The organism is Flintibacter porci (genome assembly GCF_041925195.1).
In the GTDB taxonomy this organism is placed as follows: domain Bacteria; phylum Bacillota; class Clostridia; order Oscillospirales; family Oscillospiraceae; genus Lawsonibacter; species Lawsonibacter porci.
On sequence record NZ_JBHEVB010000014.1, the window covers coordinates 1 to 55,324 of the forward strand.

The 55,324-nt window shown below is 56.9% G+C and carries 56 protein-coding genes and 4 tRNA genes; 35 read left to right on the top strand and 25 right to left on the bottom strand.

Annotated elements, in window-relative coordinates:
• Positions 1-149 precede the first annotated feature (149 nt).
• Genes ACEVJL_RS13220 through ACEVJL_RS13230 form a run of 3 tightly spaced genes read right to left on the bottom strand, consistent with a single transcriptional unit; the run spans position 150 to position 4,259 of the window.
• Positions 150-2,036 carry an ABC transporter ATP-binding protein gene (locus ACEVJL_RS13220; RefSeq protein WP_374738119.1) on the bottom strand — a complete coding sequence of 629 codons (1,887 nt, stop codon included), beginning with the start codon at positions 2,034-2,036 and terminating at the stop codon, positions 150-152.
• Positions 2,037-2,053: 17 nt separating this feature from the next.
• On the bottom strand, positions 2,054-3,793 hold the full coding sequence (locus ACEVJL_RS13225; protein WP_374738120.1) for an ABC transporter ATP-binding protein: 1,740 nt from the start codon (positions 3,791-3,793) through the stop codon (positions 2,054-2,056).
• A gap of 16 nt (positions 3,794-3,809) precedes the next feature.
• A complete protein-coding gene (locus ACEVJL_RS13230; protein WP_008980022.1) occupies positions 3,810-4,259 on the bottom strand; it encodes a MarR family winged helix-turn-helix transcriptional regulator in 450 nt (149 codons plus the stop codon).
• A 163-nt stretch (positions 4,260-4,422) separates the two neighbouring features.
• Between ACEVJL_RS13230 and ACEVJL_RS13235 the strand changes: the two genes are divergently transcribed.
• On the top strand, positions 4,423-5,319 hold the full coding sequence (locus ACEVJL_RS13235) for a LysR family transcriptional regulator (RefSeq protein ID WP_008980021.1): 897 nt from the start codon (positions 4,423-4,425) through the stop codon (positions 5,317-5,319).
• 160 nt (positions 5,320-5,479) lie between these two features.
• Here the strand turns inward: ACEVJL_RS13235 and ACEVJL_RS13240 are convergent, their stop codons facing one another.
• From ACEVJL_RS13240 to ACEVJL_RS13265, 6 genes are read right to left on the bottom strand one after another with little or no spacing between them, the layout of a single operon-like run.
• On the bottom strand, positions 5,480-6,439 hold the full coding sequence (locus ACEVJL_RS13240; RefSeq protein WP_374738121.1) for a carbohydrate kinase family protein: 960 nt from the start codon (positions 6,437-6,439) through the stop codon (positions 5,480-5,482).
• A 16-nt stretch (positions 6,440-6,455) separates the two neighbouring features.
• The gene (locus ACEVJL_RS13245) at positions 6,456-7,934 is read right to left on the bottom strand and encodes a glycoside hydrolase family 32 protein (protein WP_374738122.1); all 1,479 of its coding nucleotides are present in this window, start codon (positions 7,932-7,934) and stop codon (positions 6,456-6,458) included.
• 36 nt (positions 7,935-7,970) lie between these two features.
• A complete protein-coding gene (locus tag ACEVJL_RS13250; RefSeq protein WP_374738123.1) occupies positions 7,971-9,674 on the bottom strand; it encodes an extracellular solute-binding protein in 1,704 nt (567 codons plus the stop codon).
• A gap of 16 nt (positions 9,675-9,690) precedes the next feature.
• The gene (locus tag ACEVJL_RS13255) at positions 9,691-10,578 is read right to left on the bottom strand and encodes a carbohydrate ABC transporter permease (RefSeq protein WP_374738124.1); all 888 of its coding nucleotides are present in this window, start codon (positions 10,576-10,578) and stop codon (positions 9,691-9,693) included.
• A gap of 14 nt (positions 10,579-10,592) precedes the next feature.
• Entirely contained in the window at positions 10,593-10,847 is a 255-nt protein-coding gene (locus tag ACEVJL_RS13260) for a hypothetical protein (RefSeq protein WP_374738125.1), read from the bottom strand.
• A complete protein-coding gene (locus tag ACEVJL_RS13265) occupies positions 10,835-11,524 on the bottom strand; it encodes an ABC transporter permease subunit (protein ID WP_374738126.1) in 690 nt (229 codons plus the stop codon). Before ACEVJL_RS13265 ends, ACEVJL_RS13260 begins: the two co-directional genes overlap by 13 nt.
• A 405-nt stretch (positions 11,525-11,929) precedes the next feature.
• Here ACEVJL_RS13265 and ACEVJL_RS13270 point away from each other — a divergent pair, with 405 nt between their 5' ends.
• The 4 genes from ACEVJL_RS13270 to ACEVJL_RS13285 are packed head-to-tail and all read left to right on the top strand — an operon-like array spanning position 11,930 to position 15,053.
• On the top strand, positions 11,930-12,922 hold the full coding sequence (locus tag ACEVJL_RS13270; protein WP_374738127.1) for a LacI family DNA-binding transcriptional regulator: 993 nt from the start codon (positions 11,930-11,932) through the stop codon (positions 12,920-12,922).
• 25 nt (positions 12,923-12,947) lie between these two features.
• Positions 12,948-13,676 (top strand): hypothetical protein, encoded by a 729-nt coding sequence (locus ACEVJL_RS13275; RefSeq protein WP_374738128.1) that lies wholly within the window; start codon positions 12,948-12,950, stop codon positions 13,674-13,676.
• The gene (locus ACEVJL_RS13280; RefSeq protein WP_374738129.1) at positions 13,673-14,275 is read left to right on the top strand and encodes a hypothetical protein; all 603 of its coding nucleotides are present in this window, start codon (positions 13,673-13,675) and stop codon (positions 14,273-14,275) included. The genes ACEVJL_RS13275 and ACEVJL_RS13280 overlap by 4 nt, the downstream gene beginning before the upstream one ends.
• Before the next feature lie 22 nt (positions 14,276-14,297).
• Positions 14,298-15,053 (top strand): hypothetical protein, encoded by a 756-nt coding sequence (locus ACEVJL_RS13285; protein ID WP_374738130.1) that lies wholly within the window; start codon positions 14,298-14,300, stop codon positions 15,051-15,053.
• Between the two features lie 208 nt (positions 15,054-15,261).
• On the opposite strand, the gene ACEVJL_RS13290 is transcribed toward ACEVJL_RS13285, so the two are convergent.
• Positions 15,262-15,335, bottom strand: a tRNA-Gln gene (locus ACEVJL_RS13290).
• 283 nt (positions 15,336-15,618) lie between these two features.
• Here ACEVJL_RS13290 and brnQ point away from each other — a divergent pair.
• Positions 15,619-16,935, top strand: coding sequence for a branched-chain amino acid transport system II carrier protein (gene brnQ, locus ACEVJL_RS13295; RefSeq protein ID WP_374738131.1), 1,317 nt, complete (start codon positions 15,619-15,621; stop codon positions 16,933-16,935).
• Between the two features lie 19 nt (positions 16,936-16,954).
• On the opposite strand, the gene ACEVJL_RS13300 is transcribed toward brnQ, so the two are convergent.
• Positions 16,955-17,659: a hypothetical protein gene (locus ACEVJL_RS13300; protein ID WP_374738132.1), complete on the bottom strand. Its 705-nt coding sequence runs from the start codon at positions 17,657-17,659 to the stop codon at positions 16,955-16,957.
• Positions 17,660-17,788: 129 nt separating this feature from the next.
• On the opposite strand from ACEVJL_RS13300, the gene ACEVJL_RS13305 reads away from it, so the two are divergent.
• Genes ACEVJL_RS13305 through hslO form a run of 3 tightly spaced genes read left to right on the top strand, consistent with a single transcriptional unit; the run spans position 17,789 to position 19,745 of the window.
• Entirely contained in the window at positions 17,789-18,085 is a 297-nt protein-coding gene (locus tag ACEVJL_RS13305; RefSeq protein WP_008980009.1) for a YerC/YecD family TrpR-related protein, read from the top strand.
• A complete protein-coding gene (locus ACEVJL_RS13310) occupies positions 18,082-18,852 on the top strand; it encodes a class I SAM-dependent DNA methyltransferase (RefSeq protein WP_008980008.1) in 771 nt (256 codons plus the stop codon). The genes ACEVJL_RS13305 and ACEVJL_RS13310 overlap by 4 nt, the downstream gene beginning before the upstream one ends.
• 14 nt (positions 18,853-18,866) lie before the next feature.
• Entirely contained in the window at positions 18,867-19,745 is an 879-nt protein-coding gene (gene hslO / locus ACEVJL_RS13315; protein WP_302668330.1) for an Hsp33 family molecular chaperone HslO, read from the top strand.
• Positions 19,746-19,834: 89 nt separating this feature from the next.
• Here hslO and rpmF read toward each other — a convergent pair whose 3' ends face one another.
• Complete coding sequence (gene rpmF / locus ACEVJL_RS13320) at positions 19,835-20,020, bottom strand: 50S ribosomal protein L32 (RefSeq protein WP_008980006.1); 186 nt, start codon at positions 20,018-20,020, stop codon at positions 19,835-19,837.
• Positions 20,021-20,068: 48 nt separating this feature from the next.
• Positions 20,069-20,572 carry a YceD family protein gene (locus ACEVJL_RS13325; protein ID WP_008980005.1) on the bottom strand — a complete coding sequence of 168 codons (504 nt, stop codon included), beginning with the start codon at positions 20,570-20,572 and terminating at the stop codon, positions 20,069-20,071.
• Between the two features lie 166 nt (positions 20,573-20,738).
• Here ACEVJL_RS13325 and ACEVJL_RS13330 point away from each other — a divergent pair, with 166 nt between their 5' ends.
• The 5 genes from ACEVJL_RS13330 (at position 20,739) to ACEVJL_RS13350 (ending at position 26,087) form a co-directional block, all read left to right on the top strand.
• Positions 20,739-21,722: an RluA family pseudouridine synthase gene (locus ACEVJL_RS13330; protein WP_008980004.1), complete on the top strand. Its 984-nt coding sequence runs from the start codon at positions 20,739-20,741 to the stop codon at positions 21,720-21,722.
• Between the two features lie 303 nt (positions 21,723-22,025).
• A complete protein-coding gene (locus ACEVJL_RS13335; protein WP_008980003.1) occupies positions 22,026-23,213 on the top strand; it encodes an ABC transporter ATP-binding protein in 1,188 nt (395 codons plus the stop codon).
• Positions 23,200-24,063: an ABC transporter permease gene (locus ACEVJL_RS13340; RefSeq protein ID WP_008980002.1), complete on the top strand. Its 864-nt coding sequence runs from the start codon at positions 23,200-23,202 to the stop codon at positions 24,061-24,063. The genes ACEVJL_RS13335 and ACEVJL_RS13340 overlap by 14 nt, the downstream gene beginning before the upstream one ends.
• Before the next feature lie 32 nt (positions 24,064-24,095).
• A complete protein-coding gene (locus ACEVJL_RS13345) occupies positions 24,096-24,920 on the top strand; it encodes an ABC transporter permease (RefSeq protein WP_151076622.1) in 825 nt (274 codons plus the stop codon).
• 54 nt (positions 24,921-24,974) lie between these two features.
• Positions 24,975-26,087 (top strand): ABC transporter substrate-binding protein, encoded by a 1,113-nt coding sequence (locus tag ACEVJL_RS13350; RefSeq protein WP_374738133.1) that lies wholly within the window; start codon positions 24,975-24,977, stop codon positions 26,085-26,087.
• 418 nt (positions 26,088-26,505) lie between these two features.
• Here ACEVJL_RS13350 and ACEVJL_RS13355 read toward each other — a convergent pair whose 3' ends face one another.
• From ACEVJL_RS13355 to spoIIID, 3 genes are all read right to left on the bottom strand, one after another.
• The gene (locus tag ACEVJL_RS13355; RefSeq protein WP_151075472.1) at positions 26,506-26,985 is read right to left on the bottom strand and encodes a dihydrofolate reductase; all 480 of its coding nucleotides are present in this window, start codon (positions 26,983-26,985) and stop codon (positions 26,506-26,508) included.
• A gap of 13 nt (positions 26,986-26,998) precedes the next feature.
• Complete coding sequence (thyA, locus tag ACEVJL_RS13360) at positions 26,999-27,829, bottom strand: thymidylate synthase (RefSeq protein WP_325207779.1); 831 nt, start codon at positions 27,827-27,829, stop codon at positions 26,999-27,001.
• Between the two features lie 131 nt (positions 27,830-27,960).
• Complete coding sequence (spoIIID, locus tag ACEVJL_RS13365; protein WP_020989476.1) at positions 27,961-28,209, bottom strand: sporulation transcriptional regulator SpoIIID; 249 nt, start codon at positions 28,207-28,209, stop codon at positions 27,961-27,963.
• Between the two features lie 157 nt (positions 28,210-28,366).
• Between spoIIID and ACEVJL_RS13370 the strand changes: the two genes are divergently transcribed.
• Positions 28,367-28,819 carry a TspO/MBR family protein gene (locus tag ACEVJL_RS13370; protein ID WP_374738134.1) on the top strand — a complete coding sequence of 151 codons (453 nt, stop codon included), beginning with the start codon at positions 28,367-28,369 and terminating at the stop codon, positions 28,817-28,819.
• A gap of 67 nt (positions 28,820-28,886) precedes the next feature.
• On the opposite strand, the gene hcp is transcribed toward ACEVJL_RS13370, so the two are convergent.
• Positions 28,887-30,527: a hydroxylamine reductase gene (gene hcp / locus ACEVJL_RS13375; protein WP_325207781.1), complete on the bottom strand. Its 1,641-nt coding sequence runs from the start codon at positions 30,525-30,527 to the stop codon at positions 28,887-28,889.
• Positions 30,528-30,652: 125 nt separating this feature from the next.
• On the opposite strand from hcp, the gene ACEVJL_RS13380 reads away from it, so the two are divergent.
• Positions 30,653-31,312: a Crp/Fnr family transcriptional regulator gene (locus ACEVJL_RS13380; RefSeq protein WP_235398450.1), complete on the top strand. Its 660-nt coding sequence runs from the start codon at positions 30,653-30,655 to the stop codon at positions 31,310-31,312.
• 108 nt (positions 31,313-31,420) lie between these two features.
• Here ACEVJL_RS13380 and ACEVJL_RS13385 read toward each other — a convergent pair.
• Positions 31,421-31,507: transfer RNA gene (locus ACEVJL_RS13385), tRNA-Leu, on the bottom strand.
• A 377-nt stretch (positions 31,508-31,884) separates the two neighbouring features.
• On the opposite strand from ACEVJL_RS13385, the gene acpP reads away from it, so the two are divergent.
• The 16 genes from acpP (at position 31,885) to ACEVJL_RS13465 (ending at position 47,266) form a co-directional block, all read left to right on the top strand.
• Positions 31,885-32,130 carry an acyl carrier protein gene (gene acpP, locus ACEVJL_RS13390; RefSeq protein ID WP_008979945.1) on the top strand — a complete coding sequence of 82 codons (246 nt, stop codon included), beginning with the start codon at positions 31,885-31,887 and terminating at the stop codon, positions 32,128-32,130.
• A 20-nt stretch (positions 32,131-32,150) separates the two neighbouring features.
• Positions 32,151-32,576 (top strand): acetyl-CoA carboxylase biotin carboxyl carrier protein, encoded by a 426-nt coding sequence (gene accB, locus ACEVJL_RS13395; protein ID WP_374738135.1) that lies wholly within the window; start codon positions 32,151-32,153, stop codon positions 32,574-32,576.
• A 1-nt stretch (position 32,577) separates the two neighbouring features.
• Positions 32,578-33,945 (top strand): acetyl-CoA carboxylase biotin carboxylase subunit, encoded by a 1,368-nt coding sequence (gene accC / locus ACEVJL_RS13400; RefSeq protein WP_325207782.1) that lies wholly within the window; start codon positions 32,578-32,580, stop codon positions 33,943-33,945.
• Complete coding sequence (gene accD / locus ACEVJL_RS13405) at positions 33,946-34,830, top strand: acetyl-CoA carboxylase, carboxyltransferase subunit beta (protein WP_374738136.1); 885 nt, start codon at positions 33,946-33,948, stop codon at positions 34,828-34,830.
• Entirely contained in the window at positions 34,827-35,636 is an 810-nt protein-coding gene (locus tag ACEVJL_RS13410; protein WP_374738137.1) for an acetyl-CoA carboxylase carboxyltransferase subunit alpha, read from the top strand. Before accD ends, ACEVJL_RS13410 begins: the two co-directional genes overlap by 4 nt.
• Complete coding sequence (locus ACEVJL_RS13415; protein WP_374738138.1) at positions 35,633-36,571, top strand: beta-ketoacyl-ACP synthase III; 939 nt, start codon at positions 35,633-35,635, stop codon at positions 36,569-36,571. Before ACEVJL_RS13410 ends, ACEVJL_RS13415 begins: the two co-directional genes overlap by 4 nt.
• 21 nt (positions 36,572-36,592) lie before the next feature.
• Positions 36,593-37,519 (top strand): nitronate monooxygenase, encoded by a 927-nt coding sequence (locus tag ACEVJL_RS13420; RefSeq protein WP_374738139.1) that lies wholly within the window; start codon positions 36,593-36,595, stop codon positions 37,517-37,519.
• 1 nt (position 37,520) lies between these two features.
• Complete coding sequence (locus ACEVJL_RS13425; RefSeq protein WP_235398444.1) at positions 37,521-38,585, top strand: NAD(P)H-dependent flavin oxidoreductase; 1,065 nt, start codon at positions 37,521-37,523, stop codon at positions 38,583-38,585.
• On the top strand, positions 38,582-39,511 hold the full coding sequence (fabD, locus tag ACEVJL_RS13430) for an ACP S-malonyltransferase (RefSeq protein WP_374738140.1): 930 nt from the start codon (positions 38,582-38,584) through the stop codon (positions 39,509-39,511). The genes ACEVJL_RS13425 and fabD overlap by 4 nt, the downstream gene beginning before the upstream one ends.
• Positions 39,512-39,515: 4 nt before the next feature.
• Positions 39,516-40,259, top strand: coding sequence for a 3-oxoacyl-[acyl-carrier-protein] reductase (fabG, locus tag ACEVJL_RS13435; protein ID WP_374738141.1), 744 nt, complete (start codon positions 39,516-39,518; stop codon positions 40,257-40,259).
• A gap of 20 nt (positions 40,260-40,279) precedes the next feature.
• Positions 40,280-41,521, top strand: a complete 1,242-nt coding sequence (gene fabF, locus ACEVJL_RS13440) for a beta-ketoacyl-ACP synthase II (RefSeq protein WP_374738142.1) — start codon at positions 40,280-40,282, stop codon at positions 41,519-41,521.
• 3 nt (positions 41,522-41,524) lie between these two features.
• Positions 41,525-41,950 (top strand): 3-hydroxyacyl-ACP dehydratase FabZ, encoded by a 426-nt coding sequence (gene fabZ, locus ACEVJL_RS13445; protein WP_008979935.1) that lies wholly within the window; start codon positions 41,525-41,527, stop codon positions 41,948-41,950.
• Between the two features lie 65 nt (positions 41,951-42,015).
• A complete protein-coding gene (locus ACEVJL_RS13450; protein ID WP_008979934.1) occupies positions 42,016-42,471 on the top strand; it encodes a MarR family winged helix-turn-helix transcriptional regulator in 456 nt (151 codons plus the stop codon).
• A gap of 164 nt (positions 42,472-42,635) precedes the next feature.
• On the top strand, positions 42,636-44,447 hold the full coding sequence (locus ACEVJL_RS13455; RefSeq protein ID WP_368076365.1) for an FtsW/RodA/SpoVE family cell cycle protein: 1,812 nt from the start codon (positions 42,636-42,638) through the stop codon (positions 44,445-44,447).
• On the top strand, positions 44,434-45,807 hold the full coding sequence (locus ACEVJL_RS13460; protein WP_374738143.1) for a penicillin-binding transpeptidase domain-containing protein: 1,374 nt from the start codon (positions 44,434-44,436) through the stop codon (positions 45,805-45,807). Before ACEVJL_RS13455 ends, ACEVJL_RS13460 begins: the two co-directional genes overlap by 14 nt.
• 226 nt (positions 45,808-46,033) lie before the next feature.
• Positions 46,034-47,266 carry a glycerate kinase type-2 family protein gene (locus tag ACEVJL_RS13465; protein ID WP_374738144.1) on the top strand — a complete coding sequence of 411 codons (1,233 nt, stop codon included), beginning with the start codon at positions 46,034-46,036 and terminating at the stop codon, positions 47,264-47,266.
• Between the two features lie 105 nt (positions 47,267-47,371).
• Here ACEVJL_RS13465 and ACEVJL_RS13470 read toward each other — a convergent pair.
• The 3 genes from ACEVJL_RS13470 to ACEVJL_RS13480 all read right to left on the bottom strand — a co-directional run bounded on the left by ACEVJL_RS13470 (position 47,372) and on the right by ACEVJL_RS13480 (position 48,559).
• Positions 47,372-47,463 (bottom strand) — tRNA-Ser (locus ACEVJL_RS13470).
• Between the two features lie 38 nt (positions 47,464-47,501).
• Positions 47,502-47,589, bottom strand: a tRNA-Ser gene (locus tag ACEVJL_RS13475).
• A 97-nt stretch (positions 47,590-47,686) separates the two neighbouring features.
• Complete coding sequence (locus ACEVJL_RS13480; protein WP_008979930.1) at positions 47,687-48,559, bottom strand: MurR/RpiR family transcriptional regulator; 873 nt, start codon at positions 48,557-48,559, stop codon at positions 47,687-47,689.
• 457 nt (positions 48,560-49,016) lie between these two features.
• Here ACEVJL_RS13480 and ACEVJL_RS13485 point away from each other — a divergent pair, with 457 nt between their 5' ends.
• From ACEVJL_RS13485 to nagB, 3 genes are read left to right on the top strand one after another with little or no spacing between them, the layout of a single operon-like run.
• Positions 49,017-50,396: an ROK family protein gene (locus tag ACEVJL_RS13485; RefSeq protein WP_374738145.1), complete on the top strand. Its 1,380-nt coding sequence runs from the start codon at positions 49,017-49,019 to the stop codon at positions 50,394-50,396.
• A gap of 2 nt (positions 50,397-50,398) precedes the next feature.
• The gene (gene nagA / locus ACEVJL_RS13490; RefSeq protein ID WP_008979927.1) at positions 50,399-51,514 is read left to right on the top strand and encodes an N-acetylglucosamine-6-phosphate deacetylase; all 1,116 of its coding nucleotides are present in this window, start codon (positions 50,399-50,401) and stop codon (positions 51,512-51,514) included.
• A gap of 24 nt (positions 51,515-51,538) precedes the next feature.
• Entirely contained in the window at positions 51,539-52,258 is a 720-nt protein-coding gene (gene nagB, locus ACEVJL_RS13495; protein WP_020989454.1) for a glucosamine-6-phosphate deaminase, read from the top strand.
• 332 nt (positions 52,259-52,590) lie between these two features.
• Here nagB and ACEVJL_RS13500 read toward each other — a convergent pair whose 3' ends face one another.
• From ACEVJL_RS13500 to ACEVJL_RS13515, 4 genes are read right to left on the bottom strand one after another with little or no spacing between them, the layout of a single operon-like run.
• Positions 52,591-53,157 (bottom strand): phage protein Gp27 family protein, encoded by a 567-nt coding sequence (locus ACEVJL_RS13500; RefSeq protein WP_374738146.1) that lies wholly within the window; start codon positions 53,155-53,157, stop codon positions 52,591-52,593.
• Positions 53,157-53,468, bottom strand: coding sequence for a hypothetical protein (locus ACEVJL_RS13505; RefSeq protein ID WP_374738147.1), 312 nt, complete (start codon positions 53,466-53,468; stop codon positions 53,157-53,159). The genes ACEVJL_RS13500 and ACEVJL_RS13505 overlap by 1 nt, the downstream gene beginning before the upstream one ends.
• 15 nt (positions 53,469-53,483) lie before the next feature.
• Positions 53,484-54,395 (bottom strand): phage protease, encoded by a 912-nt coding sequence (locus ACEVJL_RS13510; protein ID WP_374738148.1) that lies wholly within the window; start codon positions 54,393-54,395, stop codon positions 53,484-53,486.
• Positions 54,396-54,405: 10 nt separating this feature from the next.
• Positions 54,406-55,323, bottom strand: coding sequence for a Mu-like prophage major head subunit gpT family protein (locus tag ACEVJL_RS13515; RefSeq protein WP_374738149.1), 918 nt, complete (start codon positions 55,321-55,323; stop codon positions 54,406-54,408).
• Between the last annotated feature and the right edge of the window lies 1 nt (position 55,324).

Here is a 55,324-nt window from a genome sequence, read left to right on the forward strand (position 1 = left end):
AATATCTGTGTGTGCGTATAGCTTCTTTTGCCCATGATAATACCCCCTAATGTAGTTACTTTTATTTTCCTACATTAGGGGGTGTTTTGTCTATTGTCCGTTTTTAATGGACCTGTTCAGGACAACCACGGGTTTTGGTTTTATTCTGCTCAAGCGGGCTCTTCCGCAAAGTTTCCGGTGTACAAACGGTAGTAGGTACCCTTCTTTTCAATGAGTTCATCATGGGTGCCCCGCTCGATAATGCGCCCCTGGTCCATGACCATGATGCAGTCGGCGTTGCGCACGGTGGACAAACGGTGGGCAATGACAAAGGTGGTACGCCCACACATCAGAGCATCCATACCGTCCTGCACCAGCTTCTCGGTACGGGTATCGATAGAAGAAGTTGCCTCGTCCAAAATAAGCACCGGCGGGTCAGCCACGGCTGCACGGGCAATGGCGATAAGTTGCCGCTGGCCCTGGGACAGGTTGGCGCCATCTCCGGTGAGCATGGTGTCATATCCATTCGGCAGACGGCGGATAAATCCGTCGGCGTTGGCCAGCTTCGCCGCCGTCTTACACTCCTCATCGGTGGCATCCAGGTTGCCGTAACGAATGTTTTCCAGTACTGTACCGGTAAACAGGTGTGTATCCTGAAGAACGATGCCCAACGAGCGGCGCAGATCCGGCTTTTTGATCTTGTTGATGTTGATGCCGTCATAGCGGATCTTACCGTCGGCAATATCGTAAAAGCGGTTAATCAGGTTGGTAATGGTCGTCTTGCCTGCACCGGTGGCGCCGACAAACGCGATCTTCTGCCCCGGTTTGGCCCACAGACTGATGTCATGGAGGACCAGTTTGTTTTCGTCGTAACCGAAGTCCACTCCGTCAAAGACCACGCCGCCCTCCAGGCGAGCATAGGTGATGGTGCCATCCGCCTTGTGGGGATGCTTCCAAGCCCAGACATTGGTGCGCTGGGTGCTCTCAGAGAGCTGTCCATTGGCATCCTCTTTGGCGTTGACCAGCTCCACATAGCCCTCGTCCTTCTCCGGTTCCTGATCCATAAGATCAAAGACACGGGAGGCACCGGCGGCAGCAGTGACCACAAAGTTGATCTGCATGCTCACCTGGGTGATCGGCTGAGTAAAGCTCTTGTTCAGGCCCACAAAGACAATCACTGTGCCCAGGGTAACTCCGGCCATCCCGTTGATACCCAGAATCGCACCTATGATTGCTACCAACGCATAGCTCAGCCAGCCAATATTGCCGTTGACCGGCATAAGGAGGTTAGCATAGCGGTTGGCCTTATCTGCACTCTCCCGCAGAGCCTCGTTGATCTCGTGGAAATCTTCTTTGGCAGCCTGCTCGTGGCAGAACACCTTGACCACCTTCTGACCGTCCAGCATCTCCTCGATAAAGCCGTCCACAATACCCAGATTTTTCTGCTGCTGGACATAGTATTTGCCGGACAGCTTGGAAAAGTTGGTAGTCACGGTGATCATGACCACGGCGGTCAGAACAGAAATAATGGTGAGCGTCGGATTCAGGCGCAGCATGACCACCAGCGTGGCCAGCATGGTAACGACAGAGTTAATTACCTGAGGGATACTCTGGCTCATAAGCTGGCGCAGCGTATCAATATCATTGGTATATACCGACATAATGTCGCCATGGGAATGGGTATCAAAATATTTAATGGGCAGTGCCTCCATGCGGTGGAACAGGTCATCACGCAGGTGCCGCATCGTGCCCTGGCTGATGGTGACCATGATGCGGTTATAGCCGTAGGATGCTACCACACCCAGCGCCAGCAGGCATCCCAGCCGGACAACTGCCTGCCACAGCCCGCTGAAGTCGGTAGAACCGCTGTTGAGCATGGGAACGACATAGTCATCGATCAATGTCTGAGGAAAGCTGGTGCCGCTTACATTGGCGGCGGCAGAGACCAGGATACACAGGACCACCAGCAGAAACGCTAATTTATAGTAGCGAAGCATATACCGCAGCACCCGGTTGAGCACCTGGGTCGGGTTGCCTCGGTTCATTTTAGGATTCATAGCAGGGTGTCCTCCTTTCACGCAGGCTGGTCGAAGTCGCCGCCGCCCTGGACCTGAGAGTCATAGATCTCCCGGTAGATGGCATTGGTCTCCAACAGGCGCTCATGGGTATCAAAGCCGTCGATGTGGCCGTTGTCCAGCACCAGAATGCGGTCGGCGTGCTCCACGCTGGAGATGCGCTGGGCAATGATGATCTTGGTTGTGCCCGGAATGCGCTGGGCAAAGGCCGCGCGGATCTTTGCATCGGTGGCTGTGTCCACCGCAGAAGTGGAATCATCCAGGATGAGAACCTTGGGCTTTTTCAGCAGAGCCCGTGCAATACACAGCCGCTGCTTCTGACCGCCGGACACATTGGCGCCGCCCCGCTCAATATGGGTATGGTAACCGTCGGGGAAGCGGTCAATAAACTCATCGGCACAAGCTGCCTGACAGGCGGCGACGCATTCCTCTTCCGTAGCATCGGGATTGCCCCAACGCAGGTTATCCAGAATGGTACCGGAGAACAGGGTGTTTTTCTGCAGCACTACTGACACCTGATTACGAAGGGCTTCCATGTCGTACTGTCGCACATCCAGGCCGCCTACTTTGACCGCACCATCATCCACATCGTACAGTCGGCAAATGAGGTTTACCAGGCTGCTCTTGCCGGCACCGGTACCGCCGATGACACCGATGGTCTCACCGGCCTTGATGTGTAAATCAATGTCGGACAGCACGCTCTTTCCGCTGCCGTGCTTATAAGAGAAGTTGACATGGTCAAAATCGACAGAGCCGTCAGCCACTTCCATCACAGGCTTTTCCGGGTTGTGCAGGTCGGGGGTCTCCTCCAGCACCTCACTGATACGGCGAATACTGGCCATGGACATGGAGATCATAACCACCACCATGGAGAGCATCATCAGGCTCATAAGAAGGGACATGACATAGCTGAACAGGCTGGTGAGATCGCCGGAGCTCATGCTGCCTCCCACAATGAAGTGAGAGCCCAACCAGGAGATCATGATGATACAGAAGTAAACGGCGGTCATCATAGCGGGGTTATTGAATGCCAACAAACCCTCAGCCTTGACAAACATGCGGTAGAGGTTGGAGGATGCCTTGGAAAACTTCTCGTTTTCATAGTCCTCCCGGACAAAAGCCTTTACCACCCGGATGGCGGAGATATTCTCCTGCACACTGGCATTCAGATCGTCGTACTTACGGAATACCTGGTTAAAGATCTTCATCGTCGCCACCATGATGCTTCCCAGGACCACGATCAAGAAAATAACGGCCAGCAGGAAGGTAAGGCTGAGCTTGGGGCTGATGATCAGACACATAATGTAGCTGAACACAAAGGACAGCGGGGAGCGTACCGCCACGCGGATAATCATCATAAATGCATTTTGCACGTTGGTGATATCGGTGGTCATACGGGTAACCAGTCCAGGCACGCTGAACTTATCAATGTTGGAAAAGGAGAAGGTCTGAATGTTGGAATAGATGGATTCCCGTAGGTTAGCGGCAAAGCCAGCGGATGCGCTGGCGGCAAATTTGCCCGCGGTTGCACCGAAGATCAGACTGAAAAAGGCCATGACCACCATCAATGCCCCGTAGCGGTATACCACGGAGAGATTGGCCTTTTCCAAACCCTCGTCAATGATGATCGCGGTAATAAAGGGGAGAAGGATCTCCATGATCACTTCCAGACTGGTCAATCCAATGCAGAAAAATGCATCTCGCTTGTATTGGCCAAGCTGGCGCAGTACCGTTCTCATAGCTTTTGATACCTCCTTATGGTTGTTGAATCAGTAGGGACAGGTTGCCCAGCATCTTTTTTTGCAGGCGATCCAACGTGGCTAACTCCTCCTGGGAAAAACAAGCGTACAGCCTCTGCCGAATCTGGCGGGTGGTGCGGCAAAGAAATTCTTCCGTTTTCTTTGCCTTCTCCGTGGCAAACAGGAGCTTGCGCCGGTCATCCCCGGCACACTGCTCTACCCGCACATACCCCTTCTCCTTCAGCCGCTTTACCATGCTGGACAGGGCGGCCATGGAGCCTCCGAACTCCTGGTGGATGGCTGTCAGAGAGGTCCCCTGCTCCGAACGGCTTAAGATGTACATCAGGATCTGAGCCTGTATGGCGGTCAGCTCTCTGTGCGCCAGAGAAGCATTGGCCCACTGCTCCATTTGAATGCAGATGCGGCGATTGTCTCTCAGGATTTGTTCCCGATCAAGTTCTGCCATAATGTTGCCTCATTTCATTTGTTTGAAGTGAAACTGTTTCGCTGCGTAATGTTTATACCATAAATGTGCTTGCGTGTGAAATTCAAATATGCTATATTCAATAAAAGATTTTTATAGATTAAGTTTGTTGAACAACAAGAAAATTTTTAAGGGGGCTGATTTAGTGAATACGACACAACTGGAATGTTTTATGGAAGTAGCCAATGTTTTGAACTTCTCTCGGGCTGCAGAACGGCTTCGTATCACCCAGCCTGCCGTCAGCCACCAGATCAACACCCTGGAAAATGAGCTGGAGGTCAAACTGTTTCACCGCACCAGTAAAAGCGTGCGGCTGACCCAGGAAGGGTTTCTGTTTACGCAGTACGCCGGTGAGATCTTAAAACTGAGCGGGTTGTCCAAAGCCCGGATGAAGGAATCCAAGGAGGAGGTGTTCCGCCGCATCGCCATCGGCTGCCGGAACACCACGGAACTCCACATCCTCTGCCCCGCCCTGGAGCAGCTGCGCCAGCTTCAGCCCCAGGCTCTGCCTGTACTGCGGCTGCTGCCCTTTGACTCCATCGAAAATCTGCTTACTGAGCGAAATGTCAATTTGATGTTTTCCTTCCGCAAGTCTGTACCAAAAAAGCTGAAGTATTACCCTCTGGTTCAGTGCCCGGTAGTCTGCGTGTGCAGCCAGAGCCACCCTCTCGCTGACAAAAAAGAGGTGTCGATTGAGGAGCTTCAATCCGCAGGCCGTATTGCGACTTGCCGCCCTCCCGCCTATCCCCCGGATCTGTTTGCTTTCCAGGGCCAGGTAGTGGGAGGCCGGGCTCCCGGCGAGGTGCTCTTCTGCGACGACCAGGAGGTGGTGTCCGCCCTGGTGGAGACCGGCTACGCCTTCGCGGTCATGGCCGACCTGCCCCATGCCAGACTGTCCAAACTGCGATACATCCCCGTGAAGGATGCGCCGCTCCTCTCCTTCGGCGCGGTTTGTCTTCCCGGAGATCACAATCCCATTCTGAAATACTTTTTAAACTTGCTTGGTCAGAGCATGCAGCCAGAAACCCGTTCCGATTCCTGACCACTGGTGCTGCAATCATCCCGCCCATGCAGCAGGCATCAACAAAAAGCAGGCATCCGTCTTAGTTTTTTCTGAGAACGAATGCCTGTAATTGTTTTGTGTTGAATTTTCCAAGCAAAGATGCGCAGCTGTTCCGTCTTTGAACATCAACTCAGGCAAATCACAGCAGCGCCAATACCTGCTCCCGCTCCGGCATGGAGCGGATCGCCCCACGGCGTGTAGTGACCAGATAGGCAGCCGCATTGGCAAAGCGCAGCATCTGAGTCAGATCATCCGAAGAAAGCTGTTCCAGACCATGCTCCAGCAGAAAGTTCAGAACACAGGCGCAGAACGTATCCCCCGCACCGGTGGTCTCGATCACACCGCCCAGCGTCACCCCAGGCTGAAATACCCGCAGTCCCTGGTAGTAGGCGATGCTCCCCTGAGCCCCCGCAGTCACATTGATCAGGCGCAGATTGGGAAACTGCTCCCTCAGTTTGGCTGCTCCGGCATCAAAATCGGTCTCTCCAGTGAGGAACAGAAGCTCGTCATCGGAGATTTTAGCCACATCACACTGTGCAAGGCCCCAATGGATCTGTTCTCTTGCCTGCTCTAAACTATCCCACAGAGGTGGGCGCAGGTTTGGATCAAAAGAAATGATACAATCTGCCGCCTGGGCCAGAGCTACCGCTTTTTGGGTGGCGCTGCGTACCGGCTCACCGGTGAGAGACAAGGATCCAAAATGAAAAATTTTGGCCTGGGCAATCACATTCTCCGGCACTTCGTCCGGAGTAAGGAGCGTGTCCGCCCCAGAATCCCGGTAAAAGGAAAAGTCCCGGTCTCCGTTTTCCGCGGTTTTGACAAAGGCCAAGGTGGTGTGGCTGTGGGCATCCATTACCAAGCTATCCATGGAGATGCCCGCTTCCAGGCCCACTTGGCGCAGAAGATGACCAAATTGGTCCTCTCCCACCTTGCCGATAAAGGCCGTCCGCTTACCCAGCTTGGCCAGCATGGCCAACACATTGCAGGGGGCGCCGCCGGGGTTGGCCTCATAGAAGGGATTGCCTTGGGCATTGGCTCCGTTGCAGGTAAAGTCCACCAAAAACTCGCCCAGAGCAGCCACATCAATGCTTTTCTTCATACTTCCTACCGCCTTTTTAAACAATCAGGTCGTACTTTTCTACGTCGATCAGAGCCTGGCCACCCGCCTCAAAGGTAATGGCATCGGCCTGCTGCGGGGTGTAGATCACGGAGCTGGCCGCCTGCTCGCCGTCATTGACAAAAACCTCTACACTAAACCGGTCCAGAATGATGCGCAGCTTCAGTTCCCCTCCCTGGGGCCGTACCAGGAAGCTGCGAGTATGCACGATATCATGGGGCAAACCACTGCGGGTACGATCAATTTTCAACGTGCTCTCGTTGGGCCGGTAACGGATAATGGTGTCGTGGGTGCCGTCCTTGGCCACATGGATGCGGAACCAGCGGTATACCTCGCTTCCTGTGGGCCGGATGGTCACCGTCATATCTACGACTCGGCCCTGGACTCCCGGCAGATTCACTTCTCCGCTCACCGGAATGTTGCGATGGAGCACCTGCTGTCTCCGGCAGGTATCCAGCTCCCGAACAGGACGCTGGCACAGCCGTCCGTCCTGCACAAACAGTTCCCGCGGGAGAGTCATCTGGCCAAACCAGCGGCAGTGCGCGGGCTTTGCCCCTGCCGTGGCCCAATTCTGCATCCAGGCAATCATGATCCGCCTTCCATCGGGAACAACAAGGGTCTGGGGGGCATAGAAATCCAGGCCGTAATCCACCGCCTGGACCGCCTGGCGGTGAAACTCCTCGCCATCGTAATCCCCCAGCAGACACAGGGCGTTGTTGCCTGCGTGGAACTCCAGTCCGATGGGGTACATGTCCTGGGGACTGGTGAGCAGCACCTGGCGACCGTCCAGGGGGAAGAAGTCCGGACACTCCCACATTTTTCCGTACTGGTTGTGGCAGGCATCCAAAGTGCGCACATAGTCCCATTTCAGGCCATCCTTGCTTTGGTAAAGGAGAATGGCACCGCTGTCGTCAGGGGTTCGGTTGCCAATAACGGCGTAGTAGGTTCCGTCTTGCTCTCGCCACACCTTGGGGTCCCGGAAGTCCACCGCGCTGCCCCCCTCAGGCAGATCGCTTTTGGCCAAGACCGGGTTAAGGGGATATTTTTCATAGTTGAGGCCATCACCGATGGCCACGCACTGCGTCTGGACATCCCGAAGGAATCCATCTTCGTCCCGCTCCCGCTGAACTCCTGTGTACATCAAAAGATGCCGCCCGTCAGGCAGCTCTACTGCGCCGCCGGAAAAGCATCCGGCGGCGTCGCAGGGCTGGTCGGGGGCCAGGGCGGCAGGCAGCCGCTCCCAGTGGATGAAGTCCTCTGTGGTCAGGTGTCCCCAGTGCATGGGACCCCACTCGTTGGAATAGGGGTGATACTGGTAGAACAGATGGCATTTCCCCTGATAGATGGAAAATCCGTTGGGGGCGTTCATCCAGCCGATGGTAGGGGTAGCGTGGAACGCGGGACGCTCTGCCGCGGGAATATGGGGCCCATACTGGGCTTCAAAATCTCGTGCCTTTTGCAGTTGTGTGCTAACCATAGAACCTCATCCTTTGATCTGATTTGAGTGCTAAACTTAATTTTCCGCTCCGGTATAGCGGTCGTAGGCGGCCTGATAGACCTCAAGGAGGTCGTTCATCCCGCATTTCTTGATCAGGAACTCTTTGTACTCCTCCCACTCCTGATCGGTGATGGGGCCGCCGCCCTCACCGCCGTTTTTCAGCCACAGGCCTTCCTGTTCCCGCACAGCCGTCTCAAAGTCCGGCTTATGCCAGTCCAGAGCCTCCATTTCCATGCTGGTGAAGGTGCAGTCTACCGGATAGACGCTGGTGTCCTTCACATAGGGCATCCAGTCCTCCTGCAGCCAGGTCAGGCGATTGATGGCGTTGGGTTCCATGTAGAAGACATCCCGATAGTACTCCGCCAAAATCAGTTTGGGACCGTAGGTCTCATACTGGTTGCGCAGCTCGCCGGCGCTCTTGCCGTATTTCTCTTTGGCCTCGTCATCTGTAATGGACATCCACATACCATTTTCATCCTGGCCGGTGAAGTAAACACCGATGGGGCTGTAATGCAGCTGCATCACCGTCTCCCCGTCGTACCACTGGTCAAAGAACTTCAGCAGATTGATAGGGCTCTGGCACTTGCCGGTAATACACAGCTGGCCGGAGGAAATGGGAGAACCCGGGCGGATGGTGATCTCGCACACATCCTCATACTGGGTCCCTTCCGGGCCGGACAGAGGGGGCAGGAACACATAGTCGTCAGCGTAGTCCCCCATCAGTTCGTCAATGTACCACCAGGTGGATACACCTACATAGCCCTGCTGGCACTTGGCCATCAGCTGGCTGTCGCTCTGGCTGAACATCTCCACATCCATTAGGCCCTCGCTGTACCAGTTGTGGAAATAGTCCATACAGTCCCGGTAAGCGTCGGAGACGCAGACAAACTCCACCGTACCATCGCTTTTCAGGTGCAGGTCATTGCACACGTCGTTGGGCCAGTTGGTAAAACCGAAGCCGGAATAAAAGATGTTCTGGCCCCAGCACCACTCATCAAAGCCGGTGGACATGGGAATGGTGGAACCGGCTGCGTTTCCATAGTAGGTGTGGGACATATCGTTATCCTTAAATGCCTTCAAGGCGTCGTGGAGCTCATCCAGGGTGGTGGGCACGGGCAATCCCAGCTCATCCAGCCATGCCTTGTTGATCATGCTGAACTGGGGAATAGTATAGATGGACCAGGCGTCGTCCATGTCCGCGCCGATGCCGGCGGTGGTCATCTGCTCGCCGGAGGGCAGGCCGTAGATCTTACCGTCCTCCTGGGTGATGGCAGCCCGGATTTCCGGGTGCTCCTCCAGGATGGCACACAGGTTTGGCATGATGTCCTCGGTGAGGTAGGGAGTCAGGTCCAGGAAGGTGCCGTCGTCCCCGTACCGGGCCAGGTCGTAGTTGGAGAAACCCACGCCCATAAAGGCATCGGGGTACTGGCCGCCGGTGATGCGGATGTTTACCTGCTCGGCCAGGGAGTCGGACATGGTCTCCCAATTGATTTTGATGCCCACATTCTCTTGCAGCTGGTTGAGCACTTCATTATTTTCGTAGCCGCTGGACAGGGCGGAGATACCGCCCATGATATTAAACTCCGTCTGCTCCGTGTTGGGGTTGATCTCCCCGGTGTTCACATTGTTCACCAGGCCGCTGGAGCACCCAGACAGGCCCGCCGTGCACAAAGCAGCCGCCAGGGAAACTGCAAGTCCCCGCTTCCAAGGTTGTTTCATGGTTCTCTCTCCTTTCTCAGCCCTTCACCGCGCCGGCCATAAATCCCTTTTCAAAGTACTTCTGGACAAAGGGATAAATGACCAGCATGGGCACCGCCGCCACGATCATAGAGCAGAATTTCAGCAGCTCGGTGAGCTTGTTCAGTTCCGCATAGCCGCCGGAAATGGTAGCCGCCTGAGAGGCAGAGGCGGAACTTTTGATCAGGATATTCCGCATGACCAGAGGCAGCGGAGAGCCTTTGCCGCCCAGATAGATCAGTGCGGTAAACCAGTCGTTCCAATAGGCCACCATGGAGAAAACCGCCATAACGGCCAAGATAGGTTTGGAGAGAGGAATGACGATACGCAGGAAAATACCCATCTTGGAGCAGCCGTCAATCTGGGCAGCCTCGATGAGGTCCTTGGGGACACTGTTCTGGAAGTAGTTGCGCACGATGATCATATTGCCCACGGCAACACCGCCCGGCAGTAACAGGGACCACATGCTGCCCACCAGGCCGGTGCTCTTGACCACCAGGTAGGTAGGGACCAGGCCGCCGCCAAAGTACATGATGATGAGGAAAAAGATGCTGAAAAACTTCCGCCCGGGCAGGTCACGCTGGGCCATAGGATAGGCGGTGATGTAGAGCATGGTCACCGAGAACACGGTACCGATCAAAGTGTATTTCACCGAGTTCAAAAAGCCGGAGACAATGTTGGGATCCTGGAAGACTGCCGCATATCCGTCCAGGGTGAAGCCGCTGGGGAACAGGAAGGTCTTGCCCGCGTACACATCGTAGGGATCGGAGACCGAGGCAATGAGGACATAGTAGAGGGGATAGGCCACGATGATGAGCACCACCGCGGTGATAGCCACCAGAACGATATCGCTGGTGCGCTCAGACAGTCCGCGCGATTTGTTCATGTTCTTCCCCTCCTTTACACAAATTCCACGTCCGAGGCCTTGGACGCGATCTTATTGACGATAAGCAGCAAAATGATGTTGACCGCCGTGTTGAACAGGCCCACGGCTGTGGAGTAGCTGTACTTGGCGTTTTCAATGCCTTGTTGATAGACATACACAGCAATGACATCGCTGGTGGCCTTGTTGAGGTCGGTCTGGAGGAGCCATACCTTTTCAAAGCCCACGTTCATCAGTCCGCCGGCAGCCATGATGAGGTTCAAAATAGCCATGGGCAGCAGCTCGCGATATTTTTAATGCGCTGGAACACGGAAGCGCCATCGATTTTAGCCGCCTCGTAGAGGCCGGGATCCACGTTGGCCAGGGTGGCCAGATAGATGATGCAGCCCCAGCCAGCGTCCTGCCAAATGCCCGAAGCGATGTAGATGGTGCGGAAGGCGGAGGACTCGGTGAGAAAGTCGATGCTGGTGCCGAAGATCAGGTTAATAAGGCCGCCCGAGGGGCTCAGGAAGATGCGCAGCATACCGCAGACCACCATGATGGAGATAAAATGGGGGGCATACAGTACCGTCTGGACCAGCCGCTTATACCGCCGGAAGCGGAGCTGATTGATGATCAGGGACAGAATAATGGGGATGGGGAAGGTCCACAGCAGGCTGTACAGGCTGATGAGGACGGTATTTTTGATCATGCGGACACAGGTGGGCGAACTGAAGAAGCGTTCGAACCAATAAAGTCCCACCCACTCGCTGCCCGTATATCCCCGGCTGGCTTTAAAATCGCGGAAGGCAATTTGAATGCCGTACATGGGAACATACTTGTAGATGATGGTCAGCACTACCGGAACCAATAAGAGCAGGTAGAGCTGCCAGTTGTTCAGAATCCGGCGGCCCAGGGTTTTTCTGTGCGGGGCAAGGACCCCTGCCGCGGTTTTATATTGTTGACTCACATTGTCTCACTCCCTATTTGAAATCATTGTATCACATCTGCACCTATGTTTTATCCCTCTTTTCTGATTCTCTTCTAATGTACCGGCACACAGTGTGTAACGTTTCACACAAGTGAAGAAAAGAGCGCCCCAAATACGCGTGCGAAACGTTACACTATAATTTAAGCTCATCATACGCCACTGTTCTGTAATCTGTCAAGGCAATTGGAGGTCATTTTTTCGCTTCTCTGTTCTCCATAAAAAGGAATCCTATTTTTTGTGCAACCTGGAAAGAAATTTGGAAACAGGCTAAAAATCCAAAAAACATCTTGCAAAAAAACGTTTCACGAATATAATGAAATCATGTTCATGAAATTTCATGAAATGTTTGTGATACGTTTCATATTATGAGAGGCGGCGGTGCAAATGAGACGGGGTTCCGCTCCGACAATGAAAGATGTGGCCCGTGAGGCAGGCGTGGCACTTGGCACGGTATCCAAGGTATTCAACAACGGCTCGGTAGGAGACGACTACCGCCAGCGTGTACTGGAGGCGGCTGAGCGGCTTGGCTATCAGGTAAACAGCTATGCCCGGGGGTTAAAAACCAACCGGACCTATGCCGTGGCTGTGGTGCTGCCTAATATTATCAATCCCTTCTTCTCTGTCCTTGCTCAAAACCTCTGCCAGGCTTTGACTAAGCGGGGCTATCGGATGTTCCTGTCCATCACCGACTTCGATCCAGCGGCGGAACAGCGCTATATCCACATGGCCCAGCAAAATCAGGTGGACGGCATCATCGGCCTGACATATAACCCGGACCTGCAGGTGGCAGACAAGGTCCCCTTTGTCAGCTTTGACCGCTATGTAAGCCCCGATGTGCCCTGTGTGGCCTCGGACAACTTTGGCGGCGGACAACTGGCCGCCAAAAAGCTGGTGGATCTGGGCTGCGGGCGGCTGCTGTTCCTGCGCATCGGCTCCACCGTAGCCGGTGAGTCGGACAAACGCCGGGATGGTTTTGAGTCTTTTTGCCGGAGTACGGGAGTGGAATACGACACACTCTACCTGCGGGACAGCGACGGCCTCACCCCCTTCCGGGAGTTTCTTCAGTCCCATATTCATCAGGGCTGTCTGGATTACGACGGCATTTTCTGCTGCACAGATGTGTTGACGATGGAAATTCAAAAAATGCTTTTAGAAATGGGAATCCGCGCCCCGGAAGACGTGCAGCTCATTGGCTTTGACGGTACAGCCATCCACATGGGACGCGCTCCGGAGTGTTCCACGATTGTCCAGCCCATTCCCTTACTGGCTGAGACCTGTGTGGATATTCTTTTAAAAGAGGACAAAAACGACCTGCCCAGCCTGATCTGCCTTCCGGTGAGCTACGCCCCCGGCGGCACCACCCAGGACAGAGCATGAGCTCACTGCGGAGGGGAAAGGACATATGGCCAGTGAATATCTGAAATGGAAATACCGTGACGTGAAGCCCGACCAGGCGGTCGAACTGACTCCCCGGCAGAAACGGGCAAACTGGTGGTATTACCATAAATGGTATGTACTTCTGGGCGCAGGACTGCTTGCTGCATCCATTTATCTGGTAGCCAGAGCTCTGGGCTTTGGGCAAGTAACACCCGATTATCAAGTGGCCTATGTAGGCTCCACCGCTCTGCCGGAGGATACTGTCACCGCACTGGAAACTGCTCTGGCAGATTTGGGAAGTGACTGTGACGGCGATGGTCAGGTCGTAGTCCGGGTAAACCAATATGTAATGGGTGATACTTCAGGCGAAGGTGCTGTTTACTCCTACGCCAGCAGCACCAGACTGATGGCCGACCTGGACTCCTGTGACAGCTACTTTTTCTTATTGGAGTATCCGGCAGCTTTTCAGGAGAACTACCAGGTCCTGCGCCGCCTGGACGGGAGTCTGCCGGAGGAAACAGACCAGGACTACGAAAGCTGCTGCCTGTCCTGGTCGGACTGCCCGACACTCCAGCAGCTCTCTCTGGGTGAGTACACGGAAAAAGTTCTGAACCAGGAAATTCAGGGCGACAGTCAGGAGCTTTTGAACCAGCTTTTTGTGGCTCGTCGCGGGTTTTGGACCGATCGCACCTGTTCTTATGCCACACAGTGCGATGCACTTTGGGATGTTATCACAAGGGGGAGTAGCCAGTGAAACGCTGGAAATACGGGGTTATATCTCTGCTTCTGGCAGGCCTGCTTGGTCTGAGCGGATGCAGCCAGTACCCTGAACAAGCTGCCGATGGAACACCTTGGGACTCCAGCTGGACCATGCTGGGTTCCGTGCTGGGCGCCGAGGAACCGGGAAACGGATTTTCTCTGCTGGACAACTACTCGGTGCTGACCGGAGAGGATATTTACTACGCCGCCTGGGTGGCCGGTGATTCCTCTGCTTACACCAATGAGGATAATGAGGAGGTGGAGGTCTATGACGCCCAGCTCTATCTTCTTGCAGCTGGCTGCGCCGATGCTTCATTTGCCCAGCAAAACCTGGATGAGTGGATATCCAAAGAGCAGGAGACCTATACCGTGACAGAAACCTGGAATGAGACCCGCAACGGCCAGGAGTACACCTTGCTGGCCTATGAGTGCGGTTCAAACACCAATCCGTACAGCCGCGGAATCTCTGCGTTCACGGTCTATGGTACATATGCAATCAGCGCCGAGCTGGCCTGTCAGGAGGATTTTACCGGACAGGAACGGGATATTCTGCTGCAGTTTTTGGACGGCTGCCATTACAGCCCGTTGAACTAGTTGAACGAAAGGTGGAAGTTTTGTGGGTTTATTTGTCCATGAGGATCCATACTACGATCCCGATGTACGTCAGGTGGGATTTAACCGCTATAAACAACTTCTCTCCCGCCATGCTTTCTCCTGGATCAAACTCAATTTGCTCACAGTAGCAGGCGCGCTTCCTTTGGCAGCAGGCATCGGGTATGCCATCCTGTCCAGCAGCATTCTGGTCCTCATCCCCCTTTCCATTGTGGGTGGAATGATTTGGGGACCCTTTCTGGCAGGACTTTACGACGGGATCCTCCGGGGACTGCGGGATGCACCGGAGTCCTGGTGGACAGCCTGGCGGAAGAGCCTGCGTCAAAACGGCCGGGAGAGTTTGCTTCCGGGGGCGGTTCTTGGTCTGCTGATCGGCATGTATGCCTTTATGGCTGCCCTCTTTTGGTGGTCTGCGGCGCCTCAGTCGCTGGGTACTATTGCCCTGTATCTGTTTTCTGCCGCCCTGTTTCTTCTTCTCAATTCCCTTTATTGGCCGCAGTTGGTCCTGTTTCGCCAGACTGCGCTGAACCGGATGAGAAACATCATCCTGTTCACTGCAAAATATGCCTGGCGCATGGCAGGGATCGCTGTACTGCAGCTGATCTATGCTATGATCTACGTACTTTTTGCTCCTTGGACCTTACTTCTGGTTCCTGTTTTAGGATTTTGGTACATTACCTTTTTGTCTCAGTTTTTCATTTATGAACCTCTCAACAAAGAACTGGAGATTGAAGAAAAATTCAAAACTTCTTCTTTCTAAACAATCCCACTCGCAAGCACAGTGTTTGACATTCACAAATTCCAGCGTAAAAAAAGCAGCCGCCCGTTGGATCGGTTTCCAACAGGCGGCTGCTGTGTTAAAAACGAGAATGGAGGCTGCCCGCATCCATCATAGTCTTACCCAATTGACTGTATTCTCGTGGTCTATACAAAGAAAAAAACGACTTGCTTTTGCAAGTCGTTTTTTTTGGCAGCGGGAGAAGGATTCGAACCCTCACAAACAGAGTCAGAGTCTGTCGTGCTACCCTTACACAATCCCGCTATTTCTTTGTTTTGCCTTGCGGTTTGTTTCCCTGTCGCAAGGACAGGTGTTATTATACCAAACTTTCGACGATTGTCAATAGGTTTTTTAAAATATTTTTCTCTTCGACTAATTTCTAGTTTTTTCCATCGTTTTGTCCTGTTTCCCCATTTTATCGCTTCCCTTTTTTGTGGATATCATCTATAATAAGAACAGCCTCTGGATTTCTAGCAAGAACTCCTCAGCCTTCTTTTTTCTTTCAAACATCACATTGCAATTATTTGAGAGGAGCGAAACTTATTCTATGCAGCAGCTCAGCCGAAAACAACAACTGTTGGTTGGCTTTACCCTGTTCTCCATGTTCTTCGGAGCAGGCAATCTGATCTTCCCGCCCCAGTTAGGCGCCCAAGCTGGAGTACAAACCTGGCTCGCCATGGCCGGTCTGGCCATCAGCGCCATCGGCCTGCCCATTCTGGGCGTGATCGCCGTTGTCCGGGCGGGCAGTTTGAACGCCTTGGCCAGCCGGGTCCATCCCTTGTTTGCCTCTATCTTCACGATCTTGATCTATCTGTCCATTGGCCCCTGTCTAGCCATCCCCCGTACCGCCAGCACTTCTTTTGAGATGGCGGTACCTCCCTTCCTCCCTGCCGGCACCTCCACCACCTGGTTTCAGCTGGGATACTCCCTGATCTTCTTTGCCGCCGCCTTTATCGTCGCCCTTCATCCGGAGCGGCTCACCAGCCGCTTGGGAAAGATCCTGTGCCCCATGCTCCTGGTGCTGGTGACGGTGATCTTTGTGGGCTGCCTCATTCACCCTGTGGGCGAATACGGCCCTGCTTTAGCTCCCTATGACCACATGGCTCCCGTCCAGGGCTTTCTGACCGGCTATCAGACCATGGACGCCATTGCGGGTCTGAATTTCGGCATTGTCATCGTCCTCAATATCAGGGCTCTGGGCGTCACTCAGGAGCGTCCCGTCCTGCGGACCACCATCCGTGCCGGCGTGATCGCTGCGATTCTCTTCGCGGTGGTCTACTCTATGCTGGCCCATATCGGTGCTCTGTCCAGCACCGCTTTCCCCGGCACCACCAACGGTGCAGTCACCCTGACAAACGTGGTGGGATCTATCTTTGGTCCTGTCGGTTCGGTACTGCTGGCTGCTGTGTTCATCATCGCCTGCTTTAACACCTGTGTCGGGCTGATCAGCTCCTGCGCCTCCTACTTCAACACCCTGGTTCCCAAGCTCTCTATTCCCACCTGGGCGGCCTTTTTCGCCGTGGTCAGCATGATCATCGCAAACGCCGGTCTGGACCAGATTCTGGCCATCTCCGTGCCCATTCTCAATATCCTCTATCCCCCGGCTATCGTGCTGATCTTCTTGGCCTTCCTGCCCGGCCGTGTCCAGAAGCTGTGGGCCACCTATCCTGTGGGCATTGCCTTTACCACCGTAGCTAGTATCCTGTATACCTTACAGGATCTGAAGATTCCTCTGTTTGGCCTGGATGCCCTTTTAAAGAGCATCCCTCTGGCTGATGTGAAGCTTGGCTGGGTCTTACCTGCCGTGGTGGGCATCCTTCTGGGTGCGGTTCTCTCCACTCTGCGTCCCCGTATAGCAGAATAGCAAACTTTTTTCGCTCCCGTCATTTCGTTGACGGGAGCGTCTTTTTCCTTCTTCTCTTTACTTTGGGCTTTGGCTCAGGGGCCTGGAAGGTCACCACACCCTCCACAGGCACCGCCAACACCCCCTGAGGGATGTAATACTCCATTCCCTCCTGGGTGCGGGCACATCGGTGCCAGGACAGCGCCTTGGGCAGTTTTTTGGCAAAATCCGCATCCAGGAAACAACCGCCGTTTTTCCGCCGCTCCTCCCCCTGCTCTGCCAACTGCGCAAACAGCTTCCGCCGCTCCCCCCGCTCCGGCCAGCACCGTCCCTTTGCCAGCGGCCGCCCGTCGGGCAGCGTCCAGATATCTGCGGTTCGCACCTGAAGAGGCCGTCCATCTCCCCAATCCTCCCAGGCGTCCATGACCACGCTGAGCGTCTCCTCGTCCTGAAAGGTCACCTGTCCCTCCAGCCGGGCACTCCAAGGCCGGAAGGCCCGCCCCTCCTCCTGGCAGGCAGACAGATCCAGGCAAGCGCGGCAATACAGTTCCTTCTCCCAGCGCTTGCGCCAGGTCTGGACCACCTGCCGGTAATACTGGCTCACCCTCCGTCCCCCGCGGCCTCCCCGCTGGATCTCCGGCCAGGAGAAAGCCAGAGAAAGTACCGGTTCTCCACGTAATTTGAGCTTCTTTTCTTCCTTCTTCCACACCACCTGCCAAGACTGAGGCAATCCGCTTTCCTTCATGGAAACTCCCCCCTTTTCCGCCCATCCTATGAAATGATGGGAGAAAAGGTGTGGTCTCTCTTTATTTTCACAAGCTAGTGTGTTACAATATAACTCAATCCATGTTTTTCCCATAAGAAAGGAGCCGCCATGTCCAAGTTTTATGATAAACCCTCCAGCGACCTGCTGTACCAGGCCATGCTGGAGCTCCACAGTGTGGAGGAGTGCCGTGAATTTTTGCAGGACCTGTGCACCGTATCAGAATTGAAGGCCATGGAACAGCGCATGGAAGTGGCCATGCTGCTGGATGACGGCCTTATCTACAGCGAAATTCTGGAGCGTACTGGTGCCTCCAGCGCCACCATCAGCCGGGTAAACCGGTGTCTTCACTACGGGGCTAACGGTTATCGGACCATCCTGCCCCGGCTGAAGGAGCGGCAGAAATGAACAGCTACGATTTCCTGGCCGGCTGCTACGACGAGTTTACCACCGATGTAGGCTACTCCGCCTGGGCTGACTATATTGAGGCCCATTTCCGCCGCCGGGGACTGCCGGGCAAGACGGTACTGGATCTGGCCTGCGGCACCGGTTCTCTCACGCGGGAGCTGGCCCAGCGGGGCTATGAGATGATCGGTGTGGACCTGTCCCCGGAGATGCTGGCCGAGGCCGCAGAGAAAAACCAGGATGTGGACGGCATTCCCCCCATTTTTCTGTGTCAGTCCATGGACAAGCTGGACCTGTACGGCACCATCGACGCCTGCGTGTGCTGCTTGGACAGCGTCAATTATGTCACTGACCCCAAAAAGCTGCAAAAGGCTTTTGAACGGGTTTATCTGTTCCTGATGCCCGGCGGGGTGTTTTTGTTTGATATCAACACCCCGGAGAAGCTCCGGGGCCTGGACGGTCAGGTTTTCCTGGACGAGACCGAGGACGCCTACTGCGTGTGGCGTGCCGAGTACTCCCAGCGCAGCCGCATCTGCTCCTACTTTATGGACATTTTCCGTCTGGATGAGGAGAGTGGCCTGTGGGAGCGTGGCGAAGAGCTGCACCGGGAGCGGTCCTATGAGCCCCAGGAGCTGGTGGAATATCTCACTCAGGCGGGCTTTCAGGACATCCGTCAGTACGGCAACCTGAAAATGCGCTCCCCCAAGCCGGGAGAGGACCGCATCTTCTTTACCGCCCGAAAAAATCCCAAGCTGACCACACAAATTTAAGGAGAATTCTTTTTATGTGCGACGAATTGGTAAGAGCCATTACCGCTGACGGCCTGGTCAAGGCCGTGGCGATCACCGGCCGGGACCTGGTAGAGCGGGCCCGACAAATCCACACCCTCCTTCCTGTTGCCACAGCCGCCCTGGGCCGCTCTCTGCTGGGAGCCTCCATGCTGGGCGACATGCTGAAAGAGGATGGCGCCTCCCTCACCCTGCAGATCAAGGGCGGAGGCCCTCTGGGCACCGTGCTTGCTGTATCGGACAACCAGGGCAACGTGCGTGGCTATGTTCAGAATCCCCACGTGGAGCTCATGGAGATCGAGCCGGGTAAGCTGGATGTCGGCCGGGCCGTGGGTACGGCGGGCACCCTCACTGTGATCAAAGACCTGAATATGAAAGAGCCCTACGTGGGCACCATCGGCCTGTTCTCCGGCGAGATCGCCGACGACCTGGCCATGTACTTTGTAGAGAGCGAGCAGATCCCCACCGCCTGCGCCCTGGGCGTGCTGGTGGGCACCGACCAGTCGGTGACCAGCGCGGGCGGCTATCTCATCCAGCTGCTGCCCGGTGCCGGAGAGGACATCATCTCCAAGATCGAGGCCGGCGTGCGCCGGGTTGGGTCTGTGAGCCGCGCCCTGGAGGGTGGTCTGGACGCCCGTGGCCTTCTGGAGGCGGTATTGTCCGACTTTGAGCTGGAGATCCTGGAGACCCATCCGGTGGAATACCGCTGCTACTGTAATCGGGACCGGGTGACCCGAGCGCTCATCAGCATGGGCCGGGAGGAACTGGAGTCTCTGATCCAGGAGCAGGGACAGGCGGAACTCACCTGCCAGTTCTGCGACCGGGTCTACCCCTTCACCAAAGAGGAGCTGGAGGCCCTGTTGGCCAAGATGTAAACGAACAAAGGGAGCGGAGAAATTCTCCGCTCCCTTCGTTTTGGGTAAAAAAAAGGCTGCTGTCCAAACAGCAGTCTTTTTTTCGCAAATTACTGAGCCTCCACCTTGCCGAAAGAACGGCCATTGTAGGTCAGGCAATTTTTGCACATCCGGTGAGGCAGCCGATAGGCACCGCACTTGGGGCAGGTCACGATACCGGGAGTCTCCAGCTTCCAGTGGGAGCTGCGCCGCTTATCGCGCCGGGCCTTGGACACTTTTCTCTTAGGAACCGCCATTGGTGACACCTCCTTCGGTTTGCGTGCCATAAAGCACTTTTGGACTACTCAGCTTTCTTTATCCAACAGCTGCGCAAGCGCCGCCAATCGTGGATCCACTTCAGGTCTGCACCCGCAGGGGCCGAGGTTCAGATCGGCTCCACACTTGGCGCACAGCCCTTTGCAGTCTTCTGAGCAAAGGTTCTTTGTATCCATCGCAAGGACAAAGGCCGTGGTGACCAGCTCGTCCAGATCCAGTTCATTGCCGTCCAGAAGAAAAATTTCATCTTCACTGTCCTCCTGCTCCAGCTCATCAGCCAGAAGCATGTCCAGCGCGACTACCTTCTCCCGGGAAAATTCCTTCCCACAACGGTCACAAACCAAATCCAGCTCCGAGCGGGCCGTTCCGTTCAGGACCAGAGCGCCCGCGTGGTTGACCACGCTCCCCTGGGCCAAAACAGGCCGCACGATGGGCTTACGCCCATAAAACTCCAGGTCGGACAAATCCACCTGGCATTGGAAGGATTTTTCCGCGTCCGGAACCAGAATCACATCTCTTAAATCCAGCCGCATGCGGTTCCCTCCTTCGGGGCAAGACCCCATACTCGCGTAATGGTACGGAGAGTATTATAATGAACTCCAAGCAAAATGTCAAACCTTTTTTTGCAGTTGACAAATATATTTTTTTATGATGCAATCTAATCAGAATATAACACATGTAACAAAGGACGGCAACGGTATGAAAGAATTCACCATTGCAAAAAATGACGCAGGGCAGCGGCTGGACCGCTGGCTGGCTAAGACCCTTCCCCTGCTCCCCGCCCCTCTGGCGCAAAAGTATATTCGCCTGAAGCGGGTCAAGGTCAACGGCAAGGGTTCCAAGCGGGATGTACGCCTGCAGGTGGGAGACGTGTTACAGCTCTATATCAACGATGAGTTCTTCGACCGCCCCACCCCAGAAAACGCCTTTCTCTCCCTGTATCAGCCCAAGCTGAATATTTTATATGAGGATGAGCACATCCTTCTCTTGGACAAGCGGCCCGGTCTGGTGGTCCACCCTGACGAGACGGAACGGGTCAACACGTTGCTCACCCACATCCAGGCCTACCTCTACCAGAAGAAGGAGTGGTCCCCCTATAAGGAAAACTCCTTCGCCCCCGCTCTGTGCAACCGCATCGACCGCAACACCGGCGGCATCGTCATCGCCGCCAAGACTGCCGAGGCCCTGCGGGTGATGAATCAAAAGATCAAGGACCGGGAGCTGAGCAAGTTCTACCTGTGTGCCGTCCTGGGCCGTATGGAGCCCCGGGAGGGCAAGCTGGAGGGATTCATCTGGAAGGACGAGGTGAAAAAGCAGGTCTACGTCCGCAGCCGTCCCCAGCCCGGAGCCAAAACCGCCATTACCTTATATAAGACTCTGGCGGTACAGAACGGACTGTCCCTGGTGGAGTGCGACTTGATCACCGGGCGCACCCATCAGATCCGCGCCCAGTTTGCCGCCGCCGGCCACCCCCTGCTGGGCGACGGTAAGTACGGCAGCGAGCGGGAAAACCGGAAATACGGCCGCCACGGCCAGGCTCTGTACTCCTACCGCCTGGAGTTCCGCTTTACCACCGACGCCGGACCGCTGGAGCACCTCAACGGCCGCAGTTTCCAGGTGGAGGATGTGGATTTCTTGGCGGACTACTTCCCCGGCTTTCACCTCTCCGGTCAGGAGGCGTAACGCTTCTCCAATCTGCGTCCGTCCCCATTTTTTACGGAATTTTCTCCTATTTTTTCTTCTTTTTTGCCTCAGGTCCCCGATTCTCCTTAATTCGCGTTTTTTCTCCTTCAAACAGCGGTTTTCCTGCTGTTTTTGGCCCCTAAAATTCCCCGATGTTTTCGACAAAATCCATTGACATTTTTATAGGAAACAGATATAGTGTATCTCGCTATCCGTGACTACCCAGGGGGCTTTGCGCCCTTTTGGGGTGATATAACAAGGGAGCTGACATTTTTATTATAAAACAGAAATGGGGGAGGATATATGTCTAAGGAGTTGATCCGCCTGTCAAACTGCACCATGGCCTTTGACGGCGACGTGGTCCTTGACAACATCAACCTTTATATCAACGATCAGGAATTCCTCACGCTGCTGGGTCCCAGTGGGTGCGGCAAGACAACCACGCTTCGTATCATCGGTGGTTTTCAGACGCCTACCCAGGGGGACGTATTTTTTGACGGCGTGAGGATTAATGATGTTCCGCCTCATAAACGGGCGATCAATACGGTTTTCCAGCGCTACGCCCTGTTCCCCCATTTAAATGTATTTGAAAATATCGCCTTTGGTCTGCGCATCCCCAAGGTGGACCCGGAGACCAAGCGCAAGGTCAAACTGCCTGAGCAGGAGATCCATGACCGTGTCATGGAGATGCTCCACGTGGTCAACCTCAACGGATTTGAGAAGCGCTCTGTATCCTCTCTGTCCGGCGGACAGCAGCAGCGCGTGGCCATCGCCCGCGCTCTGGTCAACCGGCCCAAGGTCCTGCTGCTGGACGAGCCTCTGGGGGCCCTGGACCTGCGCCTGCGCAAGGACATGCAGAATGAGCTCAAGCGCATCCAGCAGGCCATGGGCATCACCTTTATCTATGTCACCCACGATCAGGAAGAGGCCCTGTCCATGTCGGACACCGTGGTGGTCATGGACGCGGGCAAGATCCAGCAGATCGGCACTCCCGAGGATATTTACAACGAGCCGAAGAACGCCTTCGTGGCCGACTTCATCGGCGAGTCCAACATCATTGACGGCATCATGCGCGCCGACGGCGTGGTGGAGATCTTCAACCGCCGCTTCCAGTGCCTGGACAAGGGCTTTGAGAAGGACGAGCCGGTGGACGTGGTCATCCGCCCCGAGGATGTGGACATTGTAGACGAGGCGGCGGGCCAGCTCAAGGGCACCGTCACCAACGTTACCTTCAAGGGAATGCACTACGATATCATCGTAGACTTCTATGGCTTTAAGTGGCTCATTCAGACCACCGACTTCTGCCCTGAGGGCTCCCACATCGGCATCAAGATCGATCCCGACGGCTTCCACGTGATGAAAAAGAGCCACTATTCCGGCATGTTTGGCGACTACTCCTCTTACAGTGAGGAGTATGACGAGATCGGCGACGCCACCTACGATCCGGACCAGGAGGAAGACCCTCGGGAGGACCCGGATGAAGAAGAATAAGCTGGCTCTGTTCTCCATCCCCTATGTAATTTGGATGGCTCTGTTTGTGGTGGCCCCCATCATCATGGTGGTCATCTACGCCTTTACCGCCGCGCCCCCGGACGGCGGCTTTACTCTGGCTAACTTCTCCCGCATGGGCGACTACGCTGTGGTGTTTGCCCGCTCCTTCCAGCTGGCCATCATCGCAACCTTGATCTGTGTGCTCATCGGCTATCCGGTGGCCTACTTTATGGCCAAGGAGGGTCCCGGCTTCCAGCGCACCGCCATGATGATCATCATGCTGCCCATGTGGATGAATTTCCTTCTGCGCACCTACTCCTGGCTGGCCATTTTGGAGAAGAACGGTTTTCTCAACCAGTTTTTCTCCGCCATCGGGCTATTCAATCTCATCAACAACATCTTCGGCACCGATATCACCTACTTTAAGATGATCGGCACCTCGGGCGCTGTGGTGCTGGGCATGGTATATAACTACCTGCCCTTTATGATCCTGCCCATCTACTCTGTCATCATCAAGCTGGACCACTCCCTGCTGGAGGCCGCCCGGGATCTGGGCGCCAGTTCCACCGTGGTGTTCCGCCGGGTCATCTTCCCCCTGTCTCTGCCCGGCATTTTGTCCGGTGTGACTATGGTCTTTGTCCCGTCGGTTTCTACCTTTGCCATCTCCCGTTTGATGGGAGGCGGCACGCAGATGATGCTGGGCGATCTCATTGAGCTGCAATTCCTGGGCGGTGCGTATAATCCCTATCTGGGCAGCGCCATCGCTCTGGTGATGATGGTCATCGTCATCATCTGCATGTATGTGATGAACCGCTTCGGCGAGGGAGAAGAGGAGGCGATGCTGCTGTGAACAAGAAAAATTCCTTCGGCAGCCGCCTGTTCATGGGACTGGTGTTTCTGTTTCTGTACGCCCCCATCCTGCTGCTGATCATCTTCTCCTTTAATGCGGGCAACAGCAGCGCGGTATGGAAGGGCTTCTCCCTGAAATGGTACGTGGAGCTCTTCCAGGATCGGCTGATCATGCAGAGCGTCTACACCACCCTGCTGGTTTCTGTGCTGGCCACTCTCATTGCTACTGTGGCAGGCACCTTCGCTGCCATCGGCTTTTACAATATGAAGCGCCGCTGGCGCAATCCTCTGCTCACCATCAACAACATCCCCATGATGAATGCGGATATTGTCACCGGTGTGAGCCTGTGTCTGCTCTTTGTGGCAGCCTTTGGGGCCTGGAACGGCTTTGTGACCTGGATGGAGGAGACCTACCGGCTCACCGCTCCCCGGCTCTACCAGGGCTTTGCTACCCTGCTTATCGCCCACATCACCTTCAACATCCCCTATGTGATCCTGTCGGTCAGTCCCAAGCTGCGCCAGATGGACAAGAATCTCATCGACGCGGCGCAGGACCTGGGCTGCACCTGGATGCAGGCGTTCTGGAAGGTGGCTCTGCCTGAGATCAAGCCGGGTATCGTCTCCGGTATGCTCATCGCCTTTACCATGAGCATCGACGACTTTGTCATCTCCTACTTTACCGCCGGTGCTACCACTTCCACCCTGGCCATGGCTATTTACAGCATGACCAAAAAGCGGGTCAGCCCGGAGATCAACGCCATCTCTACCCTGCTGTTCGGCGCGGTACTTCTGCTGCTGGTCATTGTCAACGTGCTGGAGGCCCGGCAGGAAAAACAGCAGGCCAAAAAACTTTCCTGATCTCCCGGCCCTGAGCCTTGAGATAATTCTGATTTGAAATTGGAGGAATGGTCTATGAAACGAATGACCGCCTTTGCCCTTGCCGCTTCTCTGGTGCTGGGTCTGGCCGGCTGTGCCATGGATGATCCCGCTTCCAGCGGAAGCCAGGGCGGCAACGGCTCCACCGGCAAGCGTGAGGTCAACGTGTGCAGCTGGGGCGAGTATATTGACACCGATCTGATCACTGAGTTTGAGAAAGCTACCGGCATCAAGGTTAACTACACCACTGCCGAGAGCAACGAGGCCCTGTATGCCAAGCTGGCCGGCGCCAACTACGACGTGATCGTCCCCTCGGACTACATGATCTCTCAGCTCATTGAAGAGGGCAAGCTGGCCGAGCTCAACTATGACAACATCCCCAACTTCTCCAAGATCGACGACCGGTTCAAGAATCTGTCCTACGATCCCGAGAACAAGTACACCGTCCCCTACACCTGGGGCACCGTGGGTATCATCTACAACTCCACCATGGTGGACGAGCCCATCACCAGCTGGGACGCCATGTTCGACACCAAGTACGCCGGCAATGTGCTGATGTTCAACAACTCCCGTGACGCTCTGGGCATCGCCCTGATGGATCTGGGCTACTCGGTCAACACCAACAGCAAAGAGGAGCTCCAGCAGGCCTATGATCTGCTGGCTGAGGCCAAGGCCAACGGCGTGTATCAGGGCTTCGTCATGGACGAGGTGTTCCAGAAGATGGAGCAGGGCAACGCCGCTATCTGCGCTTACTATGCCGGTGACTACCTCACCATGCTGGAGAACAATCCCGACCTGAAGTTCGTTGTTCCCGAGGAGGGCTCCAACTGGTTCGTGGATGCCATGTGCGTGCTGAAGGACGCTCAGCACAAGGAGGAAGCGGAGGAGTGGATCAACTTCATGTGCTCCACTGAGGCTTCTCTGCGGAACATGGACTACATCTGGTACGCCTCTCCCAATGCTGAGGCTCTGGAGCAGTATCCCGAGTACTATGAGGAGACCTACGGCGAGCCCCTGGACATGGAGCTCTATGCCATCATGGCCGCTCCTCAGACTGTTCTGAACAACTGCGAAGCCTATCTGGTTCGTCCTCTGGAAACCCGTACTCTGTACAACGACCTTTGGACCAGCCTGGGCATCCAGTCCTGACCGATCCGTCCGCGCTCTCATTGTTGAGAGCGCGGACTTTTTTCCTGTTTACACTTTATTCACTCTTTTGTCTTAATTTCGTGATGATTTTCCTCAGCAGTGTGGTATCCTATGGATGGATCAAGGATCCAGATGTTTTCCCCTTCTTGACTGGCGGCAGGTTTCCCTCCATTCCTGCCGCAGGAGCTGAGGTCCCGCACACCTCTCCTCCACCAGGCTCCGGCTGCGCCGGATCAACCTGATACTTTGGCGCTGTGCGCCTCACTGTCACCCGGACCGGGCATCGGTCTGCTCCGGGTGACAGACCAAATGTTCTCCGGTCTGGTTCGCCAGGCCGGTTTTTTGATGCCTTATCGTGGGATACAAAGAATAAAACCGCAGGCTTTCGGCGCTGATACACCGAAAGCCCGCGGCATTTTTATTGGATTCTGGAATAAGTCACGTAGTGATAGGAGATCCCATCCTGCTCCAGGCTCTCGCTCTCCTCGCTTACCTCCCACTCGCCCGACTGGTCCAAATTGGGGAAGTAGGTATCGGCAGGAAAGCCGGCATGGATTTTTGTGATATAAGCGGTATCACAGTAGGGAAGCAGCTGCTCATAGACTGAAGCACCGCCAATCACAAAGGCGTCTCCGTCCGCCTGCTTTACCAGTTCCTCCACAGAGGAAAACACTTCGGCTCCCTCCGCCTGGAATTGAGGATTCCGGGACAAAATCAAATTGCGGCGGTTCTTCAACGGCCGCCCTCCGGGAAAGGTTGCCAGAGTCTTGCGGCCCAGAATCACAGTATGGCCGCTGGTAAGCGTCCGAAACCGCTTCAAATCCTCCTTCAAGTAGACCAGCTGATCCCCATCCTTTCCGATGGCCCAGTTCTGGTCCACTGCGACGATCAAATTCATTTCGTCCCCCTCCTTATACTGCCACCGGGATCTTCTCCTCCAGGGGATGGGCCTGATAGCCCTCCAGGCGGAAGCTGTCCTTGGTGAAGGCGTAGAAGTCTGTGACAGACTTGTCCATGACGAACTTAGGCGCATCATAGGGCTGACGCGCGATGATCTCTTCTACAATGGGCACGTGGCGGTCATAGATGTGGGCATCGGCAATGACATGGACCAGCTCTCCCGCCTCCAGGCCGGACACCTGGGCAAACATGTGCAGCAGCACCGCGTACTGCATCACGTTCCAGCCGTTGGCGGTAAGCATATCCTGAGAGCGCTGGTTCAGGATACCGTTGAGGGTATTTCCGCTGACATTAAAGGTCATAGAATAGGCGCAAGGATAGAGCGCCATCTCGCTGAGATCATGGTGGTTATACAGGTTGGTGAGGATGCGGCGGGAGCCGGGATCGTGCTTGAGGTCCCAGAGCACCTTATCCACCTGGTCCATATCCCCCTGGGGATAGTGGTGCTTCACGCCCAACTGGTAACCGTAGGCCTTGCCGATGGTGCCGTTCTCATCGGCCCAGGCATCCCAGATGTGGCTGCTGAGCTGATGGACGTCGTTGGACTTCTTCTGCCAGATCCACAACAGCTCGTCCACTGCGGACTTTAAAAACTGCTTGCGCACCGTGATGATGGGAAACTCTTTGCGCAAGTCGTAGCGGTTGACTACCCCGAAAAGCTTGATGGTGTGGGCAGGGGTACCGTCCTCCCAGCGAGGACGGACGGGGCGATCGGTATCCCACACGCCCTTACTTAAAATATCCTGACAAGTTTGAATAAATATCTGGTCGGCGTAGCTCATGGCTCTTTCTCCTTTTGTACTTGGGGATAATGGAAACCTTTTAACCGTATTTTTCCTTCAAAAGGCCAAATTTTTTCATTATATTTTAACACAGGGGACGGCGGGATACAAGCCCGCCGTCCCCTGCCGGATCAGATTCCTTTATATTTCCTTCGTGTGGCCATTCCGCCCCGAATATGTCTCTGCGCCTTGTTTTCATCCAAAATTCCCTTTACCTGAAGATAGAGAGGTCGATTAAAGGCCGGCAGACGTTCTGACAGATCCTTATGTACGGTGGATTTGCTGATGCCAAATTTCCGGGCGGCAGAGCGGACGGTTGCTCCATTTTCGATGATGTACGCCGCCAATTTACAGGCGCGTTCCTCGATATTTCCTTTCAAATCCTTACACTCCCTCTCCCGTTTTGCCACAAGATATATATGTGGCCGGAGAGAGTACCATGCCTGTACGCGCTGGAAATCCCCCGGATTTTCCCTCTTCTTTTCGATTTGAATATCTATCCCAAGGGCGGCATATGCTATTGCGGGTGATTCAAATATGAAACAGCATACATGGAAAATATACGCCGCCTGGATTCTGTTTACCGAAGCGGTGGGCGGCCTGTCCGGCTGGCTGACCCGAGACGGAGCCAAAGCTTACAGTGAAAGCATTATCCAGCCCCCGCTTTCCCCTCCCGCCCTTGTATTTCCCATCGTCTGGGGAATTCTGTTCGCTCTGATGGGCATCGGAGCAGCTCGGATCTATCTGGCTTCTCCCTCTCGTGAGCGCACCAGCAGCTTGCGCATATTTCTGCTCCAGTTAGCCTTCAATTTCTTTTGGAGCATTCTGTTTTTTAACTTTCAAGCCTTCGGCGCTGCACTGGTCTGGCTGGTGATTTTATGGGGACTGATTTTATGGATGATCGTCTCCTTTCGCAAGGTGGACCCTTTGGCTGCCTGGCTTCAGGTCCCCTATCTGCTCTGGGTCACCTTTGCGGCCTATTTGAATTAGGGTGTATGGATTTTAAACTAAAAAGGAGGCCCGGCAGGTAACGCCTGCCGGGCTTCTTCCCTTTTGCTTAGTTATTCTCTCCGAAAAACAGAGCCATATCTTCTTCCACGGTACCAATGCCGGCGATACCGAAATTCTCCACCAGCACCTTGGCCACATTGGGGCTGAGGAAGGCGGGCAGAGTGGGACCCAGGTGGACATTCTTCACTCCCAGATACAGCAGGGCCAGCAGTACGATGACCGCCTTCTGCTCATACCAGGCAATGTTGTAGATAATGGGCAGCTGGTTGATGTCCTCCAGTCCGAAGACCTCCTTGAGCTTCAGGGCAATGACCGCCAGAGAGTAGGAGTCATTGCACTGGCCCGCATCCAGCACCCGGGGAATGCCGCCGATGTCCCCCAGATCCAACTTGTTGTACTTATACTTGGCACAGCCGGCGGTAAGAATGACTGCGTCCTGAGGCAGAGCCTTGGCAAACTCGGTGTAGTACTCCCGGCTCTTGGCGCGGCCGTCACAGCCCGCCATGACCACAAACTTCTTGATGGCTCCGGACCGCACCGCCTCTACGATCTTGTCCGCCAAAGCCAGCACCTGGGCGTGGGCGAAACCGCCTACGATCTCGCCCCGCTCGATCTCCTGGGGCGGCTCGCACTTCTTGGCATGCTCAATAAGAGCAGAAAAATCCTTTTTCTCTCCAATGCCGCCGGGAATATGCTTACAGCCGGGGTAACCCGCCGCGCCGGTGGTGTACAGCCGGTCCTTGTAGCTGTCCTTGGGAGGCACGATGCAGTTGGTAGTCATGAGAATGGGGCCGTGGAAGGTCTCAAACTCCTCCTTCTGCTTCCACCAGGCGTTGCCGTAGTTGCCCACAAAGTTGGGGTACTTCTGGAAGGCGGGATAGTAGTGGGCGGGGAGCATCTCACTGTGGGTATATACGTCCACCCCGGTGCCCTGGGTCTGCTCCAGCAGCATCTCCAAGTCCCGCAAATCGTGACCGGAAACCAAGATGCCGGGGTTCTTGCCCACACCGATGGATACTTTGGTGATCTGGGGGTTTCCGTAGGCCTGGGTGTTTGCCTTGTCCAGCAGCGCCATTCCCTGCACGCCGTACTTGCCGGTCTCCATAGTCAGGGCAACCAGATCGTCTGCGGACAGGCTGTCATCCAGAGTGGCCACCAAGGCTCGCTGGAGAAAAGCATCCACCTCGCCGTCGTCCTGAAGCAGGGCATTGGCGTGCTTGGAGTAGGCGGACAGGCCCTTCAAGCCGTAGGTGATGAGTTCCCGCAGGGAGCGGATGTCCTCATTCTCTGTGGATAGCACACCTACCTGAGCGGCCTTCGCTTCCCAGCTGCCGGTTCCGTCCCACAAAGCGGCCAGAGGCAGCTGCTCCTTGTGCTCCACCTGGGCCAGCAGCTTTTCCTTCACCGCCAGGGTGTCCCGGATGCGAGCCTCAATGGCCTCTTTATCAAAGTTGGCATTTGTGATGGTCGTGAACAGGTTCAGGGTGATGAGATGGTTGATCTCCCCCTCCACCGCCTCCCCCTGGGCACGAAGAGCCGTGGTCACGGCAGACAGGCCTTTCGTTACATAGACCAGCAGATCCTGCATCGCAGCTACATCCGGCTGCTTGCCGCACACGCCTACACGAGTACAGCCGGTGCATCCGGCAGTCTCCTGGCACTGATAACAAAACATCTTGGGCTGCATAAATAGGTCCTCCTAATTTTGTCCTGCGCGGCAGTTTCGCCGCGGAATGGGCTTGACTTTCGAAACATACTATACTAAATTGTTTCTAACAATTCCGTTGTTATACCAACAAAAGGAGGGTCCGCATGAATTTCCATTTTCTCACTCAAACCCCGCTGTTCCGGGGAACCACCGCTCAGGAACTGGAGGATATGCTGGCCTGTCTGGGAACGGACGTGCGCAGCTATGAGAAAGGACAAATGATTTACCGGGCCGGGGAAGTGATTTCCTCCCTTGGGGTCATGCTGTCCGGCAGCGCACTCATTGAAAATGATGACATATGGGGCAACACCACGGTACTGGACTGCGTGGGTCCAGGACAGATTTTTGCAGAGACCTACGCCTGTACGCCCGATGAGCCGCTGATGGTCAACGTGGTAGCCGCCGAAGCGGCCCAAATCCTGTTTCTCAACGTGAGCCGGGTCCTGCAGGTATGCCCCAATGGCTGCGGCCACCATAACACTTTGATCCGCAACCTGCTTGCCCTCTCCGCCCAGAAAAATCTGAACCTGTCCCGAAAGATTTTCCACACCTCCCCCAAAACTATTCGGGGCCGCCTGCTCTCTTATCTGTCCTATCAGTCCATGCGCAGCGGCAGTTCTTCCTTTACCATTCCCTTTAACCGTCAGCAGTTGGCCGACTATCTGAATGTAGATCGCAGTGCCCTGTCCAATGAGCTGAGCAAGATGCAGCGGGATGGGCTCATTCAGGTCGAACGAAACCGTTTTGTCCTACTGGGGGTCTGACTGCAAAAACAGGACATCCTCTCGGATGTCCTGTTTTTCATACGTTCTATTTCCAATACCGCTCTCGGCGGAAAAACAAAAAGGACATCCGAATGGATGTCCTTTTTGTGGTGCGCGAGGCGGGAGTCGAACCCGCACGCCCTTGCGAGCACTGGCACCTGAAGCCAGCGAGTCTACCAATTCCACCACTCGCGCGTGGTTTGGAATGCACTGTTTGCTCAGTGCATGAGATATACTACCACATCCTCCCTCCCGTGTCAACGCTTTTCTTTCTTCATCGACCATTTTTTCTTTTCCTGACGCTGTGCCACCGGGAGCAGCATCGTTTTGTACGATTCCGTTTCCCCATATATTATATTCTAATTTCTACTAAATCGGCTTTTTTCACCCTTTCTTCTCCCATTTTCGCAAGGAGCAGTCAAAAAAAGTTTTCCAAAAAACTCCTGTTTGTTAAAATTCCACATTGACTTTCCGGCTGATCCCGGTTACAATACGCTCAAATATTTTAATTAAATAATTTTAACTAAAATATTTTAAACTAAATTTTTGAACAATCGAGAGGAGAATTTCCCATGTTTGAGAAAGTCCGTGACATTATTGTTGATACTCTGAGCTGCGAGATGGACGAGGTCACCATGGAGGCCAGCCTGTCTGATGATCTGGGCGCCGATTCCCTGGACGCCGTGGAGCTGAACATCGCTCTGGAGGAACAGCTGGGTCTGTCCATCGCTGACGAGGATCGCCCCAACATGAAGACCGTTGGTGACATCGTGCGTTACCTGGAGGCCCTGGAGGGCACCAAGGACAACCGCATCTAATTCTTAAGAGGTGAACTTCCATGGAACTGGAATCCATTTACGCGCTGATGGAGCGCTTTGAGCGCTCCTCCATCTCCGGCCTGGAGCTGGAGCAAAACGGCACCCGGCTGAAGCTGGAGAAGGCCGTGGCTGTGGCTACCGCCCCGGTTGCGGCCGCTGCTCCTGTGGCTGCCCCTGTGGCCGGTCAGCCTGCCCAGGCAGAAGAGGGCGAATACATCAAGGCGCCCCTGGTGGGCACCTTCTATACCGCTGCCGGTCCCGACGCCGCCCCCTTTGTTCAGGTGGGCGACAAGGTGCAGAAGGGCCAGACGGTGTGCATCCTGGAGGCCATGAAGGCCATGAGCGAGATTCCCGCTCCCATGGACTGCGTCATCGAGGAGGTCCTGCTGGACAATGGAAGTCTGGCCGCCTTTGACGCCCCCCTGTTCCGCGTGCGGAGGGTATAAGATGTTTCAGCGTGTTTTGATCGCCAACCGCGGCGAGATCGCGGTACGTATCATGCGCGCCTGCCGGGAGCTGGGCGTGGAGACGGTGTCGGTCTATTCTCAGGCCGACGCCGACGCCCTCCACGTCCAGCTGGCTTCCCAGGCGGTGTGCATCGGTCCGGCCAAAGCGTCGGACAGCTATCTGAATGTGGACGCTCTGCTGACCGTAGCGAAGGAGACCGGCTGTGACGCCGTACATCCCGGCTACGGTTTTCTCTCAGAAAACGCAGATTTTTCTGACCGCTGCACCCAGATGGGTCTTGCCTTCATCGGTCCCTCCGGTGATGTGATCCGGATGATGGGCAATAAGTCTGCGGCCCGTGAGCTGATGCAGAAGCACAACGTCCCGGTGGTCCCCGGCTCCGACGGAGCGGTGGAGACCGCCCAGCAGGCCCAGGAGATTGCCGAAAAAATCGGCTACCCTGTGCTGGTCAAGGCCAGCGCCGGCGGCGGCGGCCGTGGTATGCGCCGGGTGGACCGCCCCGAGGACCTGGAGGCTAAGTTCCAGAAGGCCCGGGCGGAAGCTCTGGCCTGCTTCGGAGACGGACAGCTCTATCTGGAGAAGCTGATTCTCAACCCCAAGCACATTGAGTTTCAGATCCTGGCCGACCGCCATGGCAATGTGATCCATCTTGGCGAGCGTGACTGCTCCATCCAGCGCAAGAATCAAAAGCTGGTGGAGGAATCCCCCTCTAAGATTCTCACCCCCGCACTCCGGGAGGCCATGGGCCAGGCCGCGGTCACCGCTGCCCGGGCTGCCGGCTATGAAAACGCCGGCACCATCGAGTTTTTGGTGGATCAGGAGGGGCACTTCTACTTTATCGAAATGAACACCCGAATTCAGGTGGAGCACCCGGTCACCGAGATGGTCACCGGCATCGACCTGGTGCGGGAGCAGCTGCGCATTGCCGCTGGACTGCCTCTGTCGGTCAAGCAGGAGGACGTTGTCCTCCGGGGCCACGCCATGGAGTGCCGCATCAACGCCGAGAACCCCACTCAGGACTTCCGCCCCGCGCCGGGCACCACCCGTTTCGTCCACTTCCCCGGCGGCCCCGGGGTTCGTGTGGACTCTATGCTGTATAACGGCTATGAGGTATCTCCCTACTATGACTCTCTGGTAGCCAAGGTCATTGTCCACGCCCCCACCCGTCTGGAGGCCATCCGGCGCATGCGCCGCTGCCTGGAAGAGATGATCATTGAGGGATACCCCACCACCGCCGATTTCTGTCACCTGATCCTGCATCACCCCGACTTTGTAAAGGGCCAGTATGATACAGGATTCTTGGCCGCCCATCAGGACGAGCTGCTGGGCTGGGATAAGGAGGACTAAATGCAACCACTGTTTCGTTCCCGCCGGGACCGGCTGGACCGACTGCGCCGTCAGCGGGAGCAGGCCGTGGAGGCCGCTGCCAAGCGCTCAGACGTGCCCGCCGGCGGCTCCCAGACCTGTCCGGGCTGCGGCCGGGAGTGCCAAAACCAGGAGCTGGTGAAGACGGAGTATGTCTGCCCCCACTGCGGGTATCACCTGCCTATCGGGGCCTACCTGCGTCTCTCTCTGCTGCTGGATCCCTTCACCTTCCAGGAGCTGTGGCCCGAGCTCACCGCACCCAACGCCCTGGAGTTCCCCGGCTATGAAGGCAAGCTCACCGCCCAGCGGGAAAAGACCGCTCTGAGCGATGCGGCGGTGGCCGCTGTTGGAAAGCTGGACGGCCGCCAGGCGGTGTTCGCCGTTCTGGACAGCCGCTTCTTCATGGGCAGCATGGGCGTGGCCGTGGGCGAGAAAATCACCCGGGCCGTGGAATATGCCCAGAAGCACAAGCTGCCTCTCATCATCTTTTCCGCCAGCGGCGGCGCCCGGATGCAGGAGGGAATCCTCTCCCTTATGCAGATGGCCAAGACCAGCGCTGCCATTGAGCGCTTCTCTCAGGCCGGTGGACTGTACATCTCAGTGTTCACCCACCCCACCACCGGCGGCGTCACTGCCAGCTTTGCCTCTCTGGGCGATATCACTCTGGCTGAGCCTGGGGCACTCATCGGCTTTGCCGGTCCCCGGGTTATCCAGCAGACCATCGGCCAGGAGCTGCCCGAGGGCTTCCAGCGGGCCGAGTATCTGGAGGAGCACGGCTTTGTGGACCAAATCGTCCCCCGCCGTGAGATGCGCCAGACCCTCTCCCAGCTGCTGGCCCTGCATCGAAAGGGGGTTCTCCACCGATGAGCAACTTAACTGCCGCCCAGCGGGTAAAGATCGCCCGTATGCCGGGCCGCCCCGGCACCATGGACTTCGTCCACAACCTGTTTACCGACGTCTTTGTCTGCCAGGGAGACCGGCTGTGCCGGGAGGACCCCAGCATCTTTGGGGCCATCGCCCGCTTTCACGGAAAACCGGTCACCGTCATCGGCCACCGGAAGGGACGCAACTTTGAGGAAAACATGAAATGCAACTTCGGCATGCCCTCCCCCGAGGGTTACCGCAAGGCCCAGCGGCTGATGCGCCAGGCCGAGAAATTCGGCCGCCCCATCATCACCTTCGTAGACACCCCGGGCGCTTACCCCGGTCTGGAGGCGGAGGAGCGGGGCCAGGGCGAGGCCATCGCCTCCTCTCTGGCTCTCATGAGCTCCCTCACCGTCCCGGTGGTCACCGTGGTCATCGGCGAGGGAGGCAGCGGCGGCGCCCTGGCGCTGGCCGTGGGCAACCGGATCGTTATGCTGGAGAACGCCATCTACTCGGTACTCTCCCCGGAGGGCTTCGCCTCCATTCTGTGGAAGGACGCCTCCCGGGCCGATGAGGCCGCAGGCGTGATGAAGCTCACCGCCGACGATCTGCTGCATCTGGGCGTGGTGGACCAGGTGATTTCTGAGCCCGAGGGCGGGGCTCATGTGGATCCCCGTCCGGTGTACACCGCCGTGGATAAGGCTATTTCCCGCCACCTCAGCCAGCTGAGCCGGGAGAAGGACCTGGCCGCCCACCGCTATCAAAAGTTCCGCGCCATGGGCGCGGTCCGGGAGGAGAAAGAAACATGAACGGACTGCACATCCTTGGCACTGGCCGGGCGGTTCCGGACCAAATCATAACCAATGACGACCTGGCCCGCCGGGTAGACACCAACGACGAGTGGATCGTGGCCCGCACCGGCATCCGGGAACGGCGTTTTGCCCGGGAGGGAGAGTCCCTCACCCAGTTTACCGTAGCCGCCGCCCGGCAGGCTCTGGAGCGGGCGGGACTGAAACCGGAGGACATCGGCCTGTGCATCACCGCCACGGTGACCTCCGATCGACTCTTTCCCTCCCAGGCCTGTCTCATCCACCAGGAGCTGGGCCTTCCCGAGGACTGCCCCGCCTTTGATTTGAGCGCGGGCTGCACTGGTTTTCTCTACGCCATGGAGACGGCGGCGGCCATGCTGCCCCGTATGAACCGCCCCTACGCCCTGCTGGTAGGCGGCGAGCTGCTCTCCCGCATCGTGGATATGGACGACCGCTCCGCCTGCATTCTCTTTGGTGACGGCGCGGGCGCAGCGGTGGTGGAGAGCACGGAAGCCGGATGGTACAGCGTGCTGGGCACCCGGGGCGACCGGGATGTCCTCTGGGCGTGGGGCCCCGGTCCGGAACGTCCCTGCCTTCACATGGACGGTCAGGGTGTCTTCCAGTTTGCTCTGAAAACCGTCCCTCAAGTGGCCAAGCAGCTGCTTGAAAAGGCTGGGATGGACAAGGAGCAGGTGGACTGGTACGTACCCCATCAGGCCAACCACCGCATTGTAGAATCGGTGGCCAAGCGGCTGAAGATGCCGCTGAACCGCTTTTATGAAAATATGGACCGTTACGGCAACACGTCCGCCGGCAGCATCCCCATCGCTCTTGACGAGATGGCCGAGCAGGGCCTTCTGAAAAAGGGGCAGTGGGTCATGTGTCTGGGCTTCGGCGCGGGCCTCACCTGGGGCGGCGCTTTGTTCCAGTGGTAAGCGGACGGATTGGAGGTTATTATGAAATTAAACGAGCTTTTGGGCATTGAGTTTCCCTTTATTCAGGGCGGTATGGCCAACATCGCCACCGCCGAGTTTGCCGCTGCGGTCTCCAACGCCGGAGCCCTGGGCCTGATCGGTGCCGGCGGCATGTCCCCCGAGGTGTTCCGGGACAGCATCCGCCGCTGCCGCCAGCTCACTGACAAGCCCTTCGGCGTGAACATCATGCTCATGCACCCCCAGGTGGAGGAGCTGGCTGCCATCGCCGCCGAGGAGAAGGTGGCTGTGGTCACCACCGGCGCGGGCGACCCCTCCCGCTTTATCCCCGCCTGGAAAGAGGCGGGCATCAAGGTCTTCCCCGTAGTCCCCGCTGTGGCTCTGGCCAAGCTGGTGGCCAAGCGCGGTGCCGACGGCGTGATCGCTGAGGGTACCGAGAGCGGCGGCCACGTGGGCGAAACCACCACCATGGCTCTGGTGCCTCAGGTGGTGGACGCGGTGGACATTCCTGTTATTGCTGCCGGCGGCATTGCCAGCGGCCGCCAGCTGCTGGCTGCCTACGCCCTGGGCGCCATCGGCGCTCAGGTGGGCACCTGCCTGCTGGTCAGCGAGGAGTGCCCCATCCACGAGAACTACAAGAAGGCCGTTCTGAAGGCCTCTGACCGCTCCACTGTGGTCACCGGCCGCTCTGTGGACGCCCCCGTACGCTGCCTGCGCAACCAGATGACCAACGAGTACATCGCCAAGGAGCGGGAGGGCGCCGACCGCATGGAGCTGGAGCACTTCACCCTGGGCGGCCTGCGCCGTGCCGTGTTCGACGGCGACGTGAAGACTGGCAGCGTCATGGCCGGTCAGGTGGCCGGTATGCTCCACGAGATCAAGCCTCTGCGCCAGATCTTCGAGGAGCTCCAGGCCGGCTGCGAGAAGCGCCTTGCCGAGCTGGAGAAGTAAGATGCGCATCGGAAAGCATGAACTGGCCCTGCCCATCCTCCAGGGAGGCATGGGTGTGGGCGTGTCCATGGGAGGACTGGCCGGGGCGGTAGCCGCCTGCGGCGGCATGGGCACCGTCAGCACCGCCGATGCGGGCTATCTGGAAGCCGATTTTGCAAAGAATCCCTTTGAGGCCAATCTCCGGGCTCTCCGGCAGGAGATCGGCAAAGCCAAGGAGATCGCCAAAGGCGCTGGAATGGTCGCGGTCAACGCCATGGTGGCCACTGTCCAGTACGCCGACGCGGTACGCACTGCCGTAGCCGCCGGTGTGGACGCGGTAGTGTCCGGAGCGGGACTCCCCCTGGACCTGCCCGAACTGGTAGGCGAGAGCGGCACTGCCAAGGCGCCTATTGTCTCCTCTCCCCGGGCAGCCAAGCTCATTTTAAAGACCTGGGACCGCAAGTACCACACCACCGCCGATTTCATCGTGCTGGAGGGTAAAGACGCGGGCGGACACCTGGGCTTTGACGAGGAACAGCTGAAAGCTGGAAGCTGTCCCACGCTGGAGGAACTCCTGCCCGGCGTTCTGGCTGAGGTTCGTCCCTACGAGGAGAAATACGGCCACCCCATCCCCGTCTTTGTGGCGGGCGGCGTGTACACCGGAGCCGACCTGGCCCGGTACACCAAGCTGGGAGCCGCGGGCGTGCAGCTTGCCACCCGCTTTATCGCCACCTACGAGTGCGATGCCTCCCAGGGCTATAAGGACGTACTTCTTGAGGCCAAAGAGAGCGATCTGGCCATTATCCACAGCCCGGTGGGCATGCCTGGCCGTGCGGTACGCACTCCCCTGGTGGAGCGGCTGGAGCATGGCCTGCGTCAGGCTCCCACCAAGTGCTCCCAGTGCATCAAGGGGTGTGCCCCTGCCAAGATTCCCTTCTGCATCACTCACGCTCTCATTGAGGCGGTGAAGGGCAACCGGGAGGAAGGCCTGTTTTTCAGCGGCTCCAACGTGGAGCGGCTGGACCGGATGGTCCATGTCCGGGACATCATGGACGAACTGATGAATGAATGGAGGGTTTCAACGTGAAACTTGCCTTTTTGTATGCCGGCCAGGGCGCCCAGCATGTGGGCATGGGCCGTGACCTGTATGAGATCTACCCCGCCTTCCGCCAGGTGCTGGACAGCGCCCCGGTGGACTTCGACCTGAAAAAGCTGTGCTTTGACGGCCCCGAGGACCAGCTCAATGACACCCGGTACACCCAGCCCTGCATGGTGGCCTTTGCCGCCGGTGTTACCGCCCTGCTGCGTGAGGCGGGTATCACCCCCGATTACGCCGCTGGACTGAGCCTGGGCGAGTATTCCGCCCTCCAGTGCGCTGGCGTCTTTGACGCCAAGACCGCCATTTCCCTGGTAGCCTTCCGCGGCCAGGCCATGGCCGATGCCGTTCAGGGCCGTCCCTGCGGCATGGCCGCGGTGCTGGGAATGGACCGGGATGCCCTGAAGGCCGTGTGTACCGAAGCCAGCGACGCTGGCGTGGTGGAATGCACCAACTTCAACTGCCCCGGACAGATCGTCATCTCCGGCGACGCTGCCGCCGTGGACAAGGCGGGCGAGCTGGCCAAGGCCGCCGGAGCCAAGCGGGTGCTGCCCCTGAAGGTGAGCGGCCCCTTCCACACCTCCCTGATGGCTCCCGCTGGGGACGCCCTCCGGGAGAAATTCCAGAGCGTGGACTTCGGCGCCATGGAGATTCCCGTCCTCTTTAACTGCCTGGGCGACCTGAAGGGCGAGGCGGACACCATTCCCAACCTGCTGGAGCAGCAGGTCCAGTCCAGCGTCTATCTGGAGGATACCATTCGCCGCCTGGGTGAGCTGGGCGTGGATACTGTGGTGGAGATCGGCCCCGGCCGCACCCTGTCCGGCTTTGTGAAGAAGACCGTAAAAGGAATCAAATGCTATCCGGTGGAGACGGCCGAGGAGCTTCAGGCCGCTATCGCCGCCCTGATAGGAGAGTAAGTCCATGAGCTTAACTGGAAAAATCGCTCTGGTCACCGGCGGCAGCCGTGGCATTGGCCGTGCCATCTGCCTGGAGCTGGCCCGTCAGGGCGCCAACGTGGCGGTGAACTACGCGGGCAACTCCGCCGCCGCCCAGGAGACCGTCGCTGCCTGTGAGACCCTGGGTGTGCAGGCCATCGCCATTCAGGCCAACGTGGCCGACCCCCAGGCCTGCCAGGACATGGTAAAGACCGTTCTGGATACCTTCGGCCGCATCGACATTCTGGTCAACAACGCCGGCATCACCCGGGACGGTCTGACCCTGCAGATGAAAGAGGAAGACTTCGACGCGGTGCTGGACACCAACCTGAAGGGCGCCTTCTGCTGCTGCAAGGCCGTCTACCGCCCCATGATGCGCCAGCGTTCCGGCCGCATCATCAACATGAGCAGCATCGTGGGCCTGCGGGGCAATCCCGGCCAGGCCAACTACTGCGCCAGCAAAGCGGGCCTGATCGGCCTGACCAAGTCCCTGGCCAAAGAGCTGGCTGCCCGGAAGGTCACCGTCAACGCTGTGGCCCCCGGCTTTATCGACACCGATATGACTGCCGTGCTGTCTGAGCAGGCTAAGGAAGCCATGCTCTCCACCATCCCCATGGCTAAGCTGGGCCAGCCCGAGGACGTGGCTCACGCGGTAGCCTTCTTCGCCTCCGACGAGGCCGCCTACATCACCGGTCAGGTGCTGTGTGTAGACGGCGGCATGGCGGTTTGACCGCAGAAAGGATGCTAACTATGGAAAAAAGACGCGTTGTCATCACCGGCATCGGCGCGGTCACCCCTCTGGGCAACACCGCTGCTGAGAGCTGGCAGGCCGTCAAAGACGGCGTGTGCGGCATTGCTCCCATCACCCTGTACGACCACAGCAATCAGAAGGTCTCTCTGGCTGCTGAGGTAAAGAACTTTGATCCCACCGTGGCTCTGGACAAGAAAGAGGCCCGCCGGATGGACCGCTTCACCCAGTTTGCCGTCACCGCCGCCGTAGAGGCGGTTCAGGACAGCGGCCTGAACCTAGAGCAGGAGGACACTGCCCGCTGCGGCGTGTCCGTCTCCAGCGGCATCGGCGGCATCGCCACCATCCAGTCCTCCTGTGAGGCCGGCAATGTCCGCGGCTTTGACAAGGTCTCCCCCTTCTTTATCCCCATGTCTATCACCAACCTGGCCGCCGGCCATATCGCCATCCGGCTGGGCCTGCACGGCATGTGCATCTGCCCCGTGGCCGCCTGTGCCGGCGGCAGCAACGCGGTGGGCGATGCCTTCCGTCACATCCGGGACGGCTACGCCGAGGTGATGCTCTCCGGCGGCGCCGAGGCCTCCATCACCCCCCTGGCCATGGGCGGCTTCACCTCTATGAGCGCACTGACCACTGCCAGCGACCCCAACCGCGCCTCCATCCCCTTTGATGCCGAGCGCAGCGGCTTTGTTATGGGCGAAGGCGCCGCTATCCTGGTGTTGGAGGAGCTGGACCACGCTCTGGCCCGGAACGCCAAGATCTACGGCGAAGTGGTGGGCTACGGCGCCACCTGCGACGCCTATCACATCACCGCTCCCGATCCCAAGGGTACCTGGAGCGCCGCCTGCATCCAGCAGGCTCTGGCCGACGCAGACATGACCCCCGAGCAGGTAGACTATGTCAACGCCCACGGCACCTCCACTCCCCTCAACGACAGCGGCGAGGCTGCTGCCATTCACCAAGTTTTCGGCGACCACGCCAAGAATCTGATGGTCAGCTCCACCAAGTCCATGACCGGCCACCTGCTGGGCGCCAGCGGCGCGGTGGAGGCCATGTTCTCCGTGCTGGCGCTGAAGGACGGCTATGTCCCCGCCACTATCAACTATCAAGTGCCCGATCCCGCCTGTGACCTGGATATCGTCCCCAACGAGGGCCGTCAGGCGGATATCAAGGTGGCCATTTCCGATTCTCTGGGCTTTGGCGGGCACAACACCTGCCTGGTCTTCCAGAAGTGGGAGGGTTAAGAGATGCAGCTGAATATTGAGCAGATCATGGAGATCCTTCCTCATCGTCCTCCCTTCCTGCTGGTGGACAAGATCACCGACTGTGAGCCCGGCGTGAAAGCGACCGGCATCAAATGTGTGACCATGAACGAGCCCTTCTTTGTGGGTCACTTCCCCGGCAAGCCCATCATGCCCGGGGTACTGATCCTGGAGGCTCTGGCTCAGACCGGAGCCGTGGCCGCCCTGTCTCTGCCCGAGAACAAGGGAAAGCTGGCCATTTTCGGCGGCGTGAAGAACGCCCGCTTTAAACAGCCGGTTCTCCCCGGCGATGTGTTGGAGCTCAGCTGCGAACTGGTGGAACAGCACGGCCCCATCGGATTCGGCAAGGCGGTAGCTAAGGTGGATGGCAAGATCGCAGCCCGCTGCGAACTTACCTTTGTGATCCAGTAGCGGTTGCTTTCCACCTGTAAGTTTGCTATATTGGAATCACTTTAGAACGTGCAGGAGGAAGTGTCATGCTGGACGAGTCATTCAACCGCGTGTATACAAAATTTAAGCTCCATTTCTACCGGGCGGTCTTTTCCCGCTTTCAAACCCGGGAGGCCAGTCTGACCACGGTGGAGACCTTTTGCATGGAGATCATCAATGCCCTGGGACACCCCACCATCGCTGAGTTCTCCAGCTTTGTAAACATCTCTCCGCCCAATGCCGCCTATAAGATCAACAGTCTCATCCAAAAGGGATACATTACCAAGGAGCAGTCTCCCGATGACAAGCGGGAGTATCATCTGTCGGTAACGCAAAAGTATATCGACTACTACAATGTGAGCTACCGCTATCTCTCTACCGTCATGGACCGGATCAAAGAGCGCTTTCCTGCCCAGGACGTGGAGAAGCTGGAAGAGATGCTCAACATTATCTCGGATGAGCTGATGCCCGAACTGAATCAGATCCCCTCTCACGAAAATTAACCACCGCGGTGCGGCAGCAGAACTTTGCTGCCGCACCGTTTTTTGTCTGCTTTCATGGCTTTTTCCACATTTCAAGCTGTGTTTGTGCAAAACCGCCCTTGTATCGGCGGGACAGATGTAGTATCCTGTAAGCAAACCTTTTTTCTCCCGTTTTGAAAGGAGGGGTGGACTTGACCCAATTTCTCGACAGTCTTCAGGCCGGCATACTCGCCCTGCGGCAGCTGCCTGCAGACTACCCTCAGGCTTTCGCCTGGTACACCCTGATTTTGCGCTTTCTCTTCCCCCTGCTGGCTCTGGCCATGCTGGTGCGCATCATTCGCTCCCTCATCAAGGCCTCTCCAAAGCCAGAGGTCTGGGCCTATCTGTCCCTGCCAAACGGAGCCAGTGAGCCCCTGACACACTGGGAAAACATCCTGGGCCGGGCAGGAAGCTGTGACGTAGTACTTAACTACCCGGTGGTCTCCCGACAGCATGCCGCCCTCATCCGCAGCGAAGATGACAGCTGGACGGTATACGATCTGGGTTCCAAGAGCGGCGTCACGGTAAACGGAACTCCTGCTGATCCTGCAGGCTCTTCCGTCTCCTTCGGCGATGTACTGAGCATGGGCGGCGTGGAAACCGTATTGCTCCCCGTCCCCGATCAGGAGACCAAGCACCGGCGCAAAACCGACACCAAGCCGGTCTCTCCCTGGGGTTCTCTGATTTTACTTACTCTTTTCCAGGTTCTGACTGCCTTGCAGTTTCTTTTCTCCGGTGATGAAGAGCACATGCTGCTGGTTCCCGGCTCCTTTTTGTGCCTGGCTGCGGTAATGTGGCTGTACTGCATCACCATGCGCGCGCTGGGCCGCATTGGCTTTGAAATCGAGACCGTGGCCTTTTTCCTGTCCACGCTGTCCCTCTCCGTCACCTCGTCCTCCGCGCCCAGTGCAGTACCCAAGCAGTTCCTCTCTATGGTTCTGGGCCTTATCTTCTTCCTGATTCTGGGGCTGTTTCTCCGGGATCTGGAGCGGGTAAAGAAGATCCGTTGGCTCATGGCCGCCGGAGCCATCTTCCTTTTGAGCCTGTCTCTCGTCCTTGGCAAGGTGAAATACGGTGCGGCCAACTGGATCAGCATCGGCGGATTCTCCTTCCAGCCTTCGGAGCTTGCCAAGATCTGCTACATCTTTGCCGGAGCCGCCACCCTGGACCGGCTGTTCCGCAAACGAAATCTGGGGTTGTTCATTGTCCTGACCGGCGCCTGCATGGGCTGCCTGGCCCTGATGAGTGACTTTGGCACCGCCGCCATCTTCTTTGTTACCTTCCTGGTGATCGCCTATCTGCGCTCGGGCGACTTTGCCACCTTGTCTCTCATCTGCGGCGGCGCGGTATTCGGTGCCTTTACCCTGGTGAGCATCAAGCCCTACATTCTGCGACGCTTTGCGGTCTGGGGCCACGTGTGGGAACAGGCCTCCGACGGAGGCTTCCAGCAGACCCGCACCATGTCCGCTGCCGCCTCGGGCGGTCTCATCGGCGTGGGACCGGGAAACGGCTGGCTCCACCGCGTGTCTGCCGCTGACACCGATCTGGTGTTTGGCATGCTGTGTGAGGAGTGGGGCCTTATCATCGCGGTACTGTCGGTGCTGTGCATTGTAGCTCTGGCGGTGTTTGCCGTGCGATGCTGCCGGGCCGGCCGCTCCAGCTTTTACTCCATTGCCGCCTGTGCCGCCACCAGCCTGCTGGTCTTTCAGACTACGCTGAATGTGCTGGGCTCGGTGGATATTCTGCCTCTTACCGGCGTCACCTTCCCCTTTGTCTCCAACGGCGGCTCCTCCATGCTCTCTTCCTGGGGCATGATGGCCTTCCTGAAGGCCGCCGATACCCGCAGCAATGCCAGCTTTGCCATCCGCGCGCCTAAGCTTCACGGTCCTCAGTGGCTTGGAAACCTGGGTCCCCAGAGCAGAGCCCCCCGAAAGGAGGTCTCCCGTGAAAAAGATTGAAAAACGCACCTTCGTCTGCCTGGCCCTCACCTTACTTCTGCTTCTGGGTCTTGGGCTGTTTGTCCTGCGCTTTTTCCTGAAGGGTGGCGATTGGGCCTCCTTTGCCGCCAACCGGCATCTCTACAACTCCAACGGCTCCCTGGCAGTCGGCCGGGTGCTGGACCGGGACGGCGACGTACTGTCCTGGGTGGATGAGTCGGGCAACCGTCAGTACTATGAAAACGCCACTGTGCGAAAGGCTACCCTTCATGCAGTGGGTGATCTCTCCGGCTCCATCGGCACCAGCGCCCTGGTTGCCTTTGCCGACCAGCTCTCCGGCTATAACTTCCTCACCGGAGCCGACAACCCCTTCGGCCAGGGCAACGACCTCTATCTCACTCTGGATGCCCGCCTCAACTATATTGCCTACCAGGCGATGAACGGCAAGAAAGGTGCGGTGGGTGTGTACAACTATGAGACCGGTGAGATTTTGTGCATGGTCTCCACCCCCACCTTTGATCCGGCCAATCCTCCCACCATCGAAGATGGGGACCCTGAGTACGAAGGCGTCTACCTTAACCGCTTCCTCTCCGGCACATTTACTCCCGGCTCGGTATTCAAAACCATCACCCTTACCGCCGCCATTGAAAACATTCCCGATCTGTTCTCCCGCTCGTTCACCTGTACCGGTTCTACCACGGTGGGCGGGGAGGAGATCACCTGTCCCTTCGCCCACGGAGAAATGGATATCAACTCCGCCCTGGCCAATTCCTGCAACGGCGTTTTTGCCCAGCTGGCCACAGAACTCGGCGCCGAAACCATGAGCAAATATGTGGAAAAAGTAGGGATCCTGGACAGCTATTCTGTGGATGGCATTGCCACCGCCAAGGGTAGCTTTGATCTCACCGGTGCCAGCACCAGTCAGATCGGCTGGTCCGGTGTAGGCCAGTATAACGACCTGGTCAATCCCTGCGCCATGATGGTGTGGATGGGCGCCATTGCCAACCAGGGAAAGACTGCCGTGCCCTATCTGATTTCCAAAACCGAGGGGGACCTTCCCCTTCCTTTCCTACCTCACTTTACCAAGAAGACCGATCATCTCATCGATGCTGACACAGCTCAGGTTGTGGGTGATATGATGGCCAACAATGTACGGGAAACCTACGGCAGCAGCCGCTTCCCCAACATGGACATCTGTGCCAAGTCCGGTACCGCCGAAGTAGGCGGCGGCAAAAAGCCGAATGCCTGGTTTGCCGGCTTCCTGCGCAACTCCGACGCCCCCTACGCCTTTGTCGTGGTCCTGGAGGAGGGCGGCAGCGGCGCCAATGCAGCAGGCAATGTGGCCGCTCAAGTTCTGGACGCTCTGGTCAACGGCTACTGATACGTGCTCTGTCTGCAAATACCCCCGAAGGATGTTTCCTTCGGGGGTATTTTGTATTTTATCTAAAAATATCTTGCAATTTTCATATCCGATCCAATGCTCTGTGGGGTATGGTTATAGTAAGAATCATACCCGGGCTGTCCTGTCCCCAGGCAGAGAAAATCCGTTCACCTGCCTCTTACAGTCCGGTTTATCCGATGGAACCAGTAGGAAAGGAGTCTGCCCGATGTCCACTCGTACCGATGCCCAACAAATCATTCAAAGCGCTCTGGCCGCCTGTCTGCCCGATGCAGCCGTACGCCGCGCCCTGGAGGGCAAAGAATTTTCCGGTGGTCGGATCTATCTGGTCGCTGCCGGAAAAGCAGCCTGGCAGATGGCTCAATGCGCTGCCCAAATGCTGGGAGACCGCCTCACCGCCGGCGTGGTGGTCACCAAGTACGACCACAGCAAGGGCGAAATTCCCCGCTGCACGGTTTATGAAGGCGGTCACCCCGTCCCGGATGAAAATTCTTTCCGCGGCACCCGGGCCGCCATGGATCTGGTTCAGAATCTTACTGCAGAGGACACTGTGGTCTTTCTGGTCTCGGGCGGCGGCTCTGCCCTGTTTGAAAGTCCCCTGGTCCCCGGCGAGGATCTGGCTCGGCTTACCAAGGATCTGTTGGCCTGCGGGGCAGACATTGTGGAGATGAACACCCTGCGTAAGCGTCTCTCCGCAGTCAAGGGCGGCAAATTTGCCCAATTGTGCGCCCCCGCCCAGGTGTACGCCATCGTTCTGTCTGACATTCTGGGCGATCCTCTGGATATGATCGCCTCCGGACCTGCTTATCCCGACAGCTCTACCCGGGAAGATGCCTGGGCCGCTGTGGAAAAATACAACCTCTCCCTCACCGACGAGATGAAGGCTCTGCTGGATGTGGAGACTCCCAAGCAGCTGGACAATGTGGAGACTGTCATCACCGGCAGTGTGCGGGAATTGTGCGCCGCGGCCGCTCAGGCCTGCCGGCAGCTGGGGTATGAGCCTACCGTTCTGACTGACCGGCTGTGCTGTCAGGCCAAGGAGGTCGGCTCCTTCCTGGCCTCCATCGCCAAGAGCCACGAAGATTCCGATCATGCCCTGGCCTTCCTGGCTGGCGGCGAGACAGTCGTCCAGCTCACCGGCTCCGGTTTGGGCGGCCGGAATCAGGAGCTGGCTCTGGCTGCTGCACCCGGGATCGCAGGTATGAAGGATACCGTGGTCTTCTCTCTGGGTTCTGACGGCACAGACGGCCCCACCGACGCCGCCGGCGGCATCGTAGACGGAGACACCATGCAGCGTCTTTCCGATGCCGGACTATCTGTTCATCAGGTTCTGGCCGACAATGACGCCTACCACGCCCTGAAGGCGGTGGACGGACTGCTGGTCACAGGCCCCACAGGAACCAATGTGAATGATGTATCCGTTGTATTGCTCAAACGTTGATTCTCCTTCTCTATCATAAGCAGAAAGACGCGGCCGAGGCCGCGTCTTTCTGCTGTTCAAAACAATAAAAAAGTTCGCCGCAAGCGTTTTACGCTTGCGGCGAACTGGCGCAGAAGGGGGGATTCGAACCCCCGCACGGTTTTACCCGCCTACTCCCTTAGCAGGGGAGCCCCTTATAGCCACTTGGGTACTTCTGCAAGTGCTATTTATCCTAAAACCTATGTTCCGAAAAAAGTGGCGGAGAGAGTGGGATTCGAACCCACGGCTCTTGACGAGTCACCGGTTTTCAAGACCGGCTCCTTAAACCACTCGGACATCTCTCCTCATCTTTTTCAATCAGAGGCGAATAAGATAATACCACATAGAACCCCTTTTGTCAATCCCCCAGAACCAGCTTTCCGAAAAACAATCGTTTTTCTTTTACAGGTGCTTCAGCGACGCAGCTTCCGCCACCCGCTCCTGGCTTTCGATCACACCTTCAGGATCCAGATTGCAGACCTCAGTAAATAAGAGATCCAGCACAAACAGCTGTGCCATACGGGCGGTGACAGAACCTACCTGCAGCGGTCCCTCATTGGAGCCGCACTGCAGCACCAGATCCGCCAGCTGTCCGCCGGGCGACTTGGGGAAGCGGGAAACCAGGATCACCTTGACCCCCATAGGCCGGGATACCGCCAGCACATCCTGCAGTTCCCGAGTAGACCCGGAATAAGAGAAAAACAGCACCACATCTTCCTTGGACATCAGGGCAATGCTGTTGAGCTGAAAATGGGAATCAGAAATAAAGGCAAACTTGGAGGAGATGGTGGAAAACAGGGTCCAGGCCTCCTCTGCCAGCACCATGGAGCTTCCCTGTCCCATGCAGATCACCCGGCGTGCAGAGTGAAGCAGCTCTGCTGCCTGGCGCAGCTGGTCCCCATTGATCAGCTTCACGGTCTGCTCCAGAGCCGAGATGTTCTCCCGCAGTCTGCGGCGGCACAGCAAATCAAAGGCTGTATTGTCTTCCGGTTGAGAGACGATGGCCTGACTCTCCGCCGTCGTATTGCCAGCTCTGGCTGCCATCGAGGCCTTGGCCAGCTCCAGCTTGAACGCATTGTATCCTCCCACACCCAGCCGGCGGCAGAACCGGGAGATGGTGGCATCCGCCACCTCGCATTCTTCTGCCAACTCAGATATGGACATGTACTGCGCGTCAATGCGGTGGGACAATACATAGTCGGCCACCTTTTTTTCTGAATTTGTCAGCTGGAAATATTGACTGCTGATCGTCTCAAAAACGTCCTGGGTGGTCATACTTGTCTGGACTCCTTTCGATGATGCTGATCGGAAAAAAACCAGTCTGTTACATAGACTTTTGTGCCTCTTTGTCACATCGTCCGGTTTTCTGTACCTTCCGTCTTTTTGTTTACATAATTTTTTGTCTTTTTTCGATTTGAAATTCAATCCCCTATTTCAGGAAAGAAAAGGCTTATTTTTAAAAAAAATCTGATTTTCGAAACTTTTATCGAAAAACAGAGGTTATGAAAATTATTTTCATCTTGATAATTTGTCTAAAATTTTTTTCGATTTTAGATGACAAGTACATATTCTCATGATAAAATGAGTTTACATCTTAAAAGGAAAAAATACGGTTTACGGAAAATCATTTCTTCTCCCCAGCCTACTTTTCCCTTGTTTTTTCATTATAGCTTTCCCATGGAAAATCCGCAACGAATTTTCAAAATTTTTTTCAAACCAGGAGGCGTTTGTCATGAATCGCTACGGAATCCAGTTTCAGGTTAAAAACAGCCCCAGCTTAGATCCCGAGTTCATGCCCATTCTCAAATTCAACCGCGCGTTCCTTCAGAGTGCTAAGAAGCCCGTTTCCTTCGCGGTGGAGCGCTCCAATGGCCAGGTAGCGGTGTGCAATACCTTTATCCATGGCACCCCCGAGATGCGTGAGGCTGACCACTACTATGCCGACCGGCTGGTCAAGTCCATGCTGTGGCTCCAGGGCGGCTTCAAGGTCTATGTCAGCGGCGATGAGGACGTGTATAACTACCTGAAGGAGACCTTCTCCCTCACCGGCAAGCGGGCTTTTGATGCCGACTTTATGGCCGGCGTGTATGAGCACCCCTTCGAGGTCGTCTTCTGCGACAAGGTACCCGAGGAGAAGGGTGCTTCCCAGGCCATCGGCCGCCACATGGACGGCTGCCGCATCGGCTTTGACGCCGGCGGAAGCGACCGCAAGGTGTCCGCTGTGATCGACGGCGAGAGCGTCTACTCCGAGGAGGTCGTATGGTTCCCCAAGACCAACTCCGATCCCGACTACCACTATGACGGCATCGTAGCCGCCTTCAAGTCCGCCGCTGAGAAGATGCCCCGCGTGGACGCGGTGGGCGTGTCCTCCGCCGGTATCTACATCGACAACCGCACCATGGTGGCCTCCCTGTTCCTGAAGGTTCCCAAGGAGCAGTTTGACGCCAAGGTCAAGGACATCTATATCCGCGCTGCCCGTGACGTGTTCGGTCCTAACATCCCCCTGGTGGTGTGCAACGACGGTGACGTGTCCGCTCTGGCCGGTGCTATGGGCCTGGGCGAGAACAACGTGCTGGGTATCGCCATGGGCACCAGCGAGGCCGTGGGCTACGTGGACGAGCACGGCAACATCACCGGCTGGCTCAACGAGCTGGCTTTCATGCCTGTGGACGCCAACCCCGACGCCATGGAGGACGAGTGGTCCGGCGACATCGGCTGCGGCGTGAAGTACTTCTCTCAGGACGGCGTCATCAAGCTTGCTCCCCGTGCCGGTATCCAGCTGGATGAGAGCCTGTCTCCCGCTGAGAAGCTGAAGGTTGTCCAGAAGTGCATGGAAGAGGATCAGGAGGGCGCTAAGGAGGTCTACCGCTCCATCGGCACCTATCTGGGCCATGCTCTGGCTTACTACTATGATCTCTACCACTGCAAGCACGTGCTGCTGCTGGGCCGCGTCATGTCCGGCAAGGGCGGCGACCTCATTCTGGAGGAGGCCAAGCGCGTGCTGGCGGACGAGTATCCTGAGTGCAACGGCAAGCTGTTCCCCTCTCTGCCCGACGAGAAGACCCGCCGGGTAGGCCAGAGCGCCGCTGCCGCTTCTCTGCCGGAGGTGTAATCATGATCATCGGAAACGCAAATGTATTTGTAGACGGCAAGTTCCAGAAGGGCTCCGTGGCCGTGGAGAACGGCGTCATCACCGCCATCGGCCCCGCCGGATGGCCCTGTGATGTGGACGCCCAGGGCAAGTACCTGGTGCCCGGCTTCATCGACGTGCATACCCACGGTGCCATGAACGAGGACTTCTCCGACGGTAAGCCCGAGGGTCTGCCCGCCATGTCCAAGCACTACGCCGCTCACGGCGTCACCTCCTTCCTGGCCACCACCATGACTCTGAAGGAGGAGGTTCTTACCCCCGCCATGGAGACCATCCGTGGTTTTGTCCGCCCCGCCGACGGCGCCAAGTGTGCGGGCATCCATCTGGAAGGTCCCTTCCTCTCCTACGCCAAGCGTGGCGCTCAGGCCGCTGAGAACCTACACAAGCCCGACGCGGAGATGTTCCACCGCCTCAACGCCGCCAGCGGCGGCCAGGTCCGCCTGGTCACCGTGGCCCCCGAGGAGGAGGGCGCCATCCCCTTCATCGAGGAGGTCTCCAAGGTGTGCACCGTCTCCATCGGCCACACCACCGCCAACTATGAGACCGCCATGGCTGCCTATGCGGCCGGCGCCTCCCATGCCACTCACCTGTATAACGGTATGCCCTCCCTGCTCCACCGTGAGCCCGGCGTCATCGCCGCCGCTCTGGACAGCGGCGCTACCGTGGAGCTCATCTGCGACGGCCTGCACATCCACCCCGCCGTCATTCGTGCCACCCACCGCATGTTCGGCAAGAAGCTGGTCATCATCAGCGACTCCCTGCGCTGCGCGGGTATGCCCGACGGCCAGTACGAGCTGGGCGGCCAGCCCATCGAGATGAAGAACGGCCGGGCTACCCTGCTGGGTACCGACACCCTGGCCGGCTCCTCCTCCAACCTGCTGCAGGAGCTGCAGAACGTAGTCTCCTTCGGCCTGCCTCTGGAGGATGCCATCACCGCCCTCACCTCCGCCCCCGCCAAGGCGGTCCGGCTGGACCACGAGATTGGTTCCATCGCTGTGGGCAAGAAGGCTGACCTGCTCCTGCTCACCGAGGATCTGGAATTGGATTCCGTCTACATCGACGGCAACAAAATCATTTAAATCATATTATTGGAGGAAACTGCTATGAGAATCATCAAGGCGAAAGATTACGATGCCATGAGCCGCGCTGCCGCCCACATCATTGCTGCTCAGATCCAGCTCAAGCCCAACTGCGTGCTGGGCCTGGCCACCGGCTCCTCCCCCATCGGCACCTATAAGCAGCTCATCGAGTGGAACAAGGCCGGCGATCTGGACTTCTCCGCCGTGCGTTCCGTCAACCTGGACGAGTACGCTGGTCTGACCCCCGACCACGACCAGAGCTACGCCTACTTCATGCGTCACAACCTGTTTGACCACGTGAACATCGATCTGGCCAACACCAACGTGCCCAGCGGTGTCAACGGCGACGGCGAGTGTGAGCGTTACGACAAGCTGATCGCTGATTTTGGCGGCATCGACCTGCAGCTGCTGGGTCTGGGTGTTAACGGCCACATCGGCTTCAATGAGCCCGACGACCACTTCTCCCTGGGCACCCACAAGGTGACTCTCACCGAGAGCACCCGCGATGCCAACAAGCGTTTCTTCGCCTCCATTGACGAGGTTCCCACTCACGCTTACACCATGGGCGTGCGTGACATCATGCAGGCTCAGCGCGTGCTGATGGTGGCCTCCGGCGCCAACAAGGCTCAGGCTATTAAGGACGCCTTCTTCGGTCCTGTTACTCCTCAGGTCCCCGCTTCCATCCTCCAGTACCACAAGGACTTCATCCTGGTGGCCGACGAGGAAGCCCTGTCTCTCATCTGATTTTTTCATTCCTTTCCAAAAAGGGAGCAGCCCGATGGGCTGCTCCCTTTTTGTCACCTCCAACACTCTGACAGCATAGAGTAAACCAGCAGGCGGCCAGCGCCGCTGCCACGTTTCACTTTTTGGAGGTTTTCTTTTATGGCCGATATCACTCAGGATCTTTTGCAGCTGCAATTGTGACGGGACACGTAAAACGTAATTGAAGAACCTTGAAAGACGCGGTTTTATCTGCAATTAAACGACGTTTAAATGGGAATAACTGAAAGAAAATCGAATAAGTATGCACAGCGGCCCGCCTCCTTCATGGCATGAAGATGGGCCGCTGCTGTGCTTTATTCAAGGTTTGTGCTGGCTATCCGGGTTCGGGCCTGGTTGAGTACATCCTTCAACTGTGCAACCAAATCCGGGTACTGCCGAACCTGGGCCAGCAAGTCCGCCTCCATCTGGTCAAAGGCAAGCTCCGCTTTCCGTTTGGTGGCGTAGTCCGTCCTTTTGCGGTCAGCCTCGGCCTTGGCCAGCTGGACAAACAGCCGCCCCGCCTTTTCAATGGGCATATTATTGAATTCTTCCTCAGCGGAGGAAATCTTCTGTAGCAACCCGCTTTTAAGGATTGCGCTGGTGGCCTCAGTGGTGTCCAGATCGGGATTCCTGCCGATAACATCAATGATGTACTTGGTCTTCTCCAGGTCATCGGCGACACGCTGCGCCGATTCAAACACTTTGAAGGCGTAGCGGGACAGAGACGATTGGCTGACTTTATAGCCCTGCTCCGCGAGCCATGCAATGATATCGGCATAGCTCATGTTGTAGTTCACCAACCGCTCATTAACGCCGTCCAGAACGGTCTTTGGAAGCTGATATAGCTTCGCGTCTGAGCGCGGCTTCCTGGGCTTACCCATCACAAATCAATCCCCGATTCCGGGTCGCCGCCGTTCTCAATGAAATGGACGCCCTTCGTGGTTAACCGTGCCACACCGTCCTGCTCATAAGCGGTGTCGGGCGTGATCTTCTTGTTGGTGAACTCAATGAAACCCATATCATAGAGGTATTTCAAAGGCTCCCAAATATCCGGGTCAGAAACCAGTCCGTCCCGGACAAGGCAGTTGGAGATGCGGCGGACGGCCAGGGCATTATGGTAGCCCTTCACCAGCATACGGAGGATATACCCCCGGACGGCGGCGTTGTGACCGCCGATTTTCTCAAAATCCATGGTCAAACCCTCCTATTAGACATTCCCGTATTTTGCGATATCCTCAGCAGACAGCCCCATCAACTCGTGGACTCTGGAATGATGGCGCTGCGCCTGGGGAGGATTCTCGGGACAAACTTCACCCATAGGCACAACTTGGGGCGCGGTCTTGAGCCAAAGAGTGAAACCGTCCATGTCATTCATTGCGGACTGGAACGCCCAGTCACGTTGGAAGGGCAGCACCTTCCCGTCCTTTAGGGCTTCCATCACCACGCCGTCCGCCTTCATCCGGGCAACCTCAAATTGGTAGGCGTCTGCTTTGAGCTTTAGGGCTTCTTGTCCTTCCAGCAAGGCGGCAACCGCTTGATAGATATCCTCCATGGTGGCGGACGGATCAAGCTGCAAAAGCGACGCCAGCTCCGCCACAGTGTCCTTGCCGCCGTCCACTGCGTTCTCCTGATCCGCGCTGCCCTCGCCTTCGTTGGGCTTATCACTACAGGCAATAGGTGCCATGGCGTCAATAGCGGGGGTGTTGGTGAGGGCCGCAGAGTGGAGCGCAACCACCCGCCGCTCCTTCCCCTGGGTCAGAATGACCGGGGATAGATAGCGGTACTCCCGGTTTTTCAAGTACTCCACCGCCCGATCTGTCCAGTCTACAGCCCCATAGATGCCGTCGCTTTTCAGCACGATATCCTTAATCCAGCCCGCCGCCGGGGCCTGCATATCCTTCAATGTCTGGTGCTCGTAGTCGATGGGAATTTGGAGCTGCCGCTCCGCAAATTTACAGCGGATAGACTGAAAGGATTCATTGTCCACCAGGAAATCACCTTTTGTGCTGTGAACCAGCCCCAGGGGGAGAAGCTTTACCAGCTTATGGGGCGTCTGGGCACTGTAGCCGCTTTCCTCGAAAGGAAGGGAGTTGCTCAGAAAAATATACTTGATGTCCATAGCGCCCTCCTTATGCCTCAGTAGGCATATCTGCCTCGCCGGTGGAACCAAAGGCAAGTTGCCACAGGCCATACCCGGCATTGCAGCGGGCATCCACGCCGTAGATGAATTCCTTACTAAAGAACACGTTGTCATCACTGGGGCTGTCCTTTGCGACAAGCTGCGGCTTGCGGCGGTTCTGGAAGATAAAGGGCTTGACGGGGCGCTTGGTACACAGCAGGAACCACTGCTCCGGGTTGGCGGCCAGCTCCGGCACCACCAGTAGCTCGGCGGTGCCCTTGTAGATGTTGACCTCCTGGTGGATTTCATCCGCCATAAGGATAGTCCGGGCGATGGCTTCCTTTTGAGGTGCCACAACCAGCAAATCCGGGACGATGTTCATAACCTCGCCCTGGTCGTTCACCAGGCACATCATCTGGGTGCGGGCTGCGCCGTAGCTGTCGGGCGTGAGTTTGTACGTTCCCTTGTTGCTCTGGGGATTGACCATTTTCCCCTCGACGGCAGGGGTGTGGTCATCGCTGATAAAAGGCTTACCGTCAAAGCATGGCTCCGTGAAGGACCGGGGGAACAGGCCGAACACCAGCTTGTCCGGGTGCTTCCGGGCGCTGTAGGCCAAATCCTGGAACATGGGCTTGTAGACACCGATGCAGTCATCTTCCAAATCGTTGCGGGGTACAGACACGGTCAGCTCAAAGTCCTTGTTGCGGATGGTGTAGCCGTAGGCGGATAGATTTTTGATTTCCCTGTCACCAATCCACTCCCGCATGGAGGGGACAGCTCCCAGCCATGCGTAGCTTTCGTCCCGTGTTTCGCTGGGGACCTCCATAGCCACGCGTGGGTACTGTGCCTCCATCTCCTGGAACGCCTTGTTGAACACAGTGTTGAAGCTCTGAAATGCTTCCCTAATTGTGCCGCTGTTGATAATCATT

Bases quoted from the DNA above. Each gene is read 5' to 3' on its own strand.
- ACEVJL_RS13355 (WP_151075472.1), bottom strand. From the start codon at position 26,985: ATGAATTTGATCGTCGCAGTGGACCAGAACTGGGCCATCGGAAAGGAT.
- fabG (WP_374738141.1), top strand. From the start codon at position 39,516: ATGAGCTTAACTGGAAAAATCGCTCTGGTCACCGGCGGCAGCCGTGGC.
- ACEVJL_RS13510 (WP_374738148.1), bottom strand. From the start codon at position 54,395: ATGGACATCAAGTATATTTTTCTGAGCAACTCCCTTCCTTTCGAGGAA.
- ACEVJL_RS13225 (WP_374738120.1), bottom strand. From the start codon at position 3,793: ATGAGAACGGTACTGCGCCAGCTTGGCCAATACAAGCGAGATGCATTT.
- acpP (WP_008979945.1), top strand. From the start codon at position 31,885: ATGTTTGAGAAAGTCCGTGACATTATTGTTGATACTCTGAGCTGCGAG.
- hslO (WP_302668330.1), top strand. From the start codon at position 18,867: ATGTGCGACGAATTGGTAAGAGCCATTACCGCTGACGGCCTGGTCAAG.
- ACEVJL_RS13425 (WP_235398444.1), top strand. From the start codon at position 37,521: ATGCGCATCGGAAAGCATGAACTGGCCCTGCCCATCCTCCAGGGAGGC.
- ACEVJL_RS13480 (WP_008979930.1), bottom strand. From the start codon at position 48,559: ATGACCACCCAGGACGTTTTTGAGACGATCAGCAGTCAATATTTCCAG.
- ACEVJL_RS13275 (WP_374738128.1), top strand. From the start codon at position 12,948: ATGGCCAGTGAATATCTGAAATGGAAATACCGTGACGTGAAGCCCGAC.
- accB (WP_374738135.1), top strand. From the start codon at position 32,151: ATGGAACTGGAATCCATTTACGCGCTGATGGAGCGCTTTGAGCGCTCC.
- rpmF (WP_008980006.1), bottom strand. From the start codon at position 20,020: ATGGCGGTTCCTAAGAGAAAAGTGTCCAAGGCCCGGCGCGATAAGCGG.
- accC (WP_325207782.1), top strand. From the start codon at position 32,578: ATGTTTCAGCGTGTTTTGATCGCCAACCGCGGCGAGATCGCGGTACGT.
- ACEVJL_RS13230 (WP_008980022.1), bottom strand. From the start codon at position 4,259: ATGGCAGAACTTGATCGGGAACAAATCCTGAGAGACAATCGCCGCATC.
- ACEVJL_RS13340 (WP_008980002.1), top strand. From the start codon at position 23,200: ATGAAGAAGAATAAGCTGGCTCTGTTCTCCATCCCCTATGTAATTTGG.
- ACEVJL_RS13515 (WP_374738149.1), bottom strand. From the start codon at position 55,323: ATGATTATCAACAGCGGCACAATTAGGGAAGCATTTCAGAGCTTCAAC.
- ACEVJL_RS13350 (WP_374738133.1), top strand. From the start codon at position 24,975: ATGAAACGAATGACCGCCTTTGCCCTTGCCGCTTCTCTGGTGCTGGGT.
- ACEVJL_RS13415 (WP_374738138.1), top strand. From the start codon at position 35,633: ATGAACGGACTGCACATCCTTGGCACTGGCCGGGCGGTTCCGGACCAA.
- ACEVJL_RS13500 (WP_374738146.1), bottom strand. From the start codon at position 53,157: ATGGGTAAGCCCAGGAAGCCGCGCTCAGACGCGAAGCTATATCAGCTT.
- ACEVJL_RS13505 (WP_374738147.1), bottom strand. From the start codon at position 53,468: ATGGATTTTGAGAAAATCGGCGGTCACAACGCCGCCGTCCGGGGGTAT.
- ACEVJL_RS13260 (WP_374738125.1), bottom strand. From the start codon at position 10,847: ATGGCTATTTTGAACCTCATCATGGCTGCCGGCGGACTGATGAACGTG.
- ACEVJL_RS13250 (WP_374738123.1), bottom strand. From the start codon at position 9,674: ATGAAACAACCTTGGAAGCGGGGACTTGCAGTTTCCCTGGCGGCTGCT.
- ACEVJL_RS13335 (WP_008980003.1), top strand. From the start codon at position 22,026: ATGTCTAAGGAGTTGATCCGCCTGTCAAACTGCACCATGGCCTTTGAC.
- ACEVJL_RS13380 (WP_235398450.1), top strand. From the start codon at position 30,653: ATGAATTTCCATTTTCTCACTCAAACCCCGCTGTTCCGGGGAACCACC.
- ACEVJL_RS13325 (WP_008980005.1), bottom strand. From the start codon at position 20,572: ATGCGGCTGGATTTAAGAGATGTGATTCTGGTTCCGGACGCGGAAAAA.
- fabF (WP_374738142.1), top strand. From the start codon at position 40,280: ATGGAAAAAAGACGCGTTGTCATCACCGGCATCGGCGCGGTCACCCCT.
- ACEVJL_RS13485 (WP_374738145.1), top strand. From the start codon at position 49,017: ATGAATCGCTACGGAATCCAGTTTCAGGTTAAAAACAGCCCCAGCTTA.
- ACEVJL_RS13420 (WP_374738139.1), top strand. From the start codon at position 36,593: ATGAAATTAAACGAGCTTTTGGGCATTGAGTTTCCCTTTATTCAGGGC.
- ACEVJL_RS13450 (WP_008979934.1), top strand. From the start codon at position 42,016: ATGCTGGACGAGTCATTCAACCGCGTGTATACAAAATTTAAGCTCCAT.
- ACEVJL_RS13465 (WP_374738144.1), top strand. From the start codon at position 46,034: ATGTCCACTCGTACCGATGCCCAACAAATCATTCAAAGCGCTCTGGCC.
- ACEVJL_RS13345 (WP_151076622.1), top strand. From the start codon at position 24,096: ATGGGACTGGTGTTTCTGTTTCTGTACGCCCCCATCCTGCTGCTGATC.
- ACEVJL_RS13305 (WP_008980009.1), top strand. From the start codon at position 17,789: ATGTCCAAGTTTTATGATAAACCCTCCAGCGACCTGCTGTACCAGGCC.
- ACEVJL_RS13310 (WP_008980008.1), top strand. From the start codon at position 18,082: ATGAACAGCTACGATTTCCTGGCCGGCTGCTACGACGAGTTTACCACC.
- nagA (WP_008979927.1), top strand. From the start codon at position 50,399: ATGATCATCGGAAACGCAAATGTATTTGTAGACGGCAAGTTCCAGAAG.
- ACEVJL_RS13330 (WP_008980004.1), top strand. From the start codon at position 20,739: ATGAAAGAATTCACCATTGCAAAAAATGACGCAGGGCAGCGGCTGGAC.
- ACEVJL_RS13410 (WP_374738137.1), top strand. From the start codon at position 34,827: ATGAGCAACTTAACTGCCGCCCAGCGGGTAAAGATCGCCCGTATGCCG.
- ACEVJL_RS13220 (WP_374738119.1), bottom strand. From the start codon at position 2,036: ATGAATCCTAAAATGAACCGAGGCAACCCGACCCAGGTGCTCAACCGG.
- ACEVJL_RS13300 (WP_374738132.1), bottom strand. From the start codon at position 17,659: ATGAAGGAAAGCGGATTGCCTCAGTCTTGGCAGGTGGTGTGGAAGAAG.
- nagB (WP_020989454.1), top strand. From the start codon at position 51,539: ATGAGAATCATCAAGGCGAAAGATTACGATGCCATGAGCCGCGCTGCC.
- fabZ (WP_008979935.1), top strand. From the start codon at position 41,525: ATGCAGCTGAATATTGAGCAGATCATGGAGATCCTTCCTCATCGTCCT.
- hcp (WP_325207781.1), bottom strand. From the start codon at position 30,527: ATGCAGCCCAAGATGTTTTGTTATCAGTGCCAGGAGACTGCCGGATGC.
- ACEVJL_RS13370 (WP_374738134.1), top strand. From the start codon at position 28,367: ATGAAACAGCATACATGGAAAATATACGCCGCCTGGATTCTGTTTACC.
- brnQ (WP_374738131.1), top strand. From the start codon at position 15,619: ATGCAGCAGCTCAGCCGAAAACAACAACTGTTGGTTGGCTTTACCCTG.
- ACEVJL_RS13245 (WP_374738122.1), bottom strand. From the start codon at position 7,934: ATGGTTAGCACACAACTGCAAAAGGCACGAGATTTTGAAGCCCAGTAT.
- ACEVJL_RS13240 (WP_374738121.1), bottom strand. From the start codon at position 6,439: ATGAAGAAAAGCATTGATGTGGCTGCTCTGGGCGAGTTTTTGGTGGAC.
- ACEVJL_RS13270 (WP_374738127.1), top strand. From the start codon at position 11,930: ATGAGACGGGGTTCCGCTCCGACAATGAAAGATGTGGCCCGTGAGGCA.
- thyA (WP_325207779.1), bottom strand. From the start codon at position 27,829: ATGAGCTACGCCGACCAGATATTTATTCAAACTTGTCAGGATATTTTA.
- ACEVJL_RS13255 (WP_374738124.1), bottom strand. From the start codon at position 10,578: ATGAACAAATCGCGCGGACTGTCTGAGCGCACCAGCGATATCGTTCTG.
- accD (WP_374738136.1), top strand. From the start codon at position 33,946: ATGCAACCACTGTTTCGTTCCCGCCGGGACCGGCTGGACCGACTGCGC.